32 protein-coding genes are annotated in these 40,395 nt (G+C 72.7%); 15 read left to right on the forward strand and 17 right to left on the reverse strand.

Annotated elements, in window-relative coordinates; translation table 11 throughout:
- Positions 1-32: 32 nt before the first annotated feature.
- Entirely contained in the window at positions 33-854 is an 822-nt protein-coding gene (locus ACFWGJ_RS12040; protein ID WP_387322873.1) for a phospholipid scramblase-related protein, read from the reverse strand.
- 103 nt (positions 855-957) lie between these two features.
- A complete protein-coding gene (locus tag ACFWGJ_RS12045; RefSeq protein ID WP_387322875.1) occupies positions 958-3,009 on the reverse strand; it encodes a phosphocholine-specific phospholipase C in 2,052 nt (683 codons plus the stop codon).
- Between the two features lie 182 nt (positions 3,010-3,191).
- Here ACFWGJ_RS12045 and ACFWGJ_RS12050 point away from each other — a divergent pair, with 182 nt between their 5' ends.
- Positions 3,192-4,487: a Gfo/Idh/MocA family protein gene (locus tag ACFWGJ_RS12050; protein WP_387322877.1), complete on the forward strand. Its 1,296-nt coding sequence runs from the start codon at positions 3,192-3,194 to the stop codon at positions 4,485-4,487.
- 97 nt (positions 4,488-4,584) lie between these two features.
- Here ACFWGJ_RS12050 and ACFWGJ_RS12055 read toward each other — a convergent pair whose 3' ends face one another.
- The 15 genes from ACFWGJ_RS12055 to ACFWGJ_RS12125 all read right to left on the reverse strand — a co-directional run bounded on the left by ACFWGJ_RS12055 (position 4,585) and on the right by ACFWGJ_RS12125 (position 25,737).
- Positions 4,585-5,709 (reverse strand): 3-deoxy-7-phosphoheptulonate synthase, encoded by a 1,125-nt coding sequence (locus tag ACFWGJ_RS12055; protein ID WP_387322878.1) that lies wholly within the window; start codon positions 5,707-5,709, stop codon positions 4,585-4,587.
- The gene (locus ACFWGJ_RS12060) at positions 5,706-6,830 is read right to left on the reverse strand and encodes an acyl-CoA dehydrogenase (RefSeq protein ID WP_387322879.1); all 1,125 of its coding nucleotides are present in this window, start codon (positions 6,828-6,830) and stop codon (positions 5,706-5,708) included. Before ACFWGJ_RS12060 ends, ACFWGJ_RS12055 begins: the two co-directional genes overlap by 4 nt.
- Positions 6,831-6,845: 15 nt before the next feature.
- The gene (locus tag ACFWGJ_RS12065) at positions 6,846-7,409 is read right to left on the reverse strand and encodes a GNAT family N-acetyltransferase (protein ID WP_387322880.1); all 564 of its coding nucleotides are present in this window, start codon (positions 7,407-7,409) and stop codon (positions 6,846-6,848) included.
- Between the two features lie 73 nt (positions 7,410-7,482).
- Positions 7,483-8,031, reverse strand: a complete 549-nt coding sequence (locus ACFWGJ_RS12070; RefSeq protein ID WP_387322882.1) for a flavin reductase family protein — start codon at positions 8,029-8,031, stop codon at positions 7,483-7,485.
- Positions 8,028-8,990: an acyl carrier protein gene (locus ACFWGJ_RS12075; protein ID WP_387322884.1), complete on the reverse strand. Its 963-nt coding sequence runs from the start codon at positions 8,988-8,990 to the stop codon at positions 8,028-8,030. The genes ACFWGJ_RS12070 and ACFWGJ_RS12075 overlap by 4 nt, the downstream gene beginning before the upstream one ends.
- The gene (locus ACFWGJ_RS12080; protein WP_387322886.1) at positions 8,987-10,414 is read right to left on the reverse strand and encodes a condensation domain-containing protein; all 1,428 of its coding nucleotides are present in this window, start codon (positions 10,412-10,414) and stop codon (positions 8,987-8,989) included. The genes ACFWGJ_RS12075 and ACFWGJ_RS12080 overlap by 4 nt, the downstream gene beginning before the upstream one ends.
- Entirely contained in the window at positions 10,411-11,442 is a 1,032-nt protein-coding gene (locus ACFWGJ_RS12085) for a MupA/Atu3671 family FMN-dependent luciferase-like monooxygenase (RefSeq protein ID WP_387322888.1), read from the reverse strand. The genes ACFWGJ_RS12080 and ACFWGJ_RS12085 overlap by 4 nt, the downstream gene beginning before the upstream one ends.
- A 5-nt stretch (positions 11,443-11,447) precedes the next feature.
- On the reverse strand, positions 11,448-16,334 hold the full coding sequence (locus ACFWGJ_RS12090; protein ID WP_387322890.1) for an SDR family NAD(P)-dependent oxidoreductase: 4,887 nt from the start codon (positions 16,332-16,334) through the stop codon (positions 11,448-11,450).
- Complete coding sequence (locus ACFWGJ_RS12095; protein WP_387322892.1) at positions 16,327-18,408, reverse strand: non-ribosomal peptide synthetase; 2,082 nt, start codon at positions 18,406-18,408, stop codon at positions 16,327-16,329. Before ACFWGJ_RS12095 ends, ACFWGJ_RS12090 begins: the two co-directional genes overlap by 8 nt.
- Complete coding sequence (locus tag ACFWGJ_RS12100) at positions 18,405-19,457, reverse strand: alcohol dehydrogenase catalytic domain-containing protein (protein WP_387322893.1); 1,053 nt, start codon at positions 19,455-19,457, stop codon at positions 18,405-18,407. The genes ACFWGJ_RS12095 and ACFWGJ_RS12100 overlap by 4 nt, the downstream gene beginning before the upstream one ends.
- Positions 19,454-20,743, reverse strand: a complete 1,290-nt coding sequence (locus tag ACFWGJ_RS12105) for a Coenzyme F420 hydrogenase/dehydrogenase, beta subunit C-terminal domain (protein ID WP_387322895.1) — start codon at positions 20,741-20,743, stop codon at positions 19,454-19,456. Before ACFWGJ_RS12105 ends, ACFWGJ_RS12100 begins: the two co-directional genes overlap by 4 nt.
- A complete protein-coding gene (locus ACFWGJ_RS12110) occupies positions 20,740-22,170 on the reverse strand; it encodes an aspartate aminotransferase family protein (RefSeq protein WP_387322896.1) in 1,431 nt (476 codons plus the stop codon). Before ACFWGJ_RS12110 ends, ACFWGJ_RS12105 begins: the two co-directional genes overlap by 4 nt.
- Positions 22,170-23,612 (reverse strand): 3-phosphoshikimate 1-carboxyvinyltransferase, encoded by a 1,443-nt coding sequence (locus ACFWGJ_RS12115; protein ID WP_387322898.1) that lies wholly within the window; start codon positions 23,610-23,612, stop codon positions 22,170-22,172. The genes ACFWGJ_RS12110 and ACFWGJ_RS12115 overlap by 1 nt, the downstream gene beginning before the upstream one ends.
- A 271-nt stretch (positions 23,613-23,883) precedes the next feature.
- Complete coding sequence (locus tag ACFWGJ_RS12120; RefSeq protein WP_387322899.1) at positions 23,884-24,903, reverse strand: ketoacyl-ACP synthase III family protein; 1,020 nt, start codon at positions 24,901-24,903, stop codon at positions 23,884-23,886.
- 39 nt (positions 24,904-24,942) lie between these two features.
- The gene (locus ACFWGJ_RS12125; RefSeq protein ID WP_387322901.1) at positions 24,943-25,737 is read right to left on the reverse strand and encodes a class II aldolase/adducin family protein; all 795 of its coding nucleotides are present in this window, start codon (positions 25,735-25,737) and stop codon (positions 24,943-24,945) included.
- A gap of 404 nt (positions 25,738-26,141) precedes the next feature.
- On the opposite strand from ACFWGJ_RS12125, the gene ACFWGJ_RS12130 reads away from it, so the two are divergent.
- From ACFWGJ_RS12130 to ACFWGJ_RS12195, 14 genes are all read left to right on the forward strand, one after another.
- Positions 26,142-27,770, forward strand: coding sequence for a DUF885 domain-containing protein (locus tag ACFWGJ_RS12130; RefSeq protein ID WP_387322903.1), 1,629 nt, complete (start codon positions 26,142-26,144; stop codon positions 27,768-27,770).
- Between the two features lie 241 nt (positions 27,771-28,011).
- Positions 28,012-29,598 (forward strand): AMP-binding protein, encoded by a 1,587-nt coding sequence (locus ACFWGJ_RS12135; protein WP_387322905.1) that lies wholly within the window; start codon positions 28,012-28,014, stop codon positions 29,596-29,598.
- Positions 29,595-29,885 carry an acyl carrier protein gene (locus ACFWGJ_RS12140; RefSeq protein WP_387322907.1) on the forward strand — a complete coding sequence of 97 codons (291 nt, stop codon included), beginning with the start codon at positions 29,595-29,597 and terminating at the stop codon, positions 29,883-29,885. Before ACFWGJ_RS12135 ends, ACFWGJ_RS12140 begins: the two co-directional genes overlap by 4 nt.
- 9 nt (positions 29,886-29,894) lie before the next feature.
- On the forward strand, positions 29,895-30,272 hold the full coding sequence (locus tag ACFWGJ_RS12145; protein WP_189772171.1) for an ectoine synthase: 378 nt from the start codon (positions 29,895-29,897) through the stop codon (positions 30,270-30,272).
- Positions 30,273-30,311: 39 nt separating this feature from the next.
- Complete coding sequence (locus ACFWGJ_RS12150; protein ID WP_387322909.1) at positions 30,312-31,490, forward strand: acyl-CoA dehydrogenase family protein; 1,179 nt, start codon at positions 30,312-30,314, stop codon at positions 31,488-31,490.
- Entirely contained in the window at positions 31,487-32,191 is a 705-nt protein-coding gene (locus ACFWGJ_RS12155) for a transglutaminase domain-containing protein (protein ID WP_387322911.1), read from the forward strand. Before ACFWGJ_RS12150 ends, ACFWGJ_RS12155 begins: the two co-directional genes overlap by 4 nt.
- 1 nt (position 32,192) lies before the next feature.
- On the forward strand, positions 32,193-33,560 hold the full coding sequence (locus ACFWGJ_RS12160) for a TrpB-like pyridoxal phosphate-dependent enzyme (RefSeq protein WP_387322913.1): 1,368 nt from the start codon (positions 32,193-32,195) through the stop codon (positions 33,558-33,560).
- The gene (locus ACFWGJ_RS12165) at positions 33,557-34,882 is read left to right on the forward strand and encodes an ATP-grasp domain-containing protein (protein WP_387322915.1); all 1,326 of its coding nucleotides are present in this window, start codon (positions 33,557-33,559) and stop codon (positions 34,880-34,882) included. The genes ACFWGJ_RS12160 and ACFWGJ_RS12165 overlap by 4 nt, the downstream gene beginning before the upstream one ends.
- A 68-nt stretch (positions 34,883-34,950) precedes the next feature.
- On the forward strand, positions 34,951-35,460 hold the full coding sequence (locus ACFWGJ_RS12170) for a hypothetical protein (protein ID WP_387322917.1): 510 nt from the start codon (positions 34,951-34,953) through the stop codon (positions 35,458-35,460).
- 3 nt (positions 35,461-35,463) lie between these two features.
- The gene (locus ACFWGJ_RS12175) at positions 35,464-36,042 is read left to right on the forward strand and encodes a cobalamin-dependent protein (RefSeq protein ID WP_387322919.1); all 579 of its coding nucleotides are present in this window, start codon (positions 35,464-35,466) and stop codon (positions 36,040-36,042) included.
- Positions 36,015-37,460, forward strand: coding sequence for a methylaspartate mutase (locus tag ACFWGJ_RS12180; protein WP_387322921.1), 1,446 nt, complete (start codon positions 36,015-36,017; stop codon positions 37,458-37,460). Before ACFWGJ_RS12175 ends, ACFWGJ_RS12180 begins: the two co-directional genes overlap by 28 nt.
- Positions 37,457-38,701 carry an ATP-grasp domain-containing protein gene (locus ACFWGJ_RS12185; protein ID WP_387322923.1) on the forward strand — a complete coding sequence of 415 codons (1,245 nt, stop codon included), beginning with the start codon at positions 37,457-37,459 and terminating at the stop codon, positions 38,699-38,701. The genes ACFWGJ_RS12180 and ACFWGJ_RS12185 overlap by 4 nt, the downstream gene beginning before the upstream one ends.
- A gap of 61 nt (positions 38,702-38,762) precedes the next feature.
- Entirely contained in the window at positions 38,763-39,956 is a 1,194-nt protein-coding gene (locus tag ACFWGJ_RS12190; RefSeq protein WP_387322925.1) for an MFS transporter, read from the forward strand.
- A 118-nt stretch (positions 39,957-40,074) separates the two neighbouring features.
- A complete protein-coding gene (locus ACFWGJ_RS12195; RefSeq protein ID WP_387322927.1) occupies positions 40,075-40,344 on the forward strand; it encodes a GlsB/YeaQ/YmgE family stress response membrane protein in 270 nt (89 codons plus the stop codon).
- Positions 40,345-40,395: the final 51 nt, after the last annotated feature.

Consider the following 40,395-nt stretch of genomic DNA (forward strand, 5'->3'; position numbering starts at 1 on the left):
CCCTTCGTCCGTTAACCGGGGTGGACCGGCGGTCATCCGAGCCCGCGTGAGTCCTGCTTGAGCGCCGTGTCGACGGTCAGCGCCGTCGCGATCACGAGGCTCAGCAGCGGCTCGGGCAGCTGGAAGTGGATCTGCAGGACGTAGTTGTCCGCGGTGGTGAACATCGTCTTCGCGAGGCCTTCCCAGGTCTTGGTGATCCGGGCGACCTCGGTACCGGAGTGGTCGACGATCGCGAAGTTCCACGCGCGCCAGTTCTCCGCCTTGATCGCGCCGACCTGCTGCCCGTCGACCTTGATCGCGAAGTTGATCTTCCCGAACATGTTCTGCTGGGCGATCTCGCCGACCGGCGAACCGTCCGCACGTGCCACGAGCACCCGGGACTTCACGAACTTGCGCGGCCGGGTCAGCAGCAGCTGCGGCTGACCGTGGGCGTCACGGATCTCCAGCTTGTGGGTCATGAACTGGTCGAGGCTGGAGACGAAGCGCAGCACCTTCTTCAGCGCGCTCTGGCCGACCTGGACGACCGAGCCGAGCTGGTTGCCCTGCTGGTCCATGACCTTGTACTCGTTGGTCAGCTCGATCAGCTTGGCCTTCTGGTTCACCACCAGGACCGGCTCGGTGAACAGGGTTCCGCGGCCGGCCGCGTTCGGCGCGACACCGGCCTGCTGCTGCACCTGCCTCTGGACGCGCGGGTCGGCGCCCGCCGGCGGCGGCTGCTGCGCCTGCCCCTGGCCCTGGCCCTGGCCCTGATTGGTGTGCTCGGTCCACTGGGTTCCGTCCCAGTAGCGCAGGGTCTGGGGCGCACCCTGTGGATCCGGATACCAGCCTGCAACTGTGTTCGAATGCGTGGTCACCGGGGCACACTATCCCGACCCCTCAGGTACATGACCAGTCCGGTCCCGCGTGACCAATACGGCCCTGCGGGACCAGAGGGGACCAGAACGGCCGATGTGCCGACTAGGCGGTCGCGATCGCCGGGTCGCTGACGCCCGCCCGGCCGTTCTCGACATGCCCGGCGAACCGGCGCAGGAACGAGGCGTCCGCGTCGGAGACGACGGTGAGGTCGTACCAGCGCCGGCTGGCCCGCAGGTCCACGGTGTGCCGCACGGTCGCGCCGGGCCGCACCTTGAACGACCGGGGCCTGCCGCCGTAGCCGTCGGTGAGCTTCAGGTTCACCGTGCGGGCGCCCTTGTTGGTGAGGGTCAGCTCGATGTCGTCCCCGTCATGGCGGGCGGTGACCTCGGGGCCCGCGGCCTTGCCGGGTCCCTTGAAGACACGCACGAAGCCGTTGGGCCCGTGCACGGTCAGGTCGTACGAGCCGCCCGAGTACGCGGAGTTCCAGGTGTCCGAGACGCTCTTGCCCGCCTCGGTGGTGTACGTCCAGGGGCCGTCGGTGCGGCTGCCGGAGGTCACGTGGAAGGAGGCGCCGGCCTTCTTGCCCGAGGCGAAGGTCAGCGTGAACTTCCCGGCCTTCGCGTCCGCCGAGCCGTCGATCCAGGGCGCGTACCGCAGCGGGCGGGCGGGCCGCAGACCGCGCTCCTGCCGGGGCAGCTTCGGGTCGGCGGGCGGTGTGGGCTTGTAGTCCGGGTGCCGGTCCTTGTCCTGCGGCTCGTACGCGTCGGTGTCCGGGAGGCGGGCCGGCTCGCTGTCCTTGCGGGAGAAGTCGAACGCGGCGGTCAGGTCGCCGCAGACGGCCCGGCGCCAGGGCGAGATGTTGGGCTCCTCGACCCCGAAGCGCCGCTCAAGGAAGCGGACGATCGAGGTGTGGTCCAGGGTCTCGGAGCACACGTAACCGCCCTTGCTCCAGGGCGAGACGACGAGCATCGGCACGCGCGGGCCGAGACCGTACGGTCCTGCGACGTACTTCGAGCTGCCCGGGAAGAGGTCCGGGCCGACGTCGACCGTCGACTTTCCGCGGTCGGCGGAGGCCGGCGGCAGCGGCGGCACGAGGTGGTCGAAGAAGCCGTCGTTCTCGTCGTACGTGATGAACAGGGCCGTCTTCGCCCAGACCTTCGGGTCGGCGGTGAGCGCCTCCAAAACCTGGGAGATGTACCAGGCGCCGTAGTTCGAGGGCCAGTTGGAGTGCTCGGAGAACGCCTCCGGGGCAGCGATCCAGGAGACCTGCGGCAGCCTGCCGCCCACGACGTCGGCGCGCAGCTGGTCGAAGTAGCCCTCGCCCTTGCGGGCGTCGGTGCCGGTGCGGGCCTTGTCGTACAGCGGGTCACCGGCCTTGGCACCCCGGTACTTGTTGAAGTAGAGGAGGGAGTTGTCGCCGTAGTTGCCGCGGTAGGCGTCGGGGATCCAGCCCCAGGAGCCGGCCGCGTCGAGGCCGTCGCCGATGTCCTGGTAGACCTTCCAGGAGATCCCGGCCTCCTCCAGGCGCTCGGGATACGTCGTCCAGTCGTAGCCCAGCTCGTCGTTGCCGAGGACCGGGCCGCCGCCCTTGCCGTCGTTGCCGGTGAAACCCGTCCACATGTAGTAGCGGTTCGGGTCGGTGGAGCCGATGAACGAGCAGTGGTACGCGTCGCAGACCGTGAAGGTGTCGGCGAGCGCGTAGTGGAACGGGATGTCCTCACGGGTCAGGTACGCCATGGTCGTGGCGCCCTTCGCGGGGACCCACTTGTCGTACTTGCCCCCGTTGTAGGCGGCGTGCCCGTCGGGCCAGCTGTGCGGCAGGCCCTCCAGGAACTGCATGCCGAGGTCGTCGGCCTCCGGGTGGAAGGGCAGGAGGTCCTTGGTGCCGTCGGACTGGTGCCAGACGGACTTGCCGTTGTCGAGCGCGACCGGGTGCGGGTCGCCGAAGCCGCGGACACCCCTGAGCGCACCGAAGTAGTGATCGAAGGAACGGTTCTCCTGCATGAGGACGACGACGTGCTCGACATCCTCGATGGTGCCGCGGTGGTAGCCCGCGGGGATCGAGGCGGCCTTGGCGATGCTCTCCGACAGCGCGGTGAACGCCGCGGTACCGCCCGCGAGCTGCAGGAAACGGCGCCGATTCACTTCGGTCATGACTGGGTGACCTCTCGTCCTGACGTATACGGGTGCGACTGACGGACGGACCTGCGCATGCCGGAACCTGCGCTATCGGAGTGTTCCAAGAGCAGCAAACGTCAGGGAAGGGTCGCGTGGCGTCCGTGTGAAAGACGGCGGTACGTGAGGTGCCGGCCGAATCGAATTGAGGGGACGGCTTCATGGATGACCGCGCCCGGCCGGCGGGTACCGAGGCACCACATGCCGAACTGCGCGTCGGGGTGGTGGGGGTCGGCCAGCGCGCCCCGCTCGCCACGCTGGCGAACCGGCCGGGTGTCGCCCGGGTGGTGTCCTGCGCCGACCCCGACCCCCGTGGCCGCAAGGACGCCAGGCGTCTGTTCGGGGCGGACGTCGTGGTGCACGAGCGGTACGAGGACATGCTCGGCGACGGCCTGGACGCGGTGTTCGTCCTCACCCCCGACCATCTGCACACCGGGCCCGCGCTGTTCTTCCTGGACGCCGGGACCGCCGTCTTCGTGGAGAAGCCCCTCGCGATCGGCGTCGAGGACTGTGACACCCTGCTCGCCGCCGCCTTCCGCTCCCGCACCCGGCTGTACGTAGGCCACAACCTGCGGCATCTGCCGGTGCTGCGCCGGATGCGGGAGCTGATCGACAAGGGGGAGATCGGCACCGTGCGTTCCCTCTGGTGCCGCCACTTCGTCGGTCACGGCGGGGACTTCTACTTCAAGGACTGGCACGCCGAACGGGCGCACACCAACGGGCTGTTGCTGCAGAAAGGCGCCCACGACCTCGATGTGATCCACTGGCTGGCCGGCGGCTACACCCGGGACGTCGTCGCCCACGGCACCCTCGCCGTCTACGGCGACAACCAGCGCCGCCCCGCCCGGACACCCGTACCCGACGGTGAGCGGATGCCCGACTGGTACGACCCGGAGATCTGGCCGCCGTCGGCCCTGCGCGATCTCAACCCCGTCATCGACGTCGAAGACCTCAGCATGATGCTCGGGCGCCTGGACAACGGAGTGCTCACCAGCTACCAGCAGTGCCACTTCACCCCCGACTACTGGCGCAACTACACCGTCATCGGCGACGAGGGCCGTATGGAGAACTTCGGCGACGGCATCGACGGCGACCCCGCCACCGTCAAGGTCTGGAACCGGCGCAGGTCCGGCTACCGCCAGGACGCCGACCTCAGCGTCCCGGTCCCGGCGCAGGAGGACGGTCTGCACGGCGGTGCGGACCGGGCGCTGGTCGAGGAGTTCCTGCGCTTCGCCGCCACCGGAGGCCCCACCGAGACCTCCCCGGTGGCCGCCCGCGAGGCGGTGGCCTGCGCGGCGGCGGCGACGACCTCGCTGCGGACGAACGGCACACCGGTCGCCGTGGCCGCACCGGACCCGGCGCTGGTCGACTACTTCGCCCGCCACCAGACCGTACGGCCGCCGCAGGCGCGGGAGATGCGGGAGACGCGGGAGACGGACGGCGGTCCTGCCTCCTGATCTAGGCCGACGTGCCCTCTGACGTGTCTTCTGACGTGTCTTTCGGCGCTTCTTCTGCCGTTTCTTCTGCCGGGCTGTTCGGCGACAGGGGCCGCGGTCATGGGTGACCGGTGAGGCCGATGGCCGTCGTGGCCAGCGTGAAGACCAGGTCCAGTGCGCCTTCGTACGGGGGCAGGTGGAGGCCGCCCGCGTGCGTGCCGAGCGTGCGGTGCAGTGCGACGAAGGCGCCGGCCTCGGCGAGGACGCCCGCCGGGTCCCGGCGGTTGCGGTGCCAGGGGTCGCAGGCCCAGACGACCTCGGCCTCGGTGGAGGCGACCTTCTGCACCAGTTCGGGGAGGAGGTCGCTGATCCGGTCCGCCCCGAACCGGCTGAGGAAGGTGAGCCGTCCCGCGGAGCGCTCCGGGTCCAGAAGGTCGATCAGGGCGAGGACGGCGTCATGGGTGGTGCCGGGTTCCACCACCACACCGACGGGGTTACGGATCCGCGCCGCGGCACCGGCCGCCCGTACGGGGCGGTCCCCGGCCGAGGAGGGGTGCAGCCAGACCATGTGGCCGACGGCGTCCCAGCGTTCGCCGCCGGGGACGTCGGCCCGGGGTGGAGCGGAGTCCTCCACCGGAGCAGGACGGCTGACGGCGGGCCGCGGCAGCGTCGCGGGCCTGCCCGCGCAGGCGTGCTGGAAGCTCAGCGCGGAGCTGATCCTGCTGGTCAGCGGCTCGTAACGGGCGCGCTCGGGAGAGCGGGCGACGAACGCCAGGTTCCGTTCGTGGGCCCAGGGCACATCCGGGCGGGCGTCGCCGGCCCACGCCCGGACCAGGTTGAGGGCCATGGCCGACGCCCGGTGGACGTCCGTGGCCCGGACGGGTCCGGTGCGTCCCTCGGCGGGGGGCGCGTGGATCTCCATGCGTCCCTCGGCGGGCGGCGCGTGGATCTCCGCGACGGGCACGACCGGGACGCCCAGCGCGTAGGACAGGACGACCGTGCCCTGTGCCAGCAGGGTCAGTTGCCGGGTGACGTGTTCGGCGCGGGGCACCGCTCCCGGCGGGGTGCCGCTGCCCGCGTGGAGCAGGAAGGCCTCGCCCCGGGCGGCGGCGGCCAGCTTTCCGCGCAACTCCTCGGCTTCTCCGGGCCAGGTCAGGGGAGGGTGCGCGGCGGCGTCGGCCTCGATCCCGGTCCCTGCCCAGGTCTCGGTCTCGGTTCCTGTCCCTGTCTCGGTGTGGTTCACAGCAGCGAGAGCTTGCCTCCGCTCAGCCACGCGTCCAGCGGCTCCCGCATGGTGGGCTCCGACGGAGGGTGGAAGGCCAGGGCGCGACTGGCGGCCAGCAGGTCCACTCCGTGGCCGTCCCGCACGAAGGACATGCCGCCCATCAGCTCCAGGACCCGGTCGGTGGCCTCCGTGATCGCCCGCTGGGCGGTGTACCGGATCAGCAGGATCCGGCCCATGAGCGCTTCCTCCGGAGAGCCGTCGTCCAGTTCGCGGGCGACGGCCTCGACAGCGGCCGACACCGTCTCCAGCGGGCCGAAGGCGGTCACCCGGTCGCCTGCCTGTCCGCGTCCGTCCGCGAAGAGCCGCTCCACCTGACCGGTGGCGATGCCCACGTACGCGGCGGTGATCAGGATCAGGAAGCGTGCCATGAGCGCGTTCAGCCGGCCCGCCGCCTGCTCCGGGTCGCCCAGCGGGACGATCATGTGGTCCGGGACGAACACGTCGTCCAGCACCACGGCGTCCGTCTGCGCGGCCCGCAGGGCGTGGTTCCCCCAGAAGGGCTCCCGGCGCAGTCCGGGCGTCTCGGCGGGCACCATCACGATCAGCAGATCGCCCCCGTACGGGGATTCCGGCGGCCCGGGTGCCAGCAGGGTCAGCAGGCCCATGGATCCGACCAGGGAACAGGGCCGTTTGGAGCCGGTGAGCCGCAGACCGCCGCCGTTCGCCGCGGTGACCTGGATGCCCGGTGCGAAGAGCTGTTTGCCGGAGGCGCCCTCGGCACCGCAGGAGGAGACGAGCAGCCGTCGGCCGACGATCTCCGCGAGCACGTCGGCCGCCCCGCCGCCCAGCACGTGCGCCAGCCAGGCCACTTTGTAGTGGTGCATGGTCGACGCCACGGCCAGCGAGGGGGCCCGGCTGCCCACCGCCCGTTGCAGACGAGCGCCTTCCAGGCAGGTCAGGCCGCCGCCGCCCAGGGCGGTGGGGATGAGGACGTTGCCACCGCCGGCTTCGCGGAACTCCTCGATGACATGGGTGCCGGGGTCCTCGACGGCCGCCGTGCCGAGTTCGGCCAGCCGGTCGTCGAATCCGGGCAGCGCCTTGTCGAGGACGGCCCGTTCGGTGGTGAGTATGTTCAGCATGGGTGACTCCCCTGGTCACAGTGCGTACGAGAACCGGACGCGGTCCTCCCCCGGGCCGTCCCAGTCCTTCCAGACGGGCAGGCCCTCCGTGTCCGCCAGGCCCTCCACAGCGGCCAGGCCCTCCGCGGCGGCCGGGCCCTGCGTGTCCATCACGTTCCTCGTGTCCGGCGGGCCCGCCGACGGCAAGGGGATCGCCTCGAACCCCGTCGCGAGATGGAAGCGCTGGGACCGGGTGTTGCCGGGCGACACGACAGCGGTGACGGTCCGGCACCCCTGTTCGGCGGCCAGCTCGAAGAACCGTCCGTAGAGCACACCGCCGAGGCCGGATCTGCGCCGGCCGGGGGCGACCGCGATGAAGTGGGTGTGCGCCTCCCCCGGTTCGGACGGCGAGACGATGCCGACCAGGAACCCGGCGAGCGTCCCCTGGCCGGTCACGGCCGCCAGGCTGGTCGCGTGGAAGTGGCGCAGGAACAGCCGGGGCAGCATGTGGGCTGCCGGGCGGCCCCACCAGTCGTCCACCTGGGCGATCAGCGAGGGATAGTCCGACTCCTGGAGTGCGCGGATGCGCGGTGCGGTCATCTTCGGGTCCTATTCCTTTCCCGGGTCACAGCTCGGGTCACTGCTCGGGGCATTGCTCGGGTCGCTTTCCGGATCACTGTTCGCCGGTTCGGGGCGGTGCGGAGGGCCGGGCCGGGGCGGCGTTCAACTCTCCGTTCACGAAGAGCAGTTGAGGCACCTCCTCGCGGGCGCCGCACTCCTGCACCAGGCCGACCACCAGCATGTGGTCGCCGAGTTCGATGAACCGCACGGCCCGGCAGGCGAAGTACCCGACGGTCCCGGCGATGCGTACACCGCCGGTCGCCGGTTCGTCCTCGGTACGCACCTCGGCGAAGCTCTCCGCGCCCAGCGGACGGTTCCGGTTGGCGAACCATCGGGCCAGCTCCGCCTGTTCGGCGGCGAGGACGTTGACGACGAAGCCGCCGGTGCGCTCCACCAGCCCTCTGATCCTGGCGTCGTGCCGCACGCCGAAGGACACCAGCGGGGGTTCGAGCGACAGGGTCGTGAAGGAGTTGACCGTCATCCCGTGTACGTGGGGACCCAGCCCGCTGGTCACCACGGTGACTCCGGTGGGAAGGCAGCGGGCCGTGGTGCGCAGGAGCGAGGCGGTCACCGGCTCCGCGGCCGTGGCATGGATGGTCAACGGATCTCTCCCTCCGCCGGGAGCGCGTCGGCGCCGAGCAGCACCGCGGCCAGATGGGACATGCCGGCCCCGAGCAGGACGTACTCCCGAGGGGTGCCCGGGCCGGTGGCGGGCTCCGGGGCGCCGAGCCGGTCGGCCAGATGGATCAGCGGGTCGCTGCCCTGGCAGTGGGCGATGCGGCCCACGCTGTCCAGCGCGATCCGACCGCTGTCGAACCCGACGTCGGCGAGGTACATCTCCATCACGTTGCGGGCGAAGTTGCTGGGCAGGACGAGCGAGACGTCCGGCCGGACGCGGTGCCGGTCCGACAGGCCGGTGAACAGCTCCCGGTAGGCGGTCAGGCGGGCGGTCAGCCGCTGGTGCGGCGGCGCGTCCCGGCGTTCCTCGGCCGCGCCGTGGTGGGCCATGGCCAGGACCGGCAGCCCCGGCGCGTCGGCGGAGACCAGGGCGGCGGCTGCCCCGTCGCTGGCGATGGCCGCGCCGCCCGCCACCAGGCGCTCCCCGCCGGTCGAGAGGTCGGCCAGGTCACCACTGACGACCATGACGTGCCGGGCGGTGCCGTCCCGCACCAGGGAGGCCGCGTTGCCCAGCGCGAACATCGCCGTGGCACAGTCCATCAGGCCGAGGGTGGCGACCGTGGCGCCGGTCATACCGGTCTCCTGGAGCAGGTCGGCGACCTCGCGGTGGGCGCTGCGATCGTGCGGGAGGGAGTCCGTGGCGAGCAGGACCGTGTCCACGGCCTTGCCCGGGACACCGGCTCCGGCCAGGCACTTCTGCACGGCCGCGGCCATCAGCTCCACGAGCGGCGCCTGCGACCAGCGGTAGCGGGAGAACCCGGCCGCCGGGGAGGTCAGTTCGGCCGCCACGTCCGGCGCGGCGGCCAGTTCCGGCAGCTCCGTCACGGGAGCCTCGTACTCGCCCAGTTCGTAGGCGGCGGCGCACAGCCGCGGCGTGATCACTGTCCGGCCTCTCGCGACGAGGACCCTGCCGCGTGCCGTGGGGCGGGCCCTGACGGATGCCCTGCCCGATGCCCTGCCGGATGCCCTGACGCGCCGGACGCCTGCGCGGCCAGCGCCGTGAACCGCTCGGCCAGGTGGTCCACCGTGCTCCTGTCGTACAGCCCGGTGTCGTACTCGATCCAGCCGGAGGCCCCTTCGGGGGCGGGGTGGATAGAGAGCGTCAGGCCGTAGCGGGCCACGCCCTTGTCCACGTCCCACGTGGACACGGCGGCACCCTGCACCGTACGGGGGCCTTCGGACGGGCTGTCGTAGACGAACGCCACGTCCAACAGCGGGTGCAGGCCGGGGAGCCGGCGTTCGGCGGAGATCAGCTCTCCCGGGTACGCCGCATGCCGCAGCCCCCGTTTCGACGCCGTGTGGGCGGCCCTGATCCGTGCTGCCCAGGTGCCGTCACCGGGGTCGCGCAGGCGCAGCGGCAGGACGTTGAGAAGGTAGCCGACGGTGTGCTGTGCGTCCGGCCGGTCGCGGTTGGCGGTGAAGGTGCCGAGCAGCACGTCCGGGTCGCCGCCGAACTCGGCGAGGGTGGCCCACGCGACGGCCGCCCAGCCCGCGTAGGCGGTGGCGGCCGAGCCCCTGGCCGCTTCGGCGACGCCCCGGGCCACGGCGGCGGGCAGGGTGAAGTCCACCCGTCCGCCGGTGCCGGGGGAAGCGTGCCCCCGGGGTCGGTCGGTGGGGAGCGGACGAGGTGCGCCCGCCAGTTCGTCGGCCCAGAAACGGGCTGCCTCCCGGCCCTGCGGTCCGGCCGTCGACTCGGCCTGCTCCAGGGCGAAAAGGTTGAAGGGGCGCGCCGCTGGAGCGGACTCGGCGCTTTCGCGGGCGAGTTCGTCGAGCAGCAGCTCAAAGGACCAGGCGTCGAACACCAGGTTGTGGACGACGACGAGCAGCCAGGCCTCCTCGTCGGAGGCTCCCTCGGCCAGGGCCACCCGCAGGAGCGGCCCTTCGGCCAGGTCGAACGGCTCGTGCGCCAGCTCACGGGCCAGGGCCTGCGCCTGCTGCGGCCCGTCAGGGCAGCGGGTGCGGACCAGCCGGGGCGGCAGGTCCTGGCGCACCACCGGCCGCACGACCCCTAGGTGTTCCCCGAACGTGGTGCGCAGCGCCTCATGGGCGCGGACGAAATCCCGGACGCGCGCGGCCAGCAGGTCGAGGTCGACCCGGGCCCCGGTCAGGTGCACGGCCTGGCAGACCACGTCCACGGGCCGCCCGGCGGCGGTGTGGTGGGCGCGCCACAGCCGCTCCTGGCCCGGGGTCAGCCGCAGCTCGGCGCGGGGAGCCTGTGCGCGTAACCGGGTTCGGAGCCGGTCCAGTTGTGCGGGGGTGAGCGCGGCGAGCCGTTCGGCCAGCTCCGCGGGGACACCGGCGGTCATGCGTATCGCCTCCGTAGTTCGTTGAGGTGGCTCAGGCTCTCGACGACGAGCTGTTCGTCCACGCCGAAGTCGATGAGACAGGCGATCTCCTTGACGCCCATGCCCTTGAACCGGTCGACCACCGCGGTGCAGGAGTCGGGGGTGCCCAACAGGGCGCCTTTCTCGAAGTACTTGTCGAAGGCGAACTCGATGAGCTGGTCCTGGTCTGCCTCGGACATGTCCCGTACCCCGGCCCCCGGCGCGAGGTTCTTCTTCTGCGAGTCGATGACCGTCAGGAAGGAGCGCAGATAGTCGGTGAAGGGCGGCCGGACGGTCTCCCGCACCTCCTCCAGGTCGGTGCCGATGAAGGTGTGCAGCATCAGGGTGACGGTGACGTCGTCCGGGTCGTGCCCGTAGTCCTGGAGGGTCTTGTAGTAGACGGCGAGCTTGTCCTCCAGCTCCTCGTTGGTCATGTCGATCAGCGCGGTCAGTACGTTGCAGCCGAGGCGGCCGGCCGTCTCGAAGGTGTCCGGGCTCTTGGTGCAGGTGAGCCAGATCGGCAGCTGGGGCTGGACGGGCTGGGGGTGCAGTTCCAGTTCGACGTAGTTGCCGAGGCCGTCCTGGGCCGAGACCGGTGCGCCCTCCCAGAGTTCGCGGATGGTGTCCACGGCGTCGAAGGTGCGCTCCCGCCGGTCCTGCCAGCCGTCCGGGTTGATGGCGAAGTCCACCGGGCTGAACCCGGTGGCCAGGGCGATGCCGGCCCGCCCGTGGGACAGGTTGTCGACCACGGCCCACTCCTCGGCCACCCGGATTGGGCTGTGCAGGGGCAGGACGACGCTGCCCGCGCGGATGCCGAGGCGCTGGGTGGCGCCGGCCAGTGCGGCGCCCAGTACCGAGGGGTTGGGGTAGAGGCCGCCGAACCGGTGGAAGTGCCGTTCGGGGGTCCAGATGGCGGTGAAGCCGTTCTCGTCGGCGTACCTGGCGGCGTCGAAGACGAATCGGTACTTGTTCTTCTCGTCCCCGGAGAAGAAGATCAGGCTGAATTCCATGAGTGTCAGGCCTCCTTGGCCCGGTCGGTGGCCCGGTCCTCGCGCAGCGCGTCGGACAGGAGCCGCTCGGCGTCCTCCGGGGCCAGCGCGGCCAGTTCGGCCGCGAGCGCCTCGGTCACGTCGGTCGTGTCGGTCACGTCGGTCGTGTCGGTGGCGCTGCTCGCGTCGGTGGTGTTGTTCGCGGTGTCGCCCGCCTCGGCCGCCGGGCCGTTCTCCGTGCGGGCCTCCAGGCGCTGCCGTACGGCGTCGGCCAGCGCCGCCGGCGTCGGTTCGGACAGGACGTCGGCCAGCGGCACCTCGACGGAGAAGTACCGGCGGATGTCGGACAGCAGCCGGACGATCAGGAGCGAGTCGCCGCCGTGCTCGAAGATGTCCGACTCCGGCGACAGGTCCTCGCTGCCGAGCGCTTCCGCGATCAGCCGGGTCACCTGGGAGGTGAGATCGGCGGTCTGCGGGCCGGTGTCCGGCAGGTCGGGTCCTGGTGCCGCGGACCCGTCGGCGGGCCGGCCGATCCGCGGGTCCCGCACCCACTGGTCGAGGCGGTGTCCGATGTCCCAGGTGGACACCGCCACATGGGAGACGTCGCGCAGGGTCAGCAGACGGCGGACGGCTTCCAGGCCCTCCTCGGGCTGGATCGCCTTGTCGTCCATGCTGCGGCCGATCGCGGACAGGGCCCGCTTCTCGTCCTGGTGGTGCTGCCACACGTCCCAGGCGGCGCTGATCCAGACGGTGCGGTCGAGGTTCCGGCCGGCCCGTTCGGCGGCGGCGTCCATGAAGTGGTTGGCGGCGCCGTACGCCAGCAGGCGCAGCCCGCCGAGGACGCCGGCCAGCGAGGAGAGCAGCAGGACGAAGTCGACCTGCCGACCGGCCAGCACCTCCTCCAGGGCGATCTGGCCGTGGGCCTTGGGCACGAAGTGCCAGCGGCACTGCTCGACGCCGGACTCGGTGATCGGGCGGTCCCACCGCTCGCCTGGCAGGCCCGCCGCGTGCACCACCCCGTGCAGTGCGCCGTACCGTTCCTCGACGCGTTCCACCGCCGCCCGCAGGGCATGGGTGTCGGACACGTCGGCGTGCACCAGGAAGGTGGTGGCCCCGGCGTCCTGGAGCGAGCGCAGGCGGCTGATCCGCAGGGCGGTCTCGTCGTCCGGCTCATGGCTGTCCAGCCACGCGTCCCGGTCCGCGGGGTCGGGCAGGGGGTCGCGGGTCAGCAGCGCGAGGCGGGCCCCGGTCTCCCGGTGCAGCCAGTGCGCGAGGAGCGAGCCGATCTCGCCGAGACCGCCGGTGATCAGGTAGACGCCCTCGGGCCGGAGCCGCGAGGTGGCCTCGGCGGACCAGTCCGCGCGCACGGGCTGCAGGTCGGCCACCCAGCGCCGGCCGCCGCGCAGTGTCACGGCCAGCTCGGGAGGCCGGGTGCCGGCGAGCTCCGCCGCCAGGGTGCGCAGCGACCGGTCGTCGGGGTCGGCGGGCAGGTCGAAGTGGCGGGCTCCGATGTTGCCGTGTTCCTGGCCGATGACCCGGGCGGCCAGTGCCAGGGGTGCCAGTTCGGCGACGGGCTCGGGTTCGGCGGGGCTGACGGCGTAGGCCCCGGCGCTGACGATGTCGAGCTGGACGGGCTCGGTGACGCCGTGCGCGCTGAGCGCCTTCACCAGGGCGATGAGGCTGTACAGGCCGTGGCGCTGGGCCTGTTCGAAGCGTGCGACGCCACGGTCGGGCGGCAGCGCGGCGGTGGACCATGCGTGCAGCACCCGTCCGGGGAGCCGGTTCTCGGCGAGGAGTGCGGCGATCAGCCGGTGGTGGTCCTCCTCGGAGTCGGGCCGTACGGTGAAGGTGTCGCCGTCGCGGGAGTAGCCGCTGCCGGCGGTGACCGTGAGCACGTCACCGGTCAGGGCGTGCGCCGCCAGCCGGGCGGCGACACCGGCCGTACCGGAATCGGAGCCGGCGCCCGGGTCGGCGCCCGCCAGCGCACCCCCGTCCGTGTCCGTGTCGGCGAAGAGCAGCACCGGCTCGGTGATCGGAGCGGGTTCGGCGTCGAGGGTGCCGACGGCCTGGTGCCACACCGGCGCGGTGAACCACTCGTCCAGCGGCAGCTTGGGCACGGCGGTGGGGCTGCCGTCGCCCGCCCCGGAGAAGGTGCCCGTCCCGGAGAAGGTGCCGGTCCCGGAGAGCGCGCCCGTGCCCGGCTCGACCCAGTAACGGCTGCCCTCGAAGGGGTAGGTGGGCAGCGGGACCTTACGGCGTCCCCGGTCGGCGTAGTAGCCCTGCCAGTCCGGGGTCAGGCCGACCGCCCACAGGCGGCCCAGCGCCGCGGTCAGTGCGGTGAGGTCGGCCGCCGGGTCCTTGCCGCGGGCGGCGGAGGTGATCACCGGCACACCGGTCTCCCGGTCCGGGTGGCGCCGGGTGAAGGTGGCCAGGGTGTGACCGGGGCCCACCTCGACGAAGACCTGGTCCCCCTGGGTGAGCGCCGCGGCCACGTCGTCCGCGAACCTGACCGGCGCGCGCAGGTGGGCGCCCCAGTAGGCGGGGTCGGTGGCTTCCTCGTCGCGGATCCAGGTGCCGGTCAGGTTGGACAGGAAGGGGATCCGCGGGCGGCTCAGTTGCACCTCGCGCAGCAGCCGGGTGAGGGGTTCCACCGCCGGTTCCATCATCGCGGAGTGGAAGGCGTGCGAGGTGGCGACCTTGCGGTGGGTGATGCCGTCGGCGGTGAGTTTGGCGGTGAACGCCCGCATTTCGTCGTGACCGCCCGCCACGGTGCACACGGTGGGCTCGTTGACGGCCGCGAGGTCCACCCCGTCGCCCAGGTACGGGGTCAGCTTCTCGGGGCCCGCCATGACGGCCGCCATCACGCCCTCGGGCAGGGCGTCGATCAGCCGCCCCCGCTCGGCCACCACCCGCAGTGCGTCCGGGAGTTGAAAGACCCCGGCCAGCGTGGCGGCGGCGTACTCGCCGATGCTGTGCCCGATGAGGGCGGCGGGAGTGATCCCCCACGCCATGTACTGCCGGGCCAGCGCGTACTCGACCGCGAACAGCGCCGGCTGGGTGAGGCGGGTGCGGCGGAGGTCGTACCGCTCGTCCTGCCGGTCGCGTGACGCGGGGTGGAGTGCGTCGCGCAGGTCGAAGCCGAGCGTGGGTCCGAGCAGGTGCGCGCAGTCGTCCAAGGCCGCACGGTAGACGGGCAGTTGCTCGTACCAGCCCCGGCCCATGGCGGGGTACTGCGCGCCCTGGCCGGGGAGCAGGAAGGTGACCGGGCGCGGGGCGGGGTGGCCGGAGTCCTGGTAGACGTGCCGGGGTTCGCCGGTACGCAGCGCGCGGACGGCGGTCTTCCGGTCCGGGGCGGTGACCACGGCCCGGTGGTCGAAGGTGTGCCGGGTGGTGGCCTGGGTGTACGCGGCGTCGTCCAGGTGGGTGTCACCGAGCGGGCTCCGCGACGCGCCGGGGTCGGGCGCGGTGGCCTCCAGGTGGTCGGCGAGCGCGAGGCGTGCCTTCTCCAGCGCGGCCGGGGACTTGGCGGAGACCGGCAGCAGCACCACGGCCGGAGCGGGGGCGGCGCCCGGCGCCTCGGCGGCGGCGGGCGGGGCCTCCTCCAGGACCACGTGGGCGGTGGTGCCGCCCATGCCGGTGGAGGTGACCGCGCAGCGCAGGGCGGAACCGTCGGCCTCCCACGGCTCGGCGGCGGTCGCCACCCGGAAGCGGGAGCCGTCGGCCGCGCACTCCGGGTTCCATGCGGTGAAGTGCGGCATCGGCACGATCGTGCGGTGGTGCAGCATCAGCACGCACTTGATCAAGCCGGCCACTCCGGCGGCGGTGCTCAGGTGCCCGATGTTGGCCTTCACCGATCCCAGGGTGAGCGGCCCGTCGGTGCCGTACGCCTGGCGGGCCGCCGCGAGTTCGATCGGGTCACCCATCCGCGTACCGGTGCCGTGGGCCTCCAGGTAGCTGACGGTGGCGGGGTCGACCCCGGCTACGCCGAGGGCCTCGGCGAGTACGGCGGCCTGGCCGGACACGCCCGGAGCGGTGTATCCCGCGCGGTCGTTGCCGTCGTTGCCCACGGCCGAGCCGAGCAGCACGGCCCAGACGGTGTCGCCGTCGGCCAGCGCGTCCTCCAGCCGTTTGAGGACGACGACACCGGCGCCGTTGCCGAACACCGTGCCGTCAGCGCCGGCGTCGAAGGGCCGGACCCGGCCGGAGGCGGAGGTGATGCCGTCGGGCTCGTACAGGTAGCCGGCCTCCTGCGGGAAGCGCAGGGCGACACCGCCGGCCAGCGCCAGGTCGCACTCCTGCGACAGCAGGCTTTGGGCGGCCAGATGGACGGCGACCAGGGAGGTCGAGCAGGCCGTCTGCACGGCGAGGCTGGGGCCGGTCAGTTTGAGGTGGTAGGAGGCGCGCGTGGTGAGGTAGTTGGGGTCGTTGCCCATCAGGGTCGCCATGTCCTGCTGCATCCGCTCCAGCGAGCCGTTGAAGCCGCGCTCGCCGGTCAGCACGTTGTTCAGCAGGTACGTACTGTGCAGCGACCCGGCGAAGACGCCGACGCGGCCCGGATAGACCTCGGAGTCGTGGCCGCTGTGCTCCATGGCCGCCCAGGCGGTCTGCAGGAACAGCCGCAGCTGCGGGTCCATGCGCTCGGCCTCGCGGGAGCTGAGGAAGAAGAAGGACGCGTCGAACCGGTCGGCGTCCTCGACGACCGCGGCCCGGCGCACATGGCGTGGGTCGGCGAGGGTCGGTGCGGAGACGCCCGCGGCCGTCAGCCGTTCCTCGTCGAGGTCGGTGAGGTGCTCGGTGCCCGCGAGCAGGTTCTGCCAGTAGTCCTGCGGGGTGCGGGCGCCCGGCAGCCGGCAGTCCATGCCGACGACGGCGATGCGTCCGGCCGGGAAGGGGGCGTCCTGAAGCTCAGCCATGCGTGCCTCCTGGGGCGGTGCGGCGCTGATCGCCGACGGGCGAAGTGGGGTGCGTTGCGGACCGGAGGGTGGGTTCGGTGTGGGTGGTGGGCTGGCGGACGGGTTCGGCGCGGGCGGCGGCGGTACGGGCCGGTGCCCGGCGCGGCGGGCGGGCCGTCCGGCGGCGCAGGCCGCGGGCGGACCCCTGGGCGGCGTCGCCGGACGGCGGCCCGGTGCGGTCCGCCGTCAGCCGGGTGACCAGGGCGGACAGGGCGCGGATGGTCGGGGCCCGGTAGAGGTCGGTCATGCGCAGGGCCGGAGCGAGGGAGCGGGTGAGACGTTCGTGGACGGCGGCCATCCGCAGGGAGGTGCCGCCCAGATCGAAGAAGTTCTCCTCCGGGCCGGGAGCCCGGACACCGAGTACGTCCCGCCAGGCCTCGGTGACGGCCGCCTCCACCGGCTCCCGCGCCGCCGGTGCGGGACGCGCGCGTGCAGGCCCGGTGGCGGTGAGCGGATCGGGCAGGGCCGCGCGGTCGATCTTGTGATTGGCCGTCAACGGCAGTTCACGCAGGGGCACATAGGCGGTGGGCACGGCGTGCTCGGGAAGCGTGCGTCGCAACTCGCCCCGCAGCAGCGCGGGTTCGAGCGCAGCACCGGCCTCGAACACCACGTGGGCGGCGAGTTGACGCTCACCCATGCCGTCGGTGTACGGCGCCACCACCGCCTCGCGCACCTGCGCGAGCTGCTTGAGGGCGGCCTCCACCTCACCGGTCTCCACCCGGATCCCGGAGATCTTGACCTGCGTCCCCCGGCGGCCGATGAGCAGCAGCGTCCCGTCGTCCAGCCGCCTGGCCAGATCGCCCGTACGGTACGTCCTGCCGTCCGGAGTCGTGCCCGGGGCGAGGAAGTCACTGACGACGACGATCTCGCCCTCGCCCGGCCCGTGGACCGTGCGGCCGTCGTCGCCGAGCAGCCGGACCTTTGTCCCGTACACCGCCCCGCCCAGCGGGAACACACCGGTGGGCGGCCGGTAGCCGAGGCCGGCGACCCGCAGCAGGGCGCAGGAGCACTCCGTGGAACCGTAGGCCCCGGCCACCCGGCAGTGCGGCTCGAAGTGGCGCCGGCAGGTGTCGAGGTCGGCGAGGTGGAGGGTGTCGCCGCCGAGGGCGAGCATCCGCAGGGCGGGCAACCGCACTCCACGGGTCTCCATGGCACGCGCCAGGGCCCGGAAGACCGGCAGCGTGGAGTGGTACACGGTGATCCGTTCGTCGGCCAGCCACTCCAGCAGGCCGGTGACGCCGAGCGACTTGAGGTCCACCGGGTACAGCGCGGCCCCGTTCAGCAGCGCGGCGAAGGTGTCCTGGACCGCCGAGTCCCAGCTGTACGCGGACTGCAGGGTGAGCCGGTCGAGGGGGCCCACCGCGAGCCCGTCGGTCCACACACGCGTGTGGTGCAGCACGTTGCGATGTGTCTGGGTGACGGCCTTGGGGCGGCCGGTGGAGCCCGAGGTGAAGAGGACGTACGCCTCCGACTCCGGGCGCGCGGGGCTCTCCCCGGGAAGAGGGTCGCCCGGCGGGAGGGAGTCCTCCCGCACGGACTCGTCCCGTACCGGCTCGCCCAACACGAGCTCGTACCCGGCCAGTTCCTCGTACGCGAGCACCGGGCAGGACCGCCCGTCGGTGATCGACCGGGCCGACCCCAGGTGTCCGGGGCCCGCGACGAGCATGCGGATGCCCGCGTCGGCGGCCATGCCGGCCAGTCGTGGTGGCGGATAGGCGGCGTCCAGCGGGACGTAGGAAAGGCCGGCGCGCAGCGCGCCGAGGAGGGCGCCGATCATCTCGGCGCCGTGCGAGAAGAGCAGGCCGACCCGGTCCCCCGGGCGCAGACCGGCGTCGGCCAGCGCGGCGGACACCCGGGCGGACAGCTCCGCGGTCCGCCGGTACGTCCAGCGGACGTCCGGGGTGACGACGGCCTCCCGGTGGGGGAAGGCGTCGGCGGTCCGCAGGAAGCGGTGGATGAGGGTGCCCGCGCGGTCGGTGTCCGGGAACGGGCGGTGGCCGGTGTCCACGGCGGATACCGGAACGGTGTCGGTCATGTGCGGCTCTCCTCGGCCGGTTCGTAGGCGAAGACCACCGCCGGGTGGGCGGGGCGTCCGCGCAGTTCGGCGTACGCGTCGGCGGCCTGCTCAAGCGGCAGCCGGGGAAGGCCCATCCGGCCCGGGCGGATGGCCCCGTCGGCGATCAGGTCCAGGGCCCGCTGCAGGTTCTCGGTGACGGTCGCCTGGCCCTGGGGCGGGGTGACGTCGGTGTAGCCGCGGGCGTAGGCGTAATCGCGGTAGCCCGCTCCGCAGCGGGCCGCGTAGCGCAGGTCCAGATTGCCCAGGTCGACGCTGAACTCGACCCGCGCGGCGAACCGTCCCACTCCGACCACCCGTGGCCGGACGGGGGCGCGGCCTGCCCAGCGGGCCGCCTCGGCCAGCGTGCCGGTCGCCTCCCCCGTACCGCAGAGGAAGACACAGCGGGAGCTGCCGGCCGGGGCCGGCGGGCCGGTCGGGAAGGGCGCCTCCCACACCGGAACGCCCAGCGCCTCGGCCGTGCGCAGCCGGCCGGGGTGCAGGTCGGTGACGGTGACGCGGTGCCCGTCGGCATCGGCGGTCTGGGCGATCAGCAGTCCGACCATGCCCGCGCCGACGACCGCGACCTCGTCGCCGGGCCGCAGTTCGGCGCGGTCGACGGCGTGCACGGCGGTGGCGGCCAGGTTGGCCACGACCGCGTCGGCCAGGTGCACGGTGTCGGGCACCGGCCGGCACAGCCGGTAGGGCACGACGACCACGTCTCCGTGGGTGGCCTCGCCCCATCCCATCGCGGTCACCCGGTCGCCCACCGCGAAGCCCCTCACGCCGGGGCCGACGGCTTCGACCGTGCCCGCCGAGCAGTAGCCGAGCGGGAAGGTCTCGCCGGTGCCCAACAGCTGGTCCAGGTAGTGCAGTTCGGTGCCGGGGCTGATCAGGCTGTACGCCGCGCGGATGCGCAGCTCGCCGGTGCCGACCGGTCCGACGCCCACCTCGACCGGCTCGGGCAGCGCCCCGCGGCCGGCCAGCAGCCGTCGCGACAGGACCACGCGGGTGTCGACGGCGGGCATCATCGGCCGCTCCCCCGGTCGGCGCCGGTCAGCCGGTCCGCCGGCTCGTCCGCACGTGGCTGCGTCGGCCGGTCCGCCGGTGGGTCCTCGCCGGGTACGGCGATCCACCGCTCGTCCGGGACGATCTCCAGCTCCTCCCGGTGACCGGGGATCGGGCCGTGCGGTACGGGCCTGCCGGACCTCTCGTACGAGGCGCGGCGGTTGCGTTTGCGCTCCAGGCCGAGGTTCAGCCCGGACAGGTCCGTGGGACTGCCCGTGAAGAAGCCGTGGTGCCGGGCCGCGGCGACCGCGGCGGCACCGGCCCCGGTACGGACGAACACCCGGCCGTGCTTGAGCTCGCGCGCCCCGTCCACGCTGGCGGCGAAGATGTTGGGATCGCCGTCGCTGACGCTGACGTCGGCCAGCCCCGACAGCCAGTCCCCGCAGGACAGACAGCGGTACGTCTTGTTCTTCGCGAAGTCCCGCACGGCCTGCCAGAACGCCACCCGGTGGTCGCCGCCGTCGCGGGTGCCGATCGCGATCTCACCGGGGTAGTCGCCCTCGCGGTAGCGGAGCCGGACCACGGAGTCGACCGGGATCAGCGCGCGTTCCTCGATGACGGCCCGGGTGCCCTCGGGACGGGTACTGGACGAGCAGGCGGGTTCGACCGCGAGCACTACGTGGTCGCGGGCCCAGCGCCCGGCGGCGGTGTCCATGGCCTGGAGCTTGCGCAGCGCCTGGATGTGACAGGCGACGCCGACCACCGCCACGTCGGCGTCGGGTTCGGTGAGCATGACCTTCCGCAACGCGCCCAGATAGGGGGCGAGCTGATATGTGGACTGCGCGGTCTCCGCCAGCAGGTGCGGCTCCCGGACCAGGGCGGGGGCGGCCCGCCAGGGCTGCTCCGGGTCCCGGCCCATCGTCAGTACGACGTCGGTGCCGAGCACCGCGAGGGCGGTCTGGAGGAGTGCGGTGAGGCTGCCGCCGCTCGCGGACGCCTCGAAGACGAGGGGGTCGAGCGCGTGGCCCGCGAGCACTTCGGAGAAGATGCCGGTCCAGCGCTCCCGCGGAGTACGGCTCCGGCCGAACAGCCTCGTCTCGGCGGCCGGGGTGCCGGGGTCGGCGCCGGGGCAGACGTCCAGGCAGTCCCGGCACTCGCCGCAGTCGGTCTCGGTCCACGAGGGTTCGGTGAGCACCGGATCGAGGCCCGAGAAGCCCACCACCCCTGCCGGGCAGGCGAGTTGGCAGGCGCCGCACACGGTGCACAGGTCGTTCCGCAGAACGGCTTCGGAGAGTTGCTGGAAGGTCATCGCAGGGCTCCCCCCGCCGGGCCTTCTTCTCCCCGACCCGCTTCTCCGTGGCCCGCTTCCGCCCGGCCTGCTTCTCCCCGGCCTGCTCCTCCATGGCCCGCCTCCTCCTGGTCCGCCGCCGCCCGGTCGGCGTCGGAGACCGCGGTGGCGAGGCCGTGGAGGAGGAACTCCAGCTCGTACTCCGTCAGCAGGGCCGGGGGGACGACCTTGACGGTGGCCCCTTCCGGTCCCCCGCCGAACAGCAGCAGCCGCGCATGTGACGCGGCCTCGACGACCGCCTCGGCCCGTGCCGGGTCGGGCCGGCCGTCGCGCGTGCAGTCGAAGGCCGCGAGGGCCCCGGCGGTACGCACGGAGGTCATCCACGGGTGCTCGGCGGCCAGTTTGCCGAGCCACTCGTCGAGCCGCTGTCCCAGCGCCCGGGCCCTGGCGGGCACGTCCTGGGTGACCAGGGTGTCGAGGACCGCCGAGGCGGCGGCGCAGCACAGCGGGCTGCCGGAGTAGGTCGACGTCTGCACGCCCGGGGGCAGCGCGTCCACGACCCGCCGTTCGCCGAGGACCGCGCTGATCGGGAAACCGTTGCCCAGTGTCTTGCCGACCAGGGTCAGATCGGGTGTCTCCGCCATGAGTTCGGCGGTGAACATCCGTCCGGCGCGGCCGAGTCCGGTGTAGATCTCGTCCAGCACCAGCAGGGCGCCCCGGTCGTGCGCGGCCCGGGCGATCCTGTCCAGCAGGGCCGGGGCCACGGTCAGCACTCCCTCGGTGACCTGGATCGGCTCCAGGACGACGGCGGCCACTCCCCCGTGGTGCTCGGCTCCGTCCAGTGCCGCGGTCAGCGACGCCAGGAAGGCCGCTGTCCCGGCCGAGCCGTCCTGATGCGGCCTCGAACCGTCCTCGTACCCGGGTGAGCGGTCCTCGTACGGGCGGCGCGGATCGGGCAGCGCGGCGGTGAAGACCGAACCGTGCGGCCCGGCGCCGAACCGCTTGAACCCGGGCCGCCAGGTCAGTGCCAGGGCCCCGGCGGTCTTGCCGTGGTAGGCGTGGCGGAAGCTGACGACGGACCGGTGTCCCGTCGCCGCGCGGGCCACTTTCAGGGCGGCCTCGACGGCTTCCGCGCCGGTCACGGTGGGCAGGACCGCGGGCTCCCGGTAGGGGGACAGCGCGCCCAGCCGGCGGACCATCCGGATGCGCGGACCGGAGTTCAGCTTGCAGCCGGTGTGGACGAGCCGGGTCAGCTGGGCGGCGGCTGCCTCGACGACCGCCGGATGCTGGTGGCCCAGGGTGGCCGCCCCGCTGCCGGAGGTGCCGTCGAACCAGGCGGCGCCGTCGTCGGTACGGAGCCAGGGGCCGTGGCCGGAGCTGAACGCGGGGCCCGCCGTGGTCCCGGTGGACCGGGCCTCGTACGCCGTGCGTAATCGGTTGCTGTTCATCACAGGGTGACCTCGTGGATCGCGGCGCCGACCGCCCGCAGGACGGCGGTGAAGCCGGGGAAGGACGTGGTGTGGCAGGCGCCGCCGGTGATCGTGGTGCGCCCGGGCAGAGCGGTGGCCAGGGTGGCCGCGGCCATGGCGATGCGGTGGTCCTCGAAACCGGGGACGGTCCCGGCGGACAGCACGGCGGCGCCGCCCGCCCGCGTCCCGTGCACCGTCAGCCCGTCCGGCTCGACGTGGACGCGGGCGCCGAAGGCGGCGGCCATCCGTGCGGTCGTGACGAGCCGGTCCGTCTCCTTGAACCGCAGTTCCGCGGCGCAGCCGATCCTCGACGTGCCGGGCAGCCGGGCCGCGACCACGGCGAGCAGCGGCACCTCGTCGATCAGGGCGTGCAGGGTCGCCGGGTCGTCGGCCGTCACCGCGTGGACGCCGTCGAGGCCGGCCCTGGTGACGACCGTGCCGACGGGTTCGCCGCCGGCGGTGGTGCGCGGGTCCTCGTAGTGGATGGCCGCGCCGGCCCGGCGCAGGACGTCGAAGAAGCCGGTCCTGGTCGGATTCAGGCAGACGCCGGGGATCCGCAGTTCTCCGCCGCCGCCCCGCAGCAGGTGGGCGGCGACGGGGTAGGCCGCCAGCGACGGGTCGCCGGGGATGTCGATGACCGGCGGTACGGAGCAGGCGCCGCCGTCGTAGCGGACCACGCCGGGGTCCTCGGTCAGCCGGGCGCCGAAGGCGGCGAGCATCCGCTCGGTGTGGTCCCGTGAGCGCACGGGGTGGCGCAGTTCGACCGGTACGCCGGCCGCGACCGCGCCGAGCAGGACCGCGGAACGGGCCTGGGCGCTGCCGACGGCCAGTTCCACGCGCCGGGAGCGGTGCACCCGGCCGTCCACGATCACCGGCAGCCGGCCCTGGCTGCCCAAGTAGCGGATGTCCGCGCCCAGTTCGTTGAGAGGGGTGACGATCCAGTCCATGGGGCGGTGCCGCAGCACCTCGTCCCCGTCCACGACGGCAGCCCGTCCGGTGCCGGCGAGCACCCCGATCAGCAGCCGGGCCGCCGCACTGGAACCCGCGGTCTCCAGATAGGGGACGCCGTGCGGCCACGACGCGACTCCGTCCGGCCGGCGCGGGATCCCGTGGTGGGGGCGTACCGGCTGCGGGACGGGGTCGGCGCGGCGCACGGTGAGGACGTCCCCGTCGGCGAGGGTGTCCAGGCCGAGCGCCCGCAGGGCCGGGAACAGCGCGCGGACGGCGCCGCCCAGGTTGGCGTTGCGGATCGTGAGCCGTCGTGGCGCGCCGGGCAGCAGGGCGGCCAGCAGGGCGCGGTGGCTGACCGACTTGTCGCCGGGCACGTCGACGGCGGACACCGGATCGCGGGTTCTGCCGCCCTCCACGACGAGGTCGGGCGAGATGGTCGCGGGCCTGTCATGGCCCTTCACTTCCAGCACGGACACACTCCCATGGCGACCGGTCCAGATCGGCCGCCGGATTCGAGACGGACGGGGCGGCGCCGCTCGGTACACGGCCGCCCGGCGGCGCGAGGCCGCTGCACGTATTAAGGGGATTGGTTACGAGGCTGCGTGTGCGCGGTGCTCCGCGGCACGGTGTTCGGGTGCGCGCGGTCCGGATGCGCGAGGTTCGGGTGCTGGGCGCGTCGCGCGGCGAGGGCGGCACAGGTGCCGCGGCACGAGCCGCGGCCGGCCGGTCGTCCTCGTTCGGTCAGTGCGTCCAGCGGGGCGGTTCGGCGATCTCCAGCACCGCCGCGGTCCAGACGAAACCGACGCCCATGCCGACCAGCAGCACGAGGTCGCCCTCGCGCAGCGCACCGGTACGCAGCTGGTGTTCGAGTGCCAGGAACTGGTCGCTGTTGGCGAGGTGGCCGATGCGCCTGCCCCACCGCCAGGCGGTGCGTTCCACGGGCAGCCCCAGCGGTTCCAGGAACACCCGGTTGAGCATCTCGTGCCCCAGGTTCGACACCAGCACCCGGGCGATGCCGTCCAGCTTGGTGCCCGCCTCGGACAGCGCGTGGTCCACCGCGGCGACGACCTGGGCCTCGAAACGGCGCTGGACCTCGGCGGAGGAGGTGGTGCGCAGGAAGGCCTTCTTGCCCGGTCCTGCGTCCAGCGGCCCGCGCCGCAGCGTCGCCGAGGCCAGGTGCTGGTCGCCCCGGTGCATCCGTTCCAGCTCGGAGTCGGCCCGGGTCGCGACGCCGAGGACCCGGGCGGCGCCCCGGCCGCGGGACATCACGACGGCCGCCGCGCCGTCACCGAAGACCATGCCCTTGTTCGTCCGCCATCGGTCGAACTCGCCGTCGAACCGGTCCGCGCACGTGATCAGCACGGCCGTGTCCGTGTGGCGCCCCAGGTGGTTCCTGGCCAGGTCCAGCGCGAACAGGCCGCCGTTGCAGCCCTGCCGGATCTCCAGCGCCGGGGCGCCGGCGCCGACGGCGTACCGCTCCACGTACGATGCCGCGGCCCAGGCCTCCGGGCCCTGGCGGTACGCCGTGGCGTGCAGCAGGAGGCTGATGTCCTGCGGGTGGTGCCCGGAGCGCAGCAGTGCCTGGCGGCCTGCGGTGACAGCCATCTCGGCCGGTGAGAACAGCGCCTCCACGGCCACCGTCTCCATGCGGTCCTTGCGGTTCCATGCCTGTTCGTAGCGGCCGTCCGCGACCGCTTCCGTCACCGTGGTCCGGTCGGCGGGCACATAGCCGCCGATCCCGGAGAGGTAGACGTCGTCCACTGTTCACGACCCCCCGTCGGTCGTCGTCGATCCCGGCCGTCACCGGTCGAACAGGTCGGGCTCCTCGCGCAGGACCTGGTCGCGCAGCGGCTGGAAGTTGATCCAGCCCATGTCGTCGTTGCCGAGCTGGTCCCGCGCCGCGCAGGCGGTCGTGTGGTCGATGGGGACCACCGGGCCGGCGGCCTTGGCCAGCAGCTGCGCCTGACAGGAACGTTCCATCGTGATGAACCACCAGGCCGCCGCCTCGACGGAGCGCCCGACGGTGAGCAGCCCGTGGTTGCGCAGGATCACCGCCTTGTGGCCTGCGAGGACGGCGGCGATGCGCTTGCCCTCCTCCAGGTCGGTCACCACGCCGTTGTAGTCGTCGTAGAGGCCGTGGTCCTCGTAGAAGGCGCAGGCGTCCTGGGTCAGCGGCTCCAGCATCGCGCCCATGGAGGACAGCGCCCTGCCGTGCAGGGAGTGGCTGTGTGCCGCGGACACCACCTCGGGACGGGCGCTGTGGATCCGTGAGTGGATGGCGAACGCCGACTCGTTGACGTAGTGGCGGCCCTCGACGACCGCGCCGTGACCGTCGACGAGGACCAGGTCGCCCCTGCGGATGTGCTGGAACGAAACCCCGTAGGGGTTGGCCCAGAAAAAGTCCGTGTGCTCAGGATCGCGGGCGGTGATGTGCCCTGCGGTTCCTTCTTCGAATCCAAATCTGCCGAAGAGCCGGAATGCCACCAGAAGGCTCTCCTGACGGTGCTTCCGTTCTTCCTTGACGTCCTCGTAGGACCGCGGCCAACGAAAGAACAACTGATCTTTCGGTATTGGCTTGAGATCATGAAGACTCATGCGTCGACTCCACCCCCGTGGATTTTGACTGAGCCGATTCTCGCGTATGCCAGGCATCGCCTAGATCGCTTTGGAGGCTACCCCAGAGTCGCCGATCCGTGTCAATCCCGTTATTGCAAAGAGCGGTTTTACGAGCGCCTCAATATCATTTCGAACAATGGCCGGATCGCGTTGCCGGAATGATTTCCTCAGGTCGGACAAAACCGCCACGAGGCAGCGCGCGTGGCGTGGAGTCACAGACTCCTCGATGAAATTTCAACATTAGTTCTGTCAGCTTTTGTCCAGAAAATTACGATAAATCTTCATAGGTGATCAGGTGATGCCCTCCAACGTGGTGGCTGATTCTGCCGCCTGCTCCTTACAGTCGGCATATGCACGCTGCGGTTACTGACTCTGTTCACTCCTTGTGCGACGACTACGTCACCCGCCACGCGGATCTGGACCCGGTCGCCGCCACCGTCCGGGGCATCCCCGGCCAGGAGGGCCGGCTCACCGACTACTCGCCCGACGGCCACCGGGCCCGCGCCGACCTGAACGCCGCGGCGCTGCGCGCCGTGACCGCCGCCCGGCCGCGGGACGCCGCCGAGGCCACCGCCCAAACGGTCTTCGCCGAACGCGTGGGCATCGAGAAGGAGATCCACGAGGCCGGGCTCGACGGCGCCGCGCTCAATGTCATCGAGAGCCCGGTGCAGCTCCTGCGCTCGGTCTTCGACCTGATGCCCACCCGCACCCCGGCCGACTGGGCGGTGATCGCATCCCGGCTGGCCCGATTACCGCAGGCTGTGACGGGTCTTCAGGAGGGCCTGCGGCACGCCGCCTCCCGCGGCACGGTGGCGGCACTGCGCCAGGTCACGGGGTGTGCCGCGCAGTGCGACAGCTGGGCGGCCGGGTACTTCCGCACACTGACCGCCGACGCCGACGTGCCGGCCGCGCTCCGCGCGGACCTGGACGCGGGCGTGCGGGCGGCCTGCGAGGCCTACTCCGCACTGGCCCGCTTCCTGCGCGACGAGCTGGCCCCCTCGGCCCCGGTCCGGGACGCCGTCGGCGCCGACGTCTACCGGCTGTGGCTCCGCTACTTCACCGGCGCCTCACCGGACCCGGTCGAGGCGCACGCCTGGGGCTGGCAGGAGTTCCTCGCCATCGAGGCCGAACTGCGGCAGGTGGCCGACCGGATCGCGCCAGGTGCCGGACCGCGCGGGGCGGCCGCCGCGCTGAACACCGATCCGGCCTGTCTGGCGGAAGGAGCGGAGGCTTTCCGGCGCTGGGCACAGGATCTCTCCGACACGGCCTCGGCCGGGCTGAGCGGGTCGCACGTCGACATCCCCGCGCCGCTGGCGACGCTGGAGTGCCGGATCGCGCCGGCGGGCGGCGGCACGTACTACACCGGCCCCTCGGACGACTTCTCCCGGCCGGGCCGGGTGTGGTGGTCGCTGCCCGCGGGCCGGACCCACCACCCCACCTGGCGCAAGGTCACCACCGTCTACCACGAGGGCGTTCCCGGCCATCATCTGCAGGTCGGCACCGCCGTGCTGCAGGCCGGGCGGCTCAACCGCTTCCAGCGGCTGATGTGCCATGTGTCGGCCCACAGCGAGGGCTGGGCCCTGTACGCGGAGCGGCTGATGCGGGAACTGGGCCACCTCAAGGACGACGCCGCCCTCATGGGCATGCTGGACGCGCAGCTGTTCCGCGCGGCACGGGTGGTCGTCGACACCGGCATGCACCTCGAACTGCCCGTCCCGGCGGGTGTCGGCTTCCACGAGGGCGCACGCTGGACGCCCGAGCTGGGCCGGGAGTTCCTGCTGACCCGCACGCTCATCGATCCGGGCGGTGTGGACGAGGAGATCGACCGCTACCTGGGCTGGCCGGGGCAGGCCCCCTCGTACAAGCTCGGCGAGCGGGTGTGGCGCGCCGGCCGCGACGAGGCCCGCCGCCGCCACGGCCCGGCGTTCGACGCCCGGGCGTTCCACAGCCGCGCACTGGGCCTGGGCGCCATGGGCCTGGACACACTGCGCGAAAGTCTGGCGGCCCTGTGAACGCCGCTTCCGTTTGACGCTCCTCGCCCACGCATGACAGGGGCGGAGTATCCGTACATCGCGCAGGCCATGCCGTCGATTCACGAAAGGGGCAGCATATGCATTTCTCGCGGAACTGTATTGCGGCCCCGTTCCGGAGAGAAAATCCACGGCTCCGGCAATCCGGCACCGGCTCGGTGCCGAATAACAGAAGACACTGCCACCGTCTCCAATCGGTCCTCCGCAGGTCTCCTCAGACTTCTTGAGATCCCTTCAGGCGTGCAACCGCCGCTTCACCGGCATGCGGCTGCCCCGGCACATCCCAGGAATTGGCGGTACGGGCACCATGCTCGATTCCCTCGCGCACGACGTCCTCGCGCACGACCGGCGTACACCGGACGCTGCGGCACTGCTGTGGAACGGCGCCACGCTCACCTACGGCGATCTGGCCGCGCTCGCGGACACCGCCGCCGTCCGGCTCGGCGGGCCGGACCTCCGCGGGGACGCCCCCCTGGCGGTGCGCGCGGTGAAGTCCCCCGCGTCGATCGCCCTGGTGCTGGCCGCTCTGCTCGCCCGGCGGACCGTTCTGCTGCTCTCGCCCGACCTGGGCCACTCGGCCGCGGCCCGGCTGGCGCAACGGGCGGGCTGCGCCGGCCTTCTGGTGCCGGGCGCGGACGGAGAGGCCGCACACGAACCGGTCCGGGCGCCCGCCCGTCCCGCGCCGCCCGGCTGCGCCCTGCTGCTGACCACCTCGGGTTCGACGAAACTGCCGAAGGCCGTCCGGCTGAGCCACACCGCGCTGGACCGGTTCACCCGCTGGGCCGGGAGCGCCTTCCCGCTCGGCGCGGGCCATCGTGTGCTCAGCTACGCCCCGCTGAACTTCGACCTCAGCCTGTTCGACGTCTGGGCGACCCTTCGGCACGGCGGCTGTGTGATCCCGGTGGACCCCGGCCGGGCCGCCGACCCGCGCCGGCTGGCCGGGCTGCTCAGAGAGACCGGCCCCGAGGTGGTCCAGGCGGTGCCGATGCTGTTCCGGCTGCTGGCCGGGGCCGGGCCGGACGCGGAGCCCTTCCCCTCGGTCCGCCATGTGCTGCTCACCGGCGAGCACACCCCGCGCTCCCTGCGCGGCCGGCTCGTCCGGCTCTTTCCGCGGGCCGAGTTCCACAACGTGTACGGCTGTACGGAGACCAACGACAGCCTGCTGTACTCGTGCGGCGCGCGGGAGGCGGCCGAGCTGGAAACGCTGCCGCTGGGCGGCCCGCTGCCGGGCGCCCGTGTCCGGCTGGTCGACGACGGCCGTGAACTGACCGGCCCCGGCACCGGCGAACTGGTCGTGCACACCCCGTTCCAGGCCGACGGGTACCTGGGCGCGGAGGACGGCGACGACAGGTTCGTACGTCCCGCGCCGGGCTCCTCGGAGCCGGTCTGGTTCCGGACCGGCGATCTGGTCCGGCGCGACAGCGGGGGCGAACTGACCCTGGTCGGGCGCGACGACTTCCAGGTCAAGGTGGGCGGCGTCCGGGTCAGCCCGGAGGCCGTGGAGCAGGTGGCGCAGAGTCACCCCGAGGTCATGGAGGCCGCGGTGGTCGCGCTCGCGGCACCCGGCCCGCACACCCGGCTGCACGCCCTGGTGCGGGTCGCCCCGGACTGCGCGGTCACCGGTCTGCAACTGCTCACGCACTGCTCCGCCTGGCTGCCCCGGGCGGCCGTCCCCACCGTCCATCTCACCCGCGAACCACTGCCCACCGGCAGCACCGGCAAGGTCGACCGCGCCCGGGTGCGGTCCGTCCTCGCGGCCAGGCAGCACGCCCGTCCGAACCTACCCACTCAACGGGAGTCCTCAGCATGAGCCTGCGGCACGAGATCACGCGTCACATCGTCGCCACCTACCTGCCCGACACCACCGCCGCCGACCTGGAGCCGTCGCTGGACCTGTTCGACGCAGGGGTGGTGAACAGTCTCCAGCTGCTGGAGCTCATCGGCTGGCTGCGGGAGCGCTACCGCCTTCCCGTCGAGGACCTGGACCTGTCGCTCCAGTCCTTCCGGTCGGTGGCGGCCATCCAGGACTTCATCGAGACGAACGCGCCCACGGGCGCCGGTGGCGCCGCCGGTGCCACCGGCGGAAAGACGCACTAGGGGAAAGACATGCTGATACGCACGAAGGAAGAGGCCCTGGTCGTCGAGTGGGGCAACGGCCTGAGCCACCGCCTGCTGCTGCAGGCCGACCGGATGGGCTTCTCCTTCTGCCACACCGTGGTACGGGCGGGCACGAAGTCCCGCCTTGAGTACCGCAGGCACCTTGAGGCCTGCTACTGCATCACCGGACGGGGCTGGATCTCCCTGCCCGACGGGAGCGCCACCCACGAACTGCGCCCGGGCGTCCTCTACGCCCTGGACCAGCACGACGCGCACTTCCTGATCGCCGCGCCGGACGCCGACCTGGAGCTGATCAGCGTCTTCAACCCGCCTCTGCAGGGCGGCGAACGGCACAACCTGGACCAGGACGAGTTCTCGCACTACTGACGGGTCACCGACTACTGACGGATTGCTGACGGGGTCACCATGAGGCACTGGACAGACGAGCAGAGGGCGCTGCGGGCCACCGCGGAGGCCGTCGGCGCGGACCTGGGCACCGGACATGCGCAGCGGGACGCCCACGGCGAGTTCGCGTGGGAGGGCTGGAGACACCTGCGCGAGATCGGGCTTTTCGGGACGCCGTTCGACGGCGCCTGGGGCGGCTCGGGTCTCGACCTGCCGACCGTGATGTACGTCTTCGAGGGCCTGGGGTACCGCTGCCCCGACGCCGGCCTCGTCTTCTCCGCGTGCACGCACATCGTGAGCACCGGCGTTCCGCTCCAGCGGTTCGGTGCGAAGGAACTGAAGGCGGCGTACCTGCCGAAGGTGTGTGCCGGCGAGGTGATCGGGGCGCACGCGATCACCGAGCCGGACGGCGGCTCGGACGTGCTGGCGATGCGCACCACGGCCAGGCGGGAGGGCGAGGAGTTCGTGCTCGACGGCGGCAAGGCCTTCGTGACCAACGGCCCGATCGCCGGCCTGGTCGTGGTGTACGCCCGGACCGGGGCTCCCGGCCACCTCGACGGCATCACGGCGTTCCTGGTCCCGGCGGACACCGCGGGCGTGGCGCACGGCCGCCCCCTGACGAAGATGGGCCTGCGCACGTCACCGCTGTCCGAACTCTTCCTGACGGGCGTCCGGGTACCCCGCTCGCACGTGCTGGGCACGGTGGGATCGGGGTTCCTGGTCCTCGACGAGGTCATGAAGTGGGAGATCCTGTGCGGCTTCGCCGGGATCCTCGGCGAGATGCAGCACCGGCTGGAGCGGTGTGTCGAACACGCCCGCGGGCGGAGTCAGTTCGGCCGGCACATCGGCGCCAACCAGGCGGTCTCGCACCGCATCGTCGACATGCAGATAGGCCTGGAGACCTCCAGGAAGTGGCTCTACGACACGGCGGACAAGTACAGCGCCGGCCGGAGCATCGCCACCGACCTGGCCATCACCAAGCTCGTGGTGAGCGAGGCCAACGTCTCCTCCGCCCTGGCCGCCGTACAGATCTTCGGAGGACACGGCTACACCGCGGAGTACGGCCTCGAAGGGGACCTGCGCAACGCGGTCGCCGGAACGATCTACTCGGGCACCTCCGAGATCCAGCGCGAGCGGCTGGCGGCCTTCCTCGGACTGTCCCGGGCCGCCGCCCACGGGGTGAAGGAGCACACGACATGACGACCGGGACCCGCACAGCACTGCGGCCCACACGGTTCCTGGACCACGACGCGCCGGCGGTGCGGGAGTTCGTCCGCGAAGCCCTGTGCACGACGGATCCGGGGGACCCGGTGGCCGCCGCCGTGGCGCTCTACTACGCCGTCCGCGACGGCATCCGCTACGACGTGTACGACTGCGACCTGTCCGCCGAGGGCCTGCGGGCCAGCAGCATCATCGAACGCGGCGCCGGGTTCTGCGTCCACAAGTCCATCGTGTACGCCGCCGCGGTGCGCGTCGTGGGCATCGAGAGCCGGCTCGTCTACGCGGACGTGCGCAACCATCTCGCCTCGCCCCGGCTGCGCACGCTGATGGGCGGTGACGTCTTCCGCTTCCACAGCCTGACCTCCGTACGGCTCAACGAGGCCTGGGTCAGGGCGACTCCGGTGTTCAACGCACTGCTGTGCACGCTGTACGGCATCAAGCCGCTCGACTTCGACGGACGGGCGGACAGCTACTACCACCCCTACGACGAGCAGGGCCGGCGCCACATGGAATTCCTCGCCCTGCGGGGCGAGTTCGACGACTTCCCGTACGCGGAGGTCGTCGGCGGCATCCGGCAGGCGCACCCCCTGCTGTTCGCGGGCTCGCACACCACGACCACGGGCTCGCTCGTGTCCGAGGCGACCGAGACGACCGGCACAGCCCCGGTGGAGGGACCCTGACATGCGAAGGACGAAGTTCCTGCTGGGCGAGGAAGACACGCCCACGCACTGGTACAACCTCGCGGCGGACCTCCCCGGAGGCCCGTTGCACGCCGCCCTCGACCCCGCGACCCGGGAGCCGCTGACCCGCACGGCGATGGCGGCCACCATGCCCGAGCCACTGATCGACCAGGAGCTGAGCACCGACCGGGAGATCGAGATACCCGAGGAGGTGCGCCGCGTCTACACCTTGTGGCGCCCCTCCCCCCTGATCCGGGCGCACCGGCTGGAGCGCGCCTTGGACACCCCGGCCCGTATCTACTACAAGTACGAGGGCGGCGCCCCGACCGGCAGCCACAAGCCCAACACCGGTGTCCCGCAGGCGTACTACAACAAGCTGGCGGGCCGCACCGGGCTGGTCACCGAGACCGGCGCCGGCCAGTGGGGCAGCGCGGCGGCCCTGGGCGCGGCGTTCTTCGGCATGACCGCCAAGGTCTTCATGGTCAAGGTGAGTCACCAGCAGAAGCCCTACCGCCGAGCGCTCATGGAGACCTACGGCGGCGAGTGCGTGGCGAGCCCCAGCACGCGGACGGCGGTCGGCCGGAAGATCCTCGCCGACGACCCGGACAACCCCGGCAGTCTCGGCATCGCCACCTCCGAGGCGCTGGAGACGGCCGCCGGGGACCCGTCACTGGGGTACGTGCTCGGCAGCGCCGCCCACCATGTGCTGCTGCACCAGACCGTGATCGGCCAGGAGGCCGTACGGCAGATGGAACTGGCCGAGGACCACCCGGACATCGTCATCGGCTGTGCGGGCGGCGGCAGCAACCTGGCCGGGCTGGCCTTCCCGTTCCTCGGCGCCCGGCTGCGGGGCGGCAGGCCCGTGCGGATCATCGCCGTGGAACCGGCCGCCTGCCCCACCCTGACCCGGGGCACGATCGCCTACGACTACGCGGATTCGGCCGGGCTCGGCCCGCTGTTCCGTATGCACACCCTCGGCCACGGCTTCGTACCGCCGCCGGTGCACGCCGGGGGGCTGCGGGCCCACGGGATCGGCCCCGCGGTGAGCCGCGCCGTCGAGGACGGGCTGATCGAGGCGACGGCCGTGGGCCAGGTCGGCTGCCTGGAGGCAGGCGTCCGGTTCGCCCGTACCGAGGGCATCCTGCCGGCCCCGGAGTCCACCCACGCCCTGCGGGTCGCCATCGACGAGGCGCTGCGCTGCCGCGAGGAGGGGCGCTCCCGGGCCATCCTGTTCGGCCTGTCCGGACACGGGCACTTCGACCTGGCGGCCTATCAGAAGTACGCCGCGGGTGAGCTGACCGACGGCGAGGCCGACAGCAACGGGCTGGCGCTGGCCGCCGCCGGCATCCCGGCGGCGGGCGCGGCATGAGCACCCGCCCGTCCCCCGCGTACGCGGCCCGTGCCACGGGCCCGGCCACCCGGGTCGCCGTGGTGGACGCCGACGGCATGGGCGCCTTCCTGCCCGGCGCGCTGGCCCGCGAGGGCGTACACAGTGTCCTGGTGCGGTCGGACGCGCCGAACCCGCACCTGGCGATCCAACCGGACCGCTCGGACCCTTCGGCCCCTTCGGGCCTCTCGGACCGCCCGGCCCGGCCTCCGGAGGTCGTGCACCGCGGTGACCTGGCCGCCACGGCCGACGCGCTGCGCCGGTACGGGGTGGACCGTGTCGTCGCGGGCGCCGAGTCCGGTGTCCTGCTGGCCGACGCGTTGTCCGCCGCACTCGGCACACCGGGACACGGGATGAGCCGGCCGTCGGCCCGGCGGGACAAGTACGAGATGGCCTGCGCGGTGCGGGAGTCCGGGCAGGACACGGCGGCCTGTCTCGCGACCGACAGCGCCGACGAGGTGGTCGCGTGGGCACGCGGGCACGGCCGGTGGCCCGTCGTGCTCAAGCCACTGGCCAGCGCCGGTACGGACAACGTCCTGTTCTGCCGTTCGGAGGCACAGCTGCGGGCCGGGGTGGCCGTCATCACGGCCGGCCGCGACCGCTACGGCGGCCGGAACCGCGCCGTGCTCGTCCAGGAGCATCTGGCGGGCGAGGAGTACTTCGTCAACACCGTCAGCAGCGCTGGCGTACACCATGTCGTCGAGGTGTGGCGCTATCACAAGCGGCCGGTCGGCGACCGTCCGATGTACGACCACGAGGAGCCCGTGCCCCCGGACGACCCGGTGGTCGGCGCGCTGACGGCGTACACGCTGCGGGTGCTCGACGCGCTGGAGATCCGCAACGGGGCGGCCCACACCGAGGTGATCACGACCGGGCGGGGGCCCGTACTGGTGGAGTGCGCGGCCCGCCACGGCGGTTCGCACACGCCGTCCGTGGTGTCCCGGTTCCTGGGCACCGACCAGCTGGCGTGTCTGGCGCGCGCCGTCGCCCACCCCGAGGAGGCGCCGCTGGGGCGGTTGCCGCGCTACCGCCCGCGCGCCCATCTGCGGTACGTCACCCTCCGCTCGCCCCGGGCCGGCGGCCCGCTGTCCGCCGAGCGGTTCGCGCCGGTACGCGCCCTGGGCACGTTCGTCGAGATGGCGCTGACCATGCCGGAGGGCACCGCGCTGCCGCGCACGACGGACCTCGCCTCGTCCCCCGGCCATGTGTATCTGGGCTCCGCCGACCCGGTGCGCGTGGCGGCGGACCACCGGCGGCTGCGCGCGCTGGAGCACGGCGACCTGTACGACGGCCCCCGGCGGTAACGGCCGCCGACGGTCACGGCCGTCGGCGGAACGGCCACCACCCCACCCGGCGAAAGGCATGGAGACCAATGACCAGGACGAACGAGACCCTCTCCGGTCTCTCCGAGTACCCCGCGAACTGGACGCACACCGCCGAACTGATCGTCCCCGGCCCGCCGTTGGCCGTACCGGGGGCCTGTCTGAAGTGGTACGACATCCGGCGCGCCGACGACAGGGCGGCCCCGGACGTCACGGAGGAGGCCCGCACGTTCCTGACCGAGCGGGCCGCGGCCAAGGAGGTCGAGTTCCGGGACGAGTTGGGGTTCGCGCTGCTGCACCTCGACGGCGGCAAGTACTACCTGCTCGTCTGCGTGTGGCGGGACCGGGACGAGATGTGGCAGGGCCTGTTCTTCAAGGACGACGGCGGCTTCCTGCCGTACCCGTCCAAGCCGGGACTGCTGCGGCCCACCCAGAACGTGGTCGAGCTGGACGCCACCTCGCACGAGCGGCGGGGCTGGTCGCGCTATCTGCGCTCGGCCCGTGACACCGCCGCGAAACAGGCGTACCTCGACGACGTGTGCACCGGGGAGCTGGTGTAGCCGATGCCGTGGACGACAGCGCCGCCCCGCAGGCTGGTCATCCTCGGGGTGGCCGCGAGCGACTGCCATGTCGTGGCCAACCAGCTCATCGCCCGCTTCCTGCGCGACGAGGGCTTCGAGGTGGAGAACCTCGGAGCCTGCACGCCCGTCGAGGAGTTCGCCCGGGCCTGCGTACGGCGTCCGGAGGCGGAGGCGCTCCTGGTGGGCAGCCTGAACGGGCACGTCCACGAGGATCTGCGCGGCCTGCGGGAGGCGAAGAGGTCGGGGCGCGTCCACTGCCCGGTGGTGGTCGGCGGGAACCTCTCCGTGGGGAGCAGCAAGAGCCTGTCGTCGGACCGGCGGCTGTACGCCCTGGGGGTGGACCGGATCGTCCACGACCCGGCCACGCTTCCCGCCGTACTGACCGAACTGCGCGCCACGGGCGGGCACTTCACCGCCGGCCGGGCGGTCGCCGCCCCGGCCGTCGGCGAGCGGGCCGTCGCAGGGCGAGCCGTCGCCGACCAGACCGTCGGTGCGCGGCCCGCCGGCGGCCTGACGGTCGGCGCGGAGCCCGCGTGGTCCGGACCCGCCCGCGTCTCATGACCGGGCCGCCACCGGCCGGGCGCTTCGGGGTCGCGGGTCCGGGCCGGAGCACCGGATCCGGGGCCGCCCTCCCCAGCCTGCGGGAGTCCGTCGCCTATGTCGCGGCCCTGGGAAAACCCGGTGTGCCGCAGGTCCTCGCCGCGGCCCGCGACCGCGGCCGGGTCGCGGTCCAGCCCCGGTGCGGGGTGGCCGAACACGTCGGCATGCGGGCCCTGTTGCGCTCCCTGGAGGCGGAGGCCGCACCGGACGTGCTCAGCCTGACCATCGACTCGCACACCCGGCTGCGCCGCTTCGAGGAGGCGGAACGACTGCTGGGCACCCGCCCGCAGGAGCTCAACGGCTATCCCCTGGTGGCACACGGCTGGCGGCGGGCCCGGGACCTGAACGAGGCGGTCGCCGCGCCGCTGGAGGTGCGGCACGGCTCGCCGGAGCCGCAGCGCCTCTTCGACGTGGCCGTGGCCGGAGGGATCACCTCGTTCGAGGGCGGTGGCATCTCCTACAACCTGCCCTACTCCAAGCAGGTGCCCCTGGCGGTGTCGCTGGCGGCCTGGGAGCACGTCGACCGCCGCTGCGGCGAACTCGCCGAGCTGGGCCTGGTGGTGGACCGCGAACTGTTCGGCACGCTCACCGCCGTGCTGGTCCCGCCGTCGATCAGCCTCGCGGTCAGCGTCCTCGAAGGGGTACTGGCCGCGCGGGCCGGGGTGCGCTGCCTGTCGGTCGCGTACCCGCAGGGCGGCCATCTGGCACAGGACGTGGCCGCGCTCACCGCCGTCCCCGTGCTCGCCGAGCGCTATCTGCCGGCGGGCGTCGCCGTCCACCCCGTCCTGCACGAGTTCATGGGCGTCTTCCCCCGCGCGCGCCGCCACGCCGAGGACCTGATCCTGTACGGCGCGCTGGTGGCCCGGCTGGGCGGAGCCTCGAAGATCATCACCAAGACCCACCAGGAGGCCGCCGGGATCCCGGACGTCCGGGCGAACATCGACGGGGTGCGGCTGGCCGACCGGGCCAACTCCCCGCTCCTGGACTTCCTCTCGGTGGACGAGGACCGGGTCCGCGAGGAGCGCCGCTGGATCCTGGCGGAGGTCGCCGAGATCGTCGCTCCGGTGCTGGAGAAACGCGCGGCCACGTCGGCGGCGCTCGCCGAGGCGGTCGTCGAGGCCTTCGCCGACGGCACGCTCGACATCCCGTTCAGCGCCAGCCGTTTCGCGAGGTCGCAGATCGTCCCCCGGCGCGACCCCGAGGGCGCGATCCGGTACCTGCGCGCGGGGGGCCTGCCGCTGTCGGCACCGTCGCTGCGCCGCCATCGCGAGCTGCTGGCGGGGCCGCGCGGCACCCTGCCGTCGGCGGCCTCGCTCCCCGCGATCCTGCTCGCCGACATCAACTACTTCCCCACCCTGTTCCGCGAGGAGCCCGAATGAGGAACCCCAAGCGCGTCCTGCTCATCGGCGGCACCCCGAAACATCTGCGCAAGGCGGCGGATCTGGGACTCGGGGTGGTGTACGTCCAGTTCGAGGACGAGTTCGCACCCGAACAGCGGTCCCTGGCCGAGACCGTCCTCCTCACCGACTACACCGACTGGCGGTCCCTGCGCCCGCTGGTGGAATCGGCGTACGAGTCCTGGGGCTTCTCGGCCGCCGTGTCGCTCACCGAGCCCGGGCTCGACCCGGCCGCCCGGGTGAACGACCTGCTGGGTCTCGGCGGAACGCCCTACGAGGTCAGCCACCGTTTCACCGACAAGTGGCTCATGCGCCGCCGCCTCGCCGAGGGACCGCGGGTCGGCGCGCGCCGGGTCGCCGCCGAACTGCTCACCTCGGACGACGACCTGGACCGGTTCGGCGCCGCGCACGGCTACCCCTTCATCGTGAAGCCCACCAGCGGCACGGCGAGCTTCGGTGTCGTCAAGGTGGACGGCGTGGACGCGCTCGACGCGGCCCGGCAACGGATCCGCCGGCTGCACACGGCCACGGACCACCCGTTCACCGGTGCGTACGACATCGAGCAGTTCATGATGGAGGAGTACGTCCCGGGGCCGCTGTACAGCGTGGAGACCTTCAGCTTCGACGGGCGGCACGTGGTGCTCACCGTCACCGAGGCCATCACCCGCCCGGGGACCCACGTACATGCGGGCCACGCCCTGCCGGCCCGGCTGTCCGCCGACGACGAGGAACGCATGGCCGACACCGCGCGGCGCTTCCTGCGGGCGATGGGACTGCGCGACGGACCCGCGCACACGGAGATCATTCTCGGTCCGCAGGGCCCGGTGATCTGCGAGTCGCAGAACCGGGTGGGCGGCGCCCTGCTCACCGACATGATCGACGCCGTGTACGGGTGCGACGCGCAGTCCCTGGCCGTCTCCTGGGCCCTGGGTCGGGCGGACCCGCTGCCCGGACGCCCGGTGGCCCGGGGCGCCGCCGCGAGCTGGCTGGTGGTGGCCGAGCAGGGCAGGGTCGAGCGGGTCGAGGGTGTCGAGCGGGTACGCGCCGACCCGGACACCCTCGCGGTGAGCCTCGGCGTGGTTCCCGGTGACCTGGTCCGCCCGCTGGAGGGCCAGTGGGACGGCCTGGGCCACATCTCGGCGCTCGGCCCCGACACCGGCACCGCGATCGACGCGTGCCGGCGCAACCTGCGGCGGATCAGGATCCACACCCGTGCGGCCTGAGGACCGCACACGGCGGCGGCCCGGTGGCGGCAACTCCCCACCCACGTTGCTGACATGGCCGATGATGCTCCGTCTGGTCACCATCGTCGGAGCCTCGGCGAGCTTCTTCCTGCTGCTTTCGGTCGTCCCCCTGTACGCCGAGGAGTCAGGCGGCGGGAGCGGCGCGGCGGGGCTGTCCACGAGCGCGCTGATGCTGGCGACCGTCTGCGGCGAGCTGGCCGCGCCCCGGCTCACGGCCCGCTACGGCTACCGTCTCGTGCTGGCGACCGGGCTGGTCCTGCTCGGCGCGCCCTCGCTGCTGCTGACCATGTCGCCCCTGTCGTCCGTGGCGCAGAGCACGGGCTCGATCGTGGCCGTCTGCCTCGTGCGCGGTGCGGGCTTCGCGTTGACCGTGGTCGGTGGCGGCGCCCTGACCGCGATGCTGATACCCCCCGAACGGCGCGGCGAGGGGCTGGCCCTGGTGGGTGTCGTGTCGGGGGCGCAGTCGGTGGTGGCCCTCCCCCTGGGTGTGTGGCTGGCCCGGCACGCGGGCTTCACCGCGGTGTTCGTGATCGCGGCCGTTCTCCCGCTCGCCACGGTCCCCGCGGTGGCCGGCCTGCCCCGGCGTGCACCGGCCGCGCAGCAGCCCCTGGGCATGGTCGACGGTTTCCGCACGCCCGCGCTGGCCCTGCCGGCCACGGTCTTCGCGACCACCGCGCTGGGCGCGGGGATCATCGCCACCTTCCTGCCGCTGGCCGTGCCGCCGGACCGGGCGGGGCTGGTCTCGGCGGCGCTGTTCCTGCAGGCCGCCACCGCGATCGGGGCCCGCTGGGTGGCGGGCCGGTACGGCGACCGGCACGGGCCCGCCGGACTGGTCGTCCCCGGTCTGCTGCTGTGCGCCGGCGGCGTGCTGGCCACCGCGCCGACGGGCAGCGCCGCGGCCGTTCTCGTCGGCATGGCGCTCTTCGGCACCGGCTTCGGCATCGCCCAGAACGCCACGCAGACACTGATGTACGCGCGCGTCCCCCCGTCGGGGTACGGCGTGGCCAGCGCCCTGTGGAACTTCGCCTACGACGCGGGGATGGGCCTGGGCGCCGTCTTCTTCGGCCTCCTCCACGCGGGAACGAGCTACTCCGTGGCCTTCGCCACGACCGGCGCCCTCATGACGGCCGCACTGGTCCCGGCCTGGTACGACCACCGGCTGTCCCGCCCCCGCGCGTCCACCCCGAGATCCCCGTCCGACGCGAAGGACCGCCCCACGGACTCCCGCCCGTGATGGCCACGGCCTCGCACCGGCAGCCTGTGAATCTGACGGACCCGTGTTTGAAAACACCGGTTCGGAACACTCGGATGCTCTGACACAGTCTTTATACGACCAGGTAGGAGACACAATCATGGGCATCATCGCCTGGATACTCATCGGTCTGCTCGCGGGCCTCATCGCCAAGGCGCTCATGCCCGGCAAGGACCCGGGCGGCATCATCATCACGATGCTCATCGGTATCGCCGGAGGTCTCCTCGGCGGCTGGCTGGGCAAGGTGATCTTCGGCGTCGACTCCATCGACGGCTTCTTCGATCTCTCCACCTGGATCGCCGCCATCGTCGGCTCGCTCATCCTGCTCGCCGTGTACCGCGCGGTAACCGGAAACCGCCGCCACGCCTGACCCCGCGCCCCGAGCGCTGCACGAAACGGCTCCGCCCTCCCACCGGGAGGG

This window comes from Streptomyces sp. NPDC060205, assembly GCF_042728395.1.
Lineage (GTDB): Bacteria > Actinomycetota > Actinomycetes > Streptomycetales > Streptomycetaceae > Streptomyces.

Excerpts from the sequence above, each read along its gene's own strand:
- ACFWGJ_RS12045 (WP_387322875.1), bottom strand. The coding sequence starts at position 3,009 with ATGACCGAAGTGAATCGGCGCCGTTTCCTGCAGCTCGCGGGCGGTACC.
- ACFWGJ_RS12050 (WP_387322877.1), top strand. The coding sequence starts at position 3,192 with ATGGATGACCGCGCCCGGCCGGCGGGTACCGAGGCACCACATGCCGAA.
- ACFWGJ_RS12060 (WP_387322879.1), bottom strand. The coding sequence starts at position 6,830 with ATGCTGAACATACTCACCACCGAACGGGCCGTCCTCGACAAGGCGCTG.
- ACFWGJ_RS12065 (WP_387322880.1), bottom strand. The coding sequence starts at position 7,409 with ATGACCGCACCGCGCATCCGCGCACTCCAGGAGTCGGACTATCCCTCG.
- ACFWGJ_RS12080 (WP_387322886.1), bottom strand. The coding sequence starts at position 10,414 with ATGACCGCCGGTGTCCCCGCGGAGCTGGCCGAACGGCTCGCCGCGCTC.
- ACFWGJ_RS12085 (WP_387322888.1), bottom strand. The coding sequence starts at position 11,442 with ATGGAATTCAGCCTGATCTTCTTCTCCGGGGACGAGAAGAACAAGTAC.
- ACFWGJ_RS12090 (WP_387322890.1), bottom strand. The coding sequence starts at position 16,334 with ATGGCTGAGCTTCAGGACGCCCCCTTCCCGGCCGGACGCATCGCCGTC.
- ACFWGJ_RS12095 (WP_387322892.1), bottom strand. The coding sequence starts at position 18,408 with ATGACCGACACCGTTCCGGTATCCGCCGTGGACACCGGCCACCGCCCG.
- ACFWGJ_RS12100 (WP_387322893.1), bottom strand. The coding sequence starts at position 19,457 with ATGATGCCCGCCGTCGACACCCGCGTGGTCCTGTCGCGACGGCTGCTG.
- ACFWGJ_RS12105 (WP_387322895.1), bottom strand. The coding sequence starts at position 20,743 with ATGACCTTCCAGCAACTCTCCGAAGCCGTTCTGCGGAACGACCTGTGC.
- ACFWGJ_RS12110 (WP_387322896.1), bottom strand. The coding sequence starts at position 22,170 with ATGAACAGCAACCGATTACGCACGGCGTACGAGGCCCGGTCCACCGGG.
- ACFWGJ_RS12125 (WP_387322901.1), bottom strand. The coding sequence starts at position 25,737 with ATGAGTCTTCATGATCTCAAGCCAATACCGAAAGATCAGTTGTTCTTT.
- ACFWGJ_RS12140 (WP_387322907.1), top strand. The coding sequence starts at position 29,595 with ATGAGCCTGCGGCACGAGATCACGCGTCACATCGTCGCCACCTACCTG.
- ACFWGJ_RS12145 (WP_189772171.1), top strand. The coding sequence starts at position 29,895 with ATGCTGATACGCACGAAGGAAGAGGCCCTGGTCGTCGAGTGGGGCAAC.
- ACFWGJ_RS12150 (WP_387322909.1), top strand. The coding sequence starts at position 30,312 with ATGAGGCACTGGACAGACGAGCAGAGGGCGCTGCGGGCCACCGCGGAG.
- ACFWGJ_RS12155 (WP_387322911.1), top strand. The coding sequence starts at position 31,487 with ATGACGACCGGGACCCGCACAGCACTGCGGCCCACACGGTTCCTGGAC.
- ACFWGJ_RS12160 (WP_387322913.1), top strand. The coding sequence starts at position 32,193 with ATGCGAAGGACGAAGTTCCTGCTGGGCGAGGAAGACACGCCCACGCAC.
- ACFWGJ_RS12165 (WP_387322915.1), top strand. The coding sequence starts at position 33,557 with ATGAGCACCCGCCCGTCCCCCGCGTACGCGGCCCGTGCCACGGGCCCG.
- ACFWGJ_RS12170 (WP_387322917.1), top strand. The coding sequence starts at position 34,951 with ATGACCAGGACGAACGAGACCCTCTCCGGTCTCTCCGAGTACCCCGCG.
- ACFWGJ_RS12175 (WP_387322919.1), top strand. The coding sequence starts at position 35,464 with ATGCCGTGGACGACAGCGCCGCCCCGCAGGCTGGTCATCCTCGGGGTG.
- ACFWGJ_RS12185 (WP_387322923.1), top strand. The coding sequence starts at position 37,457 with ATGAGGAACCCCAAGCGCGTCCTGCTCATCGGCGGCACCCCGAAACAT.
- ACFWGJ_RS12190 (WP_387322925.1), top strand. The coding sequence starts at position 38,763 with ATGATGCTCCGTCTGGTCACCATCGTCGGAGCCTCGGCGAGCTTCTTC.
- ACFWGJ_RS12195 (WP_387322927.1), top strand. The coding sequence starts at position 40,075 with ATGGGCATCATCGCCTGGATACTCATCGGTCTGCTCGCGGGCCTCATC.